Source organism: Pseudomonas sp. UME65 (assembly GCF_014170225.1).
In the GTDB taxonomy this organism is placed as follows: Bacteria; Pseudomonadota; Gammaproteobacteria; order Pseudomonadales; family Pseudomonadaceae; genus Aquipseudomonas; species Aquipseudomonas protegens.
Genome location: NZ_LZZQ01000006.1, coordinates 1 through 55,723, shown reverse-complemented (window position 1 = coordinate 55,723; position 55,723 = coordinate 1). Strand labels below are relative to the sequence as shown.

The window sequence follows — 55,723 nt, the reverse complement described above, 5'->3', positions numbered from 1 at the left end:
GAAATGAAGACCCCGGTCCTGCTCGACGAAGTCCGTGCCGGCGGCCGTATCCCGCTGATCATCGGCCGTGGCCTGACCGAGAAGGCTCGCGCCGAACTGGGCCTGCCTGCGTTCGACCTGTTCAAGAAGCCCGAAGCCCCTGTTGAAAGCACTAAGGGCTTCACCCTGGCGCAGAAGATGGTCGGCAAGGCCTGCGGCCTGGCAGAAGGCAAAGGCGTTCGTCCTGGCACCTACTGCGAACCGAAGATGACCACCGTGGGCTCCCAGGACACCACCGGTCCCATGACCCGTGACGAACTGAAAGACCTGGCGTGCCTGGGCTTCTCCGCTGACCTGGTGATGCAGTCCTTCTGCCACACCGCGGCGTATCCGAAGCCGATCGACGTGACCACCCACCACACCCTGCCTGACTTCATCATGACCCGCGGCGGCGTTTCCCTGCGTCCGGGCGACGGCATCATCCACTCGTGGCTGAACCGCATGCTGCTGCCAGACACCGTCGGTACCGGTGGTGACTCCCACACCCGTTTCCCGATGGGCATCTCGTTCCCGGCCGGCTCCGGCCTGGTGGCGTTCGCCGCTGCCACCGGCGTCATGCCGCTGGACATGCCGGAATCGATCCTGGTGCGCTTCAAAGGCAAAATGAAACCTGGCATCACCCTGCGTGACCTGGTCCATGCCATTCCTTACTTCGCCATCCAGAACGGCCTGCTGACCGTCGAGAAGAAAGGCAAGAAAAACGCCTTCTCCGGCCGCATCCTGGAAATCGAAGGCCTGGAAGGCCTGACCCTGGAGCAGGCGTTCGAACTGTCCGACGCCTCGGCCGAACGTTCGGCTGCCGGTTGCACCATCAAGCTGTCGAAAGAGTCGATCACCGAGTACCTGCAGTCCAACATCACCCTGCTGCGCTGGATGATCGGCGAAGGCTACGGTGACGCACGTACCCTGGAACGTCGCGCTCAAGCGATGGAAGCCTGGATCGCCAACCCTGAGTTGATGGAAGCCGACGCCGACGCCGAATACGCCGAAATCATCGAAATCGACCTGGCCGACATCAGCGAGCCGGTACTGTGCGCGCCGAACGACCCGGACGACGCCCGTCTGCTGTCCAGCGTTGCTGGCGAGAAGATCGACGAAGTGTTCATCGGTTCGTGCATGACCAACATCGGTCACTTCCGCGCTGCCGGTAAACTGCTGGATCAGGTCAAGGGCCAGCTGCCAACCCGTCTGTGGCTGTCGCCGCCGACCAAGATGGACGCTCACCAACTGACCGAAGAAGGCTACTACGGCATCTACGGCAAGGCCGGCGCACGCATGGAAATGCCGGGCTGCTCGCTGTGCATGGGTAACCAGGCACGCGTCGAGCCGAACAGCACCGTGGTGTCGACCTCGACCCGTAACTTCCCGAACCGTCTGGGTGATGGCGCCAACGTCTACCTGGCTTCGGCCGAGCTGGCGTCGGTGGCTTCGATCCTGGGTCGCCTGCCGACCGTCGAGGAGTACATGGAATACGCTGGCAAGATCGACAGCATGGCGGCCGATATCTACCGCTACCTGTCCTTCGACCAGATCGCCGAGTTCCGTGAAGCGGCTGCCAACGCCAACATCCCGGTGGTGCAAGCCTAAGGCTGTAGCGTTGTAAGAAGGAACGCCGCGTACTCCACGATACGCGGCGTTTTTTTATGCCTGGGAAAAAGCCCCGGCCTTCCAGCCCCGCAGGCTCTCCTGCAGCGTGTCGTCGACGCTGGTGCCGCTGAGCAGCACCTGGTACTCGCGGCTCGACGGCAGCAGTGCCAGGGCGTCCTTGGCCTCGTGCTTGAGCCGCGCCAGGGCCAGGTGCTTGTGCTCCAGGCTGACCTGGCGGAAGAACTCGTCCAGGGCCTCGATGCTGGTGCCGTCCAGGTCCGGGGACTCCTCCAGGCTGAGGATGATGCTGTGGATCGGCGCCTGCACATGGCGGATCAGGCGCAGGGCGCCGCCGAGGATGCGTTCGGCGTTGGCGAAGAACAGCGCCTCCCCTGGCCGCAGGATCAGCACGCCGGGCACCTGCCGGGCCTGAGGATGACGGCTGAGATCGACAAAGTCGTGGCCACTGCCCAGTTGCCCGAGGATCTGGATATCCGCCGCCGACATCTGCCGCAGCAGCAACAGGATGCTGATACCCACTGACAGCAGCAACCCGTCCAGCACCCCCAGCACCAGCACCGCGCTGACCGCGCAGATCACCAGCACCCGGTCACGCCGCCAGATGAAGTAGCGCCCCAGGGGTTGCAGGCTCAGGCCATGACCCAGGGCGTACATGACAATCGCCGCCAGCACCGGCTCCGGGGTCAGGGCGATATAGGGCAGCACGGTCAGCACGATGAGCAGCATCACCGCCGCCGCGGTCAGCCCTGCCAGGCGCGAGCGCGCCCCGGCCGCTTCGTTGGCGGAGGTGGCCGAGTAGCCGGCCCCGGCGGGCATGCCATGGAACAGCCCCGAGAGCAGATTGGAAGCGCCCAGGGCCAGCAGGTCGCGGTTGGAGGAAACCCGGTCGCCATGCTTCAGGGCAAAGGAGCTGATGGAACCATAGGATTCGGCATACAGGATCATCACCAGGGCGAACGCCAGCTCCCCCAGGCGCAGCCAGTCGGCAAAAGGCAGTTGCGGCAGGCTCGGCACCTCCAGCTTGAGTTCGATGACCCCGATCAGGTCGACGCCATGGGCCGGCAGGTTGAACCACTGGCCGGCGCCAATGCCGATCACCACCGCCACCAGCCCGCCGGGCACATAGGGAATTCGCGAGCAGATCCCCAGCACCAGCAGCGCCACCGCCGCCACCGCGGCGCCGGCCCAGTTCCATTGCGGCCACTGCTCCAGCAACTGCGGCAGGAAGCGCACCAGGTTACCGGTGCTCAGGTGCACCCCGACCACGGTGGCGAACTGCTTGAGGACAATGGTCAACGCCAGGCCGAAGGCAAAACCGCGCAGCACCGGCTTGGCAATGAAGGCGGTCACGCCGCCCAGGCGGAACAGCCCGGCCAGGAGGAAGAACACCCCAGTGAGCAGCACCAGGGCAAAGGCCAGGCTCAGGCGCAGCTGGGCGTCGCCACCGGCCAGGGACAGGGTGGCCGCCGCCAGCACTGCGGCCGACGATGAAGTGGCAGAAACAATGGCAAAGCGGCTGGTGCCCAACAGGCCGTAGCACAGCAACCCGGCAAACAGGGCAATGACCCCGGCCTGGGGCGGCAAGGCGGCGATGCTGGAATAGGCTACGGCTTCCGGCAACAACAGGCCGGCAATGGATAGGCCGGCCAGCAGGTCGCGGGTGCGCTTGGGTGCAGCGGTTGGGTGGATCAGGGGTTCAGTGGCCAATCGGGTTCATCCGTGACAACGCAAAATCCAGATTCAGGGGGTGTCGCCCAACGGAATAAACGTGTTTGGGCAGGCTTGCAGCCAGAGGAGCGGGAATGGCCACGGGCGGGTTCCTGGCAGCAATAAGAGCACCAGCTTAGCCCTTTATTCAAGGCAGCAAACAATCCTGATCAATGCCTTGAACGACAACGCCGCCGGTACAGTGAAGTACCGACGGCGTTGTGTGCAGCAGCGGGTTCGCCAGGGAGGCGTCCGCGCACCTTGCAGTTGGCTTGCGGGCCTCTTCGCCGGCAAGCCGGCTCCTACCGGAAAGCGCCGGGAGGCTGTCAGGACGCCAGGGAGTACACCAGGGCAGTAATGGCCACCAGGCCCACCAGGGTCACGAAGACGTTGGAAGCCTGGCCGCGGTAGCGGGCCATGGCCGGCACCTTGCGGATGGCGTACATCGGCATCAGGAACAGGATCGCCGCGATCACCGGGCCGCCCATGGTCTCGATCATCGTCAGGATGCTCGGGTTGAGGGTGGCCACGGCCCAGCAGATCACCAGCATGAAGGCGGCGGTGACGCGGTCCAGGGTTTTCGTGCCCGGGCGCCGGCCGCTCTTGCCGATCAGGCCCTTGAGGCCTTCGCTGGCACCGATGTAGTGGCCCAGGAAGGACTTGGCGATGGCCACGAAGGCAATCAACGGCGCGGCAAAGGCGATGGTCGGATTCTGGAAATGGTTGGCCAGGTAGGACAGGATCGACAGGTTCTGCGCCTTGGCTTCCGCCAGCTGCGCCGGGTTCAGGGTCAGTACGCAGCTGAAGACGAAGAACAGCACCATGCCCACCATCAGCAGGTGGGCACGCGAGAGTATCTGCGAACTGCGCTCTTCGGCGTGCACGCCATAGCGGCGCTTCTGGTCCACGGCAAAGGCCGAGATGATCGGCGAATGGTTGAACGAGAAGACCATCACCGGAATCGCCAGCCACAGGGTATGCAGGAAGGCCGAAGGCGCCGGGACATCGCTGACGGTGGCGAGGATGCCGCCATTCCAGTGCGGGATCAGGAACACCGCGAGGAACAGCAGGGCCACGATGAACGGGTAGACCATCAGGCTCATGGCCTTGACGATCACCTGCTCGCCGCAACGCACCACCACCAGCAGGCCGAAGATCAGCACCAGGGCCAGGATCGCCCGCGGTGGCGGCGCGATGTGCAGTTGGTTGGTCATGAAGCTGTCGACGGTGTTGGTCAGGGCCACGCTGTAGATCAGCAGGATCGGGAAGATCGCCAAAAAGTACAGCAAAGTGATCAGGGCACCGGCGGTGAGCCCGAAGTGCTCTTCCACCACGTCAGTGATGTCCGCACCGTCACGCCCGGAAAGCACGAAGCGGGTCAGGCCGCGGTGTGCATAGAAGGTCATGGGGAAGGCCAGCAGCGCCAGGATCAACAGCGGCCAGAAACCGCCGATGCCGGCATTGATGGGCAGGAACAGGGTACCGGCACCGATGGCCGTGCCAAACAGGCCGAGCATCCAGGTGGTGTCTTGGCGGTTCCAGCGGGTCAGGGTCGCTGGGGCCGCGGTTTCAAAGCGTTGATCAACGCTGTTGGCCTGATCATTCATCCGGTGGGATCTCCACATTCCGGTCGTTTGCCATTCACCCGGGCGTATCGGAGTACCCGACAGGCAGTGCCCGAGCGAAAAGAGGGGGCGCGATTGTCCGGGATTCCAAGGGCGCTGCATAGACTCAGCTGAGGAACGGTTTATGCGCTGCAGGTATTTTTTCGTTTGATGGGAAAGCGTCTGGCCCGGCCCTCTCCCGCTCAATCCGGGTTCTGCAGGAGCTGGCTTGCCAGCGAAAGGCGCCCGCCTGAAGACGCCATTCGCCGGCAAGCCGGCCCCTAGCGGGCCGCGTTGACAAGCCTCACGGGCAGGCGGCATGATCGGACCCCATGAATATCTACGCGCTGAACCCTACCTCCACCACCACGACTGCCTCCGGCGGGTCGTGTGGTGGCTGTGCGGGATGACACAAGCACAGTAGAACCAAGGCCCCGCCAGCAATGGACGGGGCCTTTTGTTTCTCCGTCCAGCTGGCACTACAAGGAGAGACAAGATGCCTTTATCCAACGCCAAGCGTGCCCTGCTGGTGATCGACATGCAGGTCGGGTTGTTCAATGGACCGGACAAGCCCTACAAGCGCGAGCAGGTCCTGGAAAACATCAACCAACTGATCCGCCGTGCCCGCCAGGCCGGAGCGCCGATCTTCGCCGTGCGCCATACCGGCCCCGCCGAATCCCCGATTGCCGCCGGCAGTGCGTTCTGGCAACTGCTGCCGACCCTGGAAGTGGATGAAGAGCTGGACTGCGTACTGGACAAGACCCGCCCCAGTTGCTTTGTCGGCACCGGGCTGGCCGAGCGCCTGCAGGAGGCCCAGGTCAATGAACTGGTGATCGTCGGCATGAAGACCCAGTACTGCGTCGATACCACCTGCCGCGCCGCCGGCGACCTGGGCTTTGCCGCCGTGCTGGTGGAGGACGCCCATACCTGCATGGACACGCCGCTGATCGGGGCAAGAACCATCATCGCCCACCATAACGCCACCCTGAACGGCCCCTTCGTGCGCCTGGCCACAACCGCCGACGTAACCTTCTGACCCCATCGTTCCCACACCGCCCCGGGCACGCCGATCATGGCGTGATGCCCCCGGGAACGGTGCCGGCGAGCATTGCCAAAATCCCTCGCAACCCGCACCCTTGAGCCTTCGCCCCTGCCCGTATGGAACCCTCCATGAGCGCCACGACGATCGCCGGCTGCCTCCTCTACAGCCTTGATCCACCTTCCCTCGCCCGCTTCTATGCCGAACTGCTGGGCTGGCCCATCACCGAACAGCAAGCCGACTACCAGCAACTGGCCCACCAGGGCTTCGAGCTGACCCTGGTCCAGGTGCCGCCAGCGATTGCTGCGCGCATCGTCCTCCAGGAACCGCCGCTGCCCCGCAGCGATTGCGCCTGCAAGCCGCTGTTCCAGGTAGACGACCTGGCCCGGGCCCGACAGCGCGCTGCCAAGGCCGGTGGCCGGGTGTACGAAGCCGAGCGCGAATGGCAATTCAAGGACGCCCGAGCCTGCGACGGCATCGACCCGGAAGGCAACATCTTTCAATTGCGCCAACCCCTGCCCCGCTAACCCACGAGGAGTCCGCCATGCGCGCCACCGTTCTGGTCCTGGTTGAAAACGTCAACGCCTACCTGCCGCACCTCGAAGACCTGGGTTTCAGGCTGATCCTGGCACCCACCCCACAGACCCGGGCCCAGGCGATCCGGGACCACGCCGGGCAGATCGATGCGGTGCTGACCCGTGGCCCCCTGGGGCTGAGCGCGGCGGAAATCGCCGCCCTGCCCCGATTGCAGATCATCTGCGTGATCGGCGCCGGCTATGAGCAAGTGGACCTGCAAGCGGCGAGCAATCGCGGGATCGCGGTAACCAATGGCGCCGGGGTCAACGCCTCGTCCGTGGCCGATCATGCCCTGGCCCTGTTGCTGGCCCTGGTGCGCGGCATTCCCCAGTCCGACGCCGCGGTACGCCAGGGACACTGGCCGAAGGTGCTGCGCCCGTCCCTGGCCGGCATGCGCCTGGGGGTGCTCGGCCTCGGCGCCGTGGGCCAGGCCATCGCCCGGCGCTGCGCCCTGGGCTTCGACATGCCGGTGAGCTACCACAGCCGCCAGCCACGCCCCGACCAGCCCTACCGCTTCTGCCCGACCCTGGTGGAACTGGCCCGGGACTCGGACGTCCTGGTAATCGCCACCCCGGGCGGCGCCGACACCCGGCACCTGGTGGACCAGCCGGTGCTGGAAGCCCTTGGCCCCGAAGGTTTCCTGGTGAACATCGCCCGGGCCAGCGTGGTGGACACCAACGCCCTGCTGCAGGCCCTGCAGCAGCGGCGGATTGCCGGCGCGGCCCTGGATGTGTTCGATGACGAACCCCAAGTCCCGGACGCCCTCAAGGTGCTCGACAACGTGGTGCTCACGCCCCACGTCGCCGGCCTTTCGCCCCAGGCCAGCCGCGATACCGTGGCGATGGTCGGCCAGAACCTGCTGGCTCACTTCGAAGGCCGGCCACTGCTGACCCCGCTGGCCCTGCCGGCACCGAACTGACCCAGCCCCGAGTCAACACCTATGCTCGTGGGGCGGACAACCTCTGTGCCTGCATGGCTCCTGCGGGGGCTTGGTCTCATCGGGTCGTAGACACACGGGGCTAAATTCAAACGCTTGTATCAAAAGCAATGATTGTCCGGCAACACGCGCACCTATAAAGGCCCGCCGCGATTGTGAGGGGCCGGTAGGCGCATTAGATTAGCCAATAATCTCTGGCCTCCAGAATAAGCAGAAGGGATAAGCATGGCGCTTACAGACCAGTCCACCCGCACTCGCTCAGGCGAGGAACTCGATGCCAACCTGATCGACCCGTACCTCAAGGCGCACATTCCCGGCCTGAGCGGTACGCCGCAGATCAGCCAGTTCCCGGGCGGTGCCTCGAACCTCACCTACCTGCTGGAATACCCCGGGCAGGAGTTTGTCCTGCGTCGCCCGCCCTTCGGCCACAAGGCCAAGTCGGCCCACGACATGGGCCGCGAGTTCCGCATTCTCAACCAGCTCAAGGACGGTTTCCCCTACTGCCCCAAAGCCTACGTGCACTGCACCGACGAGTCGGTGATCGGCGCCGAGTTCTATGTCATGGAACGGGTCAAGGGCATCATCCTGCGCTCCGACCTGCCGCCGGAGCTGGGCCTGGATGCCGGCCAGACCGAGGCCCTGTGCAAGAGCTTCATCGATCGTTTCGTCGAGCTGCACCGGGTCGACTACAGCGCCTGCGGCCTGGGTGACCTGGGCAAGCCCGAAGGCTATGTGCAGCGCCAGATCAAGGGCTGGAGCGACCGCTACGAGAAGGCCCTGACCCCGGACGCGCCGCACTGGGAAAAGGTCAAGGCCTGGCTCAACGAGAAGATGCCCGCCGACCACCCGACCTCGAGCATCGTGCACAACGACTACCGCTTCGACAACGTGATCCTCGACCCACAGAACCCGATGCAGATCATCGGCGTGCTGGACTGGGAACTGACCACCCTGGGCGACCCGCTGATGGACCTGGGCAACACCCTGGCCTACTGGATCGAGGCCGGCGACCCGGCACCGGTGCAACTGATGCGCCGCCAGCCGAGCAACGCCCCGGGCATGCTCACCCGCCAGCAGTTCGTCGACTACTACGCCGAGCGCGCGGGAATCGAAATCGGCAACTTCGACTTCTACTACACCTACGGCCTGTTCCGCCTGGCCGGCATCGTGCAGCAGATCTACTACCGCTTCTACCATGGCCAGACCCAGGACAAACGCTTCGCGCAGTTCATTCACATGAACAAACTGCTGGAGCAGATGAGCCTGCAGGTCATTCACAAATCCAGCCTCTGACCGCGCCCCGGCGCTCGACAGCCAAAACAAGGAAAAACCATGTCCAAGACTCAGTTGTTCGACCTCGACGGCAAGATCGCATTCGTCTCCGGCGCCAGCCGCGGCATCGGTGAGGCCATTGCCAAGTTGCTGGCCCAGCAAGGCGCCCATGTCATCGTGTCGAGCCGCAAGCTCGAAGGTTGCCAGCACGTGGCCGACGCGATCATCGCCGCCGGCGGCAAGGCCACCGCCATTGCCTGCCACATCGGTGAAATGGAGCAGATCAGCCAAGTCTTCGCCGGCATTCGCGAACAGTTCGGGCGCCTGGACATCCTGGTCAACAACGCCGCGACCAATCCGCAATTCTGCAACGTCCTGGACACTGACCTGGGGGCCTTCCAGAAGACCGTCGACGTCAACATCCGCGGCTACTTCTTCATGTCGGTGGAAGCCGGCAAGCTGATGCGCGAAAACGGCGGCGGCAGCATCATCAACGTGGCCTCGATCAACGGCATCTCGCCGGGGATCTTCCAGGGCATCTACTCGGTGACCAAGGCCGCGGTGATCAACATGACCAAGGTCTTCGCCAAGGAATGCGCGCAGTTCGGCATCCGCTGCAACGCCCTGCTGCCGGGCCTGACCGATACCAAGTTCGCCTCGGCCCTGGTCAAGAACGACGCCATCCTCAAGACCGCCCTGGCGCAGATCCCCCTCAAGCGCGTGGCCGACCCCAGCGAAATGGCCGGCGCGGTGCTCTACCTGGCCAGCGACGCCTCCAGCTACACCACGGGTGTCTCGCTCAATGTGGACGGCGGCTTCCTCTCCTGAGGCCCGCTTGCACCACAACAAAGGCAGCCTCCGGGCTGCCTTTTTCATTTCCCGCAGGAGCTGGCTTGCCAGCGAAGAGGGCCTTGAGCCCGGCGCAACTCAGGCGGCCCTTTTCGCCGGCGAGCCGGCTCCTACAGGCGTCTTTCAAAATTTTAATTCCACCAATTGCAATTAAAGAATATTTATTCCATAACTAGCCTTCCCTAGAACAATAATTCTGCAGGTGCGGTTATGGACGAGCTCGGCATTGGTTTGATCGGCACCGGTTTCATGGGGCGTGCCCACGCCCTGGCGTTTCGCAGTGCCGGCGCGGTCTTCGAATTGCCGGTGCGCCTGCACCTGGCGGCCCTGGCCGACGCCGACGCCCAGCGCGGCGAACACTGCGCCGGCGCCTGGGGCTTTGCCCAGGCCCATGCCGACTGGCAGGCCCTGGTGGCCAACCCCCGGGTCAACCTGGTGGCCATCACCACCCCCAACCACCTGCACTTCCCCATGGCCATGGCGGCGCTGGCCGCAGGCAAGGCGGTGTACTGCGAAAAGCCCCTGGCGGTCAGCGTCGAACAGGCCCGGCAGATGCACCACGCGGCCCAGGCCGCCGGGGTGGTGACCCGGGTGGGCTACAACTACCAGCACAACCCGGTGATCGCCCAGGCCAGGGACATGATCGGCAACGGCGAACTGGGGCAACTGGTGAGTTTCCAGGGCGAGTTCAGCGAAGACTTCATGGCCGACCCGGATGCCCCCTGGTCCTGGCGTTGCGAGCCGCAGCACGCCGGCGGCGCCCTGGCGGACCTGGGCAGCCACCTGCTGGCCATGGCACGCTTTCTCATGGGGCCGGTGCAGGCGGTGTGCGCCGATACCCAGACCGTGCACCTGCAACGCCCCACCGAAGCCGGCAGCCAGGAACGCCGCGCCATCGCCGTGGATGACCAGGCCCATGCCCTGCTGCGCTTTGCCAATGGCGCGCGGGGCACGCTGAGCAGCAGCTGGATCAAGCATGGTTACAAGAACCACCTGAGCTTCGAGATCAGCGGCACCCTCGGCACCCTGGCGTTCGACCAGGAACGCCTCAACGAACTGCGCCTGTACCGGGTCGGCCAGAAGGGTTTCCAGCGCCTGCTGGCCGGGCCCGCCCTGCCCGGCTACGCGGCCTTCAGCCCGGCCCCGGGGCACCAGCTGGGCTACAACGAACTCAAGACCCTGGAAGTTCACGAATTGATCATGGCCCTGTGCGGCCAGGGCCGGGACGGCACGGATTTCGCTGAAGCCTGGGAAGTGGAGCGCCTGGCCGCGGCGATCCGCACTGCCGCCGCCGAACAGCGCTGGGTGGCACTGTAGGAGCCGGCTTGCCGGCGAAGGCGATCTTGCGGGCGCCTTCGCTGGCAAGCCAGCGCCTACGGTTGGTGGTTGGCCAGGCGCGCGGCCAGGGCCTTGGCCTGCAGGGCGACGTCGGTGACGGCGGTGCTTTCCCACCACAGGCCACGCAAGGGCGGCCCCATGGCGAACAGGCGCTCGCAGGCCTGGCCCTGGGCGTTGTGCACGGCACCATCGGGTGCGGCGCTGATGCCCAGGGCCAAAGGCCCGGGTGTCACCAGGCCGCGGGCCAGCAGCTGGCGCGGCAAGGGCCGCGCCACCCGGCGCCAGTCGTATTCGATGCCGCTGGAGTTGATCAGGGCATCGCCCGCCATGCGCACGCTGTCCTGGCTGCCGCGGTAGCGCAGGCGGATCGCCAGCCGGCCTTCGTCGCCCGGCTCCAGGCCCTGGTAGCAAGCGGCATGAATCCGCAACCGCCCTTCTTCATGCAAGCGCGCCACCAGCTCGGCGCTCAGGGGCGGCGAGCGATGGTGATGGCTTTCCCACCAGGGCCGTACATGGCGCACGAACTGGCGTTTGTGCACCTCGCTGGCCTGGCTCCACAGGCGCCCTATATGCACCCGCACCGTGTCCAGCGGGGCCTGCCAGTCGATGCCTTGGGCCTCGGCCGCGCGGCATTGCTGGCGCAGCGCCCGCAGCAGTTGCCGAGGGCTGCGGATGCTCGGGTCGGCACCGAGAAAGTCCTCCCAGGCCGGGGGCTGGCGGCGCACGTGCGGCAGCAGCCCATGCCGGGAAAACACCTCGATCGGCCCACGATGCCCGGCCTGCTCCAGGGACACCACGGCGTCCACCATGGTCAGCCCGGAACCGATGATCAGCACCGTCGCCCGGGGATCGAGGCGGGCCATGGCGGCCACATCCCAGGGGTCCAGCGCCGCGGCATTCAGGCCGCTGGAGCGGGTCTGCGGGGTACGCGCCGCCGGGAACATGCCGGTGGCCAGCACCGCCACCGCGCCGGGCAGTTGCCGGCCATCGGCCAGGGTCAGTAGCACGCCGTCAGGGCCGGTTTCCAGGTCCACCGCCTCGCCCTGCACATGGCTCAACGAGGAGCCCTGCGCCCGGCCCTGCACCTGGGCCTCGGCCAGGCGCTGCTGGACGTAGACACCAAACAGCCCGCGGGGTGGAAACAGTTCGCTGACCGGCACATGCTGGCGGTCCGACTCGGGCCAGCCGCCCTCGGCAATGTGCCGGGCCAGCCATTGGGTCAGGTCGTCGGCGTTGTCCGGGTCGACGCTCATGCGCGCGGCGTTGCCATTGAGGGTGTGCCCCAGCTCCACGGCGCTGTAGGCCTCGCCGCGCCCCAGCTCGCTGCGCGGTTCTATGACCAGGATCCGTCGCTGGCCCGGCAGGCGCAGCAACTGGGCGGCCAGCAAGGCGCCGCTGAGGCCGCCGCCGACGATCAGGATTGGCGCATCACGGGTGGCAGGGGTTGCCTGTCCGGTGTGGGTTTGGCTCATGGAATGCTCACGGTCAGTGTTTGCCCAGGTAGAAATCCTGCAGGTCGCCCCGGGCCAGCAGTTGCTCGGCGCTGCCGGACAAGGCCACGCGGCCGGTGTCCAGCAGGTAGGCATGGGAAGCGTACTTGAGCGCCAGATTAATGCTTTGCTCGGCGATCAGAAAGCTCACCCCCGCCTCGCGATTGAGCTGGGCGACGATCTGGAAAATCTCCTGGACGATAATAGGCGCCAGGCCCATGGACGGTTCATCCAGCAGTACCAAAGTAGGACGAGTCATCAACGCCCGGCCGATGGCCAGCATCTGCTGCTCGCCACCGGAGGTCAGCCCGGCGCGCACCCGGCGCTTGGTCAGCAGCCGCGGAAACCAGCTGTAGATACGCTCCAGGTCCTGTTCCAGCTGGCGCCGGCCCAGGCCACGGACAAAGCCGCCGGCGCGCAGGTTGTCTTCCACCGTCAACTGGGGGAAGACGTGGCGCCCTTCCAGCACATGCACCATGCCATGGCGCACCCGCTGGCTGGGGTCGACCCCGGCCAGGTCCTGCCCGGCAAAGGCGATGGCGCCGCGGCTGAGCTCGGCACGCTCGGCCCGCACCAGCCCGGAAATGGCCTTGAGGGTGGTGCTCTTGCCGGCGCCATTGGCCCCCAGCAAGGCGACGATGGCCCCCCGGGGCACGCTCAAAGATACCCCGGCCAGCGCCAGGATCACGCCGTCGTAGATCACCTCGATGTCCTGTACCTGCAGCAAGGTCTCGGCCGTCGCGGCCGTAGCGCTGTGGCTCATGGTTCAGTCACCCTCGTTGCATGTACGGGGCACCAGGCGCTTCTCCTTGGCAAAGGCCGCGGCCTTTTCGTCGATCAGCGGCCGTAGCAGCGCGCGGTCGGCGGCAATCCACTCGCTGATCAGGGTCCAGTTGGCGCCGTCCCATTGCTGCACCCGGGCCGCGCCGCCACCTTCGTGATCGCGGCAGGACAGCTTGAGGTTCTGCATCAGCCCCAGGTAACCCATGTCCTTGAGCCGGGCGTCGTCGATGTTCAGGTGTTCCAGGCCCCAGCGCCCTTCCTCGCCATTGAGCGGGCGCTTGCCGAACTTGCCCTGGGCGGTCCGGATCGCCTCCACCGCCACCGCCGCGTTCACCAGGCCGGAGTTGTAGTACACGCTGCCGAAATTCTTCAGGTCCTTGAGGTCGCTCTTGCCGGTATCGAGGATGTACTGCTTGAGGCGCTTGTGGATCTCGAAGTCACTGCCCGCCGGGTAGGGCGTCAGCGCCAGGTAGCCCTTGGCCGCGGCGCCGGCCGGCAGCACGTCTTCGCTGGAGCTGGCCCAGATATCGCCGATGATGTGGTCCACCGGGAAGCCGAAGCGCGCGGCGGTCTTCACCGCCACCGGGGTGGACACGCCCCAGGTGCGCAGGAACACCCAGTCCGGGTTCTGCTGGCGGATCTGCCGCCATTGCGCCGACTGCTCGTTGCCCGGATCGGCCACCGGGATCTGGATGTTCTCGAAACCGTACTTCTCGGCCAGCAGCTTGAGCGGCCCGAGGGTTTCCCGGCCATAGGCGGAGTCGTGATAAAGCGTGGCGATCTTCTTGCCCTTGAGCCGGTCGAACCCGCCCTCGCGCTGGGCGATGTAGTTCACCAGGGTCGAGGCCTCGCTGTAGAACGTCAGCATCACCGGGAAGTTGTAGGGGAACACCGTGCCGTCGGTGGCTTCGGTGCGGCCGTAGCCCAGGGTGATCAGCGGGATTTTGTCCACCTCGGCACGCTCACTCAGGGCATAGGCCGCCGGTGCGCCGTTGGGCTGGTAGACCGCTACCGGTGCGCCATCCAGGCCGTTCTTGAAGCGCTCGTAGCACTCGATGCCCTTCTCGGCAGTCCATTCGGTCTCGCACTCCTGCCACACCAGCTTGACCCCGTTGATGCCGCCCTCCACCTGGTTGATGTAGTTCAGGTAGTCGATCATCCCGGCCCACACCTGCACCCCGCTGGAGGCATAGGCGCCGACCCGGTAGGTGGCCAGGGGGAAGAACTGCTGGTCCGGCCCGGCCTGGGCTGCCGGGGCAACGGCCGCCGCCAGCATCAACGCCGCGCCGGCCAGGGAAGCTTTCAAGGATGCACGCATGTTGTCTCTCTGTTCTGGGAGGAGGAATTCAGAAGCGCAGCGGCCAGTGCCGCAGGCGCTCGCGCAAGTTGCCCAGCAAGCGGATCAGGCCCTCGGGTTCCTTGATCAGGAACAGGATGATCAGCACGCCGAAAATGATTTTCTGCAGGTTCTGCAACTGCCCGGCGTCCACCGCCCCGCCCAGCAGCGCCTGCCCGGCATGGCTGAGGAGAATCGGCAACAGGCTGATGAAGGCCGCGCCGACGAAGTTGCCGGCCACGCTGCCCATGCCGCCGATAATGATGATGAAGAGGATCTGGAACGAACGATTGATATCGAAGCTGCTGGCGCTGGCGGTGCCCAGGTAGGCGAAGGCCCACAGCGCACCGGCGATGCCCAGGTAGAACGAGCTGACGGCAAACGCCTGGCGTTTGTAGCGGGCCACCGGGATGCCGATCACCGCGGCGGCGGTGTCCATGTCGCGGATCGCCATCCAGTTGCGCCCGACCTGGCTGCGCACCAGGTTCTGCGCGACCCAGGTCAACAGCAGCACCGTCACCAGGGTCAGCAGGTAGCGTCCCTGGGGGTGGTTCAGGTCATGGCCCAGCAGGCTCAACTGCGGCGCCGAAATGGTGCCCGAGGAACCGTAGTTGTAGAACCAGGGAAACTTGACGAACAGCCACTCCAGGAAGAACTGCGCCGCCAGGGTGCTAACCATCAGGTAGAAACCCTTGATCCGCGAGCTGGGCAGGCCGAACAGCCAGCCCACCAGGGCGCTGATCAGGCCGCCGCCGAGCAGGGCCAGGGGCAGCCCCAGCTGCGGCAGGCGCAGCAGAATACCGTAGGTGGCAAAGGCCCCCACGGCCATGAAGCCGGCGGCGCCCACCGAGGTCTGGCCGGTGTAGCCGGAAAGCAGGTTGAGCCCGAGCCCGGCCAGGGACAGCACCAGGAACGGAATCAGGATCGCGTTGAGCCAATAGTCGTTGCCCAGCACCGGCACCACGCCGAAGGCCAGCAGCAACAGGCCGGCCAGGCCCCAGGGCAGGCGGCGCTGGACCAGCAGCAAGGGGGCGGTTTGCCGCGTCAGAAGAAGGGACATCAATTCACACTCGCTCGATGGCCCGCTCGCCGAACAGGCCGGCGGGGCGGATGTAGAGGAAGGCCAGGGCCAGGACATAGGCGAACCAGGGGCTGATGCCGCCGCCAATCAGCGGGCCGATATAGACCTCCGCCAGGTTTTCGGCGGCGCCCACGATCAGGCCGCCGGCAATCGCCCCGCCGATCGAGGTGAAGCCGCCGATGATCAGCACCGGCAGCGCCTTGAGCACCACCAGCGATAGAGAGAACTGCACCCCTTGCCGGGCCCCCCAGAGCAGCCCGGCCACCAGCCCCACCACCCCGGCCACCGCCCAGACGATCTGCCAGATGCGGTTGAGGTTGATGCCGATGGACAGCGCCGCCGTGGTGTCGTCGGCCACCGCCCGCAGCGAGATGCCGATGCGGGTCTTGTTGAACAGCAGCGCCAGCACCGTCACCAGCACCAGGGCGGTGGCCGCGGCAATCAGGTCGAACTGGCTGACCATCAGCGGCCCGAGGAACAGCGGCACATCGTCGATGCCCAGGTCCAGGGCCCTCACCTGGGAGCCCATCAGGCCCTGGGCCAGGCCCTCGATGATGAACGACAGGCCCAGGGTGGCCATGAACAGGGTGATCGGCGAGCGGTTGACCAAGGGCCGCAGCACCAGGCGTTCGATCAGCCAGGCGCCGAGGATCATCACCAGCACCGTCAGCAACAGTGCCAGGGCGAAAGGCACGCCCTGCTCGTGCAGGCTGACGAAGGTCAGCGCGGCGAACAGCAGCATCGAGCCCTGGGCGAAATTGAACACGCCACTGGCCTTGTAGATCAGCACGAAGCCGATGGCCACCAGTGAATACAGGGTGCCGGCCAGCAGACCGCCGAGCAGGGTTTCGAAGAAGAATGCCATCAGTGCACGGCCCCCAGGTAAGCGGCGATCACCTCGGGGTTGGCCTGGACCTCGGCCGGTGTGCCATCGCCCACCTTGCGTCCGTAGTCGAGCACCACCACGTGGTCGCACAGGTCCATGACCACCGCCATGTCGTGCTCGATCAGCACCACGGTGGTGCCCAGGTCACGGTTGATGTCGGCGATGAAGCGGGCCATTTCCTGCTTCTCCTCGGCATTCATTCCGGCCAGGGGTTCGTCCAGCAGCAACAGGCTGGGCCCGGCGATCAGCGCCCTGCCCAACTCGACGCGCTTTTGCAGGCCATAGGCCAGGTTGCCCACCGGCACATCGCGCAATGCCTGCAATTCCAGAAACTGCAGGATGCCTTCGGCCAGCTGGCGGAATGCCCGGGCTTCACGGCGGGCCCGGGGCAAGCCCAGGGCCTGTTCGATGAAGCGCGCGCGGGAGTGGCGCGAAAGGCCGGTGAGCAGGTTGTCCAGCACGCTCATCTTCTTGAACAGCGCGTTGTTCTGGAACGTGCGGCCGATGCCCCGGCGCGCGGCGTCCAGCGGGTCGATGCGCTGCAACGGCTGGCGCTCGAACACGATGGTCCCGGCGTCAAAGCGATAGACCCCGTTGAGCACGTTGAGCAGCGAACTCTTGCCCGCGCCATTGGGGCCGATCAGGGCACAGATCTCGCCCCGGCGCACCTCGAACGACAGTTGATTGATGGCCTTGACCCCCTTGAACGACAGGGAGATGTCACTGACTTGCAAAATGGATTCGGCGTGGCTCATGCAATGTTCCGTGTGAATTCGACGATCCAGGCCGGGGTGGCCGGTGGCGTCGTGGCCTGGGGGGCCTGCCAGATGAATTGCAGGCGAGAAAAGCCCAGCAGGCGGCGCACCCGATGCTTGAGCAGGCGCGCCAACAGGCCCTGGGGATGGGCCAAGGCCCACTCGCACAGGCGTCGGCGCCAGCTGTCGGGGGGCGCCAGGCGGCTCTCGATCTCGTCCGCCAGGCGTTGCAGGCGCTGGGGCGACAGCAGCAGACCGCTGGGGGCCACCTCCCGCCGGTCGCGGCTGGTCGAGCCGCGGCTTTCGGCGAAGGCCAGGCACTGGCCACTGCCCAGCCATTGCTCCAGCAGCACCGTCAGGCCCTCCTGCCATTGCGTGCCCTCCTCGCTCCACAATTGGCCGCTGCCGACCGGGGCGCGCCAATTGGCCTGGCGCCGGGGTGGCTCGCCCCGGCCCAGCAGCTCGCGCAATTCCAGCAGGGGCAGATGCGCGCCTTCCGGCAGGCGCGGCAAGGCTTGCCCGGCAATCAGCAACTGCGGGGCCAGAGCGTTTTCACTGGCGGCGACCCAATCCAGCACCTGCTGGCGCGAATGCACGAAGGCGTGGCTCGGTTGCAGGCGCCACAGGGTCTGGCGCAGGGCTTGGGGCGGCAGCTCGTCGTCCAGGCTCAGCACCTCGGCGCCAAGGCTGTGGGCCGCCAGGGCCAGCAGGAGCAGGTCCGGTTCGAAGCGGGCGCTGACTGCCAACCGCGAATCCGGGGTCAGGCCCTGCTGGCGCAGGCCGTCGGCCAGGCGCTCGACGTCCCGCAGGGCGTCGATCCAGCGCCAGGCGTACCAGTGGCCGTGGCGCTTATGGCGCAAGGCGTTGTGCAACGGGCTGACCTGGGCCCAATGGCGCAACCGCTCCAGGGCCCCGCTCAACTGCAGCCGGGCCTGGGGCGCTGGCGAATCCGCGCTCGGCGCACGCTTGAGTTCATGCACGCTCATGAGTTGACCTCGATCTCTTGGCAATCGCGTGCGGTGGTCCGCTGGCTGGAAATGAACGGGGGGCCTTGTGGGCCTTTTCGCTTGTAGGAGCCGGCTTGCCGGCGGAGGCGTGGGCCCCTTCGCTGGCGAGCCAGCTCCTACAGGGCGCGGGGTTCAGGCGCTGGCACGTTGCGCGGCTGTTTGGCGTTGCCCGCCCAGGTTGCGCCAGGCGCTGCCCGGGTGGCTTTCGGGCAGGCGCGGGCCGGCGCCGAAGAGTTTTTCCCGCAGGGTGCCCGGGGCGTATTCGGTCTTGTAGACGCCCCGCTTCTGCAACTCCGGCACCAGCAGTTCCACGGCGTCGATAAAGCTTTCGTGGGTCAGCGCATACGCCAGGTTGAAGCCGTCGACGTCGGTTTCTTCCACCCATTCCTGAAGCAGGTCGGCGACGGTTTCCGGGCTACCGACGAACAACGGGCCAAAGCCGCCGATGCCCACCCAGTCCGCCAGTTCATGGGGTGTCCAGACCTTGTTCGGGTCTGCCGTGGAGAAGGCCTCCACCGCCGACTGGATGGCGTTGGTGTGCACGTGCTTGAGGGGCTCGTCGGGCTTGAAGCGGCTGAAGTCGATGCCGGTCCAGCCGGAAATCAGCGCCATGGCGCCCTCATAGCTGACCCAGGATTTGTATTCCTCGAACTTGGCCTTGGCCTTGGCGTCGGTCTCGCCCAGGATCACCGTCTGCAGGTTGAAGATCAGGATCTTCGACGGATCGCGCCCGGCCTCGGCGGCCCGGCGGCGGATGTCGGCCACGGTCTTTTTCAGCAGCACCTTGGACGGCGCGGCGACGAACACGCATTCGGCCTGCTCGGCGGCGAACTGCTTGCCCCGGCTGGATGCCCCGGCCTGGTAGAGCACCGGGGTACGTTGCGGCGACGGCTCGCAGAGGTGGATGCCCGGCACCTGGAAGTGTTTGCCGACATGGCGGATCTCGTGGATCTTGCTCGGGTCGCTGAAGATCCGTCGCTCGCGGTCGCGCAGGATCGCGCCGTCTTCCCAACTGCCTTCCCAGAGCTTGTAGCAGACCTCCAGGTACTCCTCGGCGTAGTCGTAGCGAGCGTCGTGTTCGGTCTGGGCCTGCTGCCCGATGTTCTTGGCCCCGCTCTCCAGGTAGGAGGTGACGATGTTCCAGCCGGCGCGGCCCTTCGTCAGGTGATCGAGGGTGGATAGGCGCCGGGCGAAGGGGTACGGGTGCTCGAAGGACAGCGACGCGGTGAGGCCGAAGCCCAGGTGCTCGGTGACCAGGGCCATGGGCGGGATCAGCTGCAGCGGGTCGTTCACCGGGACCTGGGCGGCCTGGCGGATCGCTGCCTCGCCGTTGCCGTTGTAGACGTCGTAGATGCCCAGCACATCGGCGATGAACAACCCGTCGAACTTGCCCTTTTCAAGAATTTTCGCCAGGTCGGTCCAGTACTCCAGGTCCTTGTACTGCCAGGAGCGGTCCCGGGGGTGGGCCCAGAGGCCCGGCGACTGGTGGCCGACACAGTTCATGTCGAAGGCGTTGAGGCGGATTTCACGGGACATCACACAACACTCCTGAAACCTTGGGGTGGCACGCCATTGAGGCGGTAGTTGCCGATCAGTTGGTATTTCCAGCGCAGCGGGTCATCCAGGCTCTGGGGCTGCGGGCTGCGCTGACCGGTGAGTTCGAACTCGGCGTCGCTGGCCGCCAGCAGCGCCTGGCCCGCGGCAATCGCCGCCTCGGCCAGGGCCACCGCAACTTCCGCCGGGTCCGGCTCTTGTTCTATCTGGCGCTGGGCCCGCTCCTGCAGGGCCGCGGCCAGGTCGATGCGGATGCTCAGGTCGCCAAAGCGGCTGATCACATAGGGGTCGTCGCTGGCCCTGGCCAGGCCGCTGCCGCTCCAGGGCCGGGCCTGCTCGCGGATGAAATCCAGGGTTTGCTGCAGCAGGACGCGGGCCCGCTGCAGGGCCTGGGCGTTGTGTTCCAGGGCCGCTTGGGGGGTGTCGGGGCGGGTCAGTGCATTCATGGCGCAGTCCTTCAGTTCCAGGCGTGGCGGGCCGGCTTGATGCCGTTGAGCAGGTAGTTGCCGATCAGGTGATATTTCCAGCGCGCCGGATCGTGCAGGGTGTGGGTGCGGGCGTTGCGCCAGTGGCGGTCGAGGTTGTACTTGCCCGACACCGAACGGGTGCCGGCCAGTTCGAAGAGTTTGCTGGCGGCGAGCAAGGCACTCTCCGCCGACAGCACCTTGGCCTGGGCCACCACCAGGGAGGCCTGGGCGACGCTGTCTTCACCGGGCTGGGCCAGGGCCTGATCGACCGCCTCGGCGGCCTTGGCGAGGATCGCCTCGGTGCCGTGCACCCGCCATTCCAGGTCGCCGATGGCGGCAATGGTGAACGGGTCCTGCCAGCCATGGTCCAGGCCACTGTCGATCCACGGCCGGGATTGCCGGGCATGGTGCTTGGCGTCTTCCAGGGCGGCGACGGCGATGCCGGTGTCCACCGCGGCCTGGATGATTTGCGAGATCGGGCCATCGGCGGTGGGCTGGTCGAAGGCCCGATGGGCCGGGATCACCGCGCTGCGCGGCACCCGCACCGCCTTGAGGCTGCCCCCGCCACTGGCGGTGGTGCGCTGGCCGAAGCCGTCCCAGCTGTCGATCACCGTGAGGCCAGGGTTGTCGCGCTCGATAAAGGCAATGTGCGCCTGGTTGTGTTCGTCCACCGCCACCGCCGGGACGATGTGGGCGAACAGCGCCCCGGTGCAGTAGAACTTCTCGCCGTCGATCTGCGCCTGTTCGCCGTCGAAACGGATCTGGGTTTCAAAGGCGCCGACGTGCTTGCTGCCGGCCTCGGAAAACGCATTGCCGAAGCGGTAGCCCTGCAACACCTTGGCGAAGTAATGGCGCTTCTGCTCTTCGCTGGCGGTCTGCAGCAGGATGTCCACCACCCCCAGGTGGTTCTGCGGCAACTGGCCGAGAGACGGGTCGGCGGCGGAAATGAGCTTGATGACTTCCACCAGGGTGGCGTAGGACACCCCGGCGCCGCCGTACTCTTTGGGGATGGTGATGCCCCACAGGCCGCTGGCGGAAAATTCGTCGAGCTCTGCCCGGGGCAGGCGCCGCTCGCGATCACGCAGCGCCGCCTCCACGGCAAAGCGCTGGGCCAGGGCCCGGGCCACGCTGATGGCTTGCGCATCGTTCTGGATGAGATGGGCACTGCGAGAGGGTTGGGCTGGGGCTGTCATGGGCCGACTCCGCTTCCTGAACATCAAGGTGAACACCCGTCGCGGGGTTCTTTCCAGGACAATTGCAGGAGTCGTGCCTAAATATAAAAACCTTTAATATCAGCAGCTTGCTTGATAATTCAGCTAAAAGGCATCAACTGAAAACAGGCAAAATGTCCAACTGCTGTTGCTGGGCAAACAGCGCTTGCCGGGCCACGGGGCGTCAGATCACCACGTTGCGCACGAAGCGCGTGGCCCGGGTGCCGTCGTTGCGGTAGCCGTGGGGCACGTGGCTGGCGAACATGAAGAAGTCACCGCATTCCAGGCGCCGTTCAGTGTCGCCGAAGAACACCGTCAGGCAGCCTTCGAAGACGTAGATCTGCTCGCTCCAGCCCTCGGCGTCGCACTCCGAGTGATAGACCTCGCCAGGCTCCAGCTGCCATTCCCAAAGCTCCACTTCACGGGTGGCCTCGGCCTTGGCCAGGAGCAGCGCCTTGCTGCCGGGGATAGCACCGGCCCAGGCCAGCTCGTTGATGCGGCTCGAATCCCGGGATTCCGGGGCCTGGATCAGGTCGCTGAAGGCCACGTCCAGGGCTTCGGCCACCCGGTCCAGGGTGCCGAGGCTGACGTTCTTCTCCCCCGCCTCTATCGCCACCAGCATCCGCCGGCTGACATTGGATTTTTCCGCCAGGGCGCTCTGGCTCAAGCCCGCGGCATTGCGCAGGCGGCGGACGTTGAGGCTGACATGTTGCAGGACCGAGGCCCGCTGGACGTTTTCTTTGTGCACTATATTGCTCACTCCCGGGGCCTGCGCAGTATACTGCCCAACTTCCGGCGCATTGTGCGTCCCCCTCAGGTAGCACGCAAGGCCATGACAGCAACGCCCTCCCGCGGATTCCAGTTCAAGTTGAGCAAGGCCGAAGCCGTGCTGGTGCTGATCACCATGATCTGGGGCGGCACCTTCCTGCTGGTGCAGAACGCCATGAGCGTCAGCGGGCCGATGTTCTTCGTCGGCCTGCGCTTTGCCGCAGCGGCGTGCATGGTCGGTGCATTCTCACTGCGCCACTTGCGCGGCCTGACCCTGTTCGAACTGCGCGCCGGGGCCTTTATCGGTACCGCGATCATGCTCGGCTACGGTTTGCAGACCGTGGGCCTGCAAAGCATTCCCAGCAGCCAGTCGGCGTTCATCACCGCCCTTTATGTGCCCTTCGTGCCGTTGCTGCAATGGCTGTTCATGGGCAAGCGCCCGGGGTTGCTGCCGAGTATCGGCATCATGCTGGCGTTCACCGGGCTGATGCTGCTGTCCGGGCCCAATGGCGCGTCCCTGGACTTCAGCCCCGGGGAGATCGCCACCCTGATCAGTACCGTGGCCATTGCCGCGGAGATCATCCTCATCAGCAGCTTCGGCGGGCGGGTGGATGTGCGCCGGGTCACCGTGGTGCAACTGGCGGTCACCTCGCTGCTGGCGTTCGCCATGGTGTGGCCGACCGGGGAAGCGCTGCCGGGGTTTTCCTGGCTGCTGCTGGCCAGCGCCCTGGGCCTGGGGGCTGCCAGCGCGGTGATCCAGCTGGCAATGAACTGGGCGCAGAAAAGCGTCTCGCCGACCCGCGCCACCCTGATCTATGCCGGCGAGCCGGTGTGGGCCGGGATTGTCGGGCGCATCGCCGGGGAGCGCCTGCCGGGGCTGGCGTTGCTGGGCGGCGCCTTGATCGTGCTGGCGGTGATCATCAGCGAATGGAAGCCCAAGGCAGAAGCCGGACAGCAGAGCGGCGAGGCGGTGGAGTCCTGAGCAACGGCCCGCTGCGGGGGGTGGCTTGCTGGTGAGGGAGCTCTTGAGGGCCCTTTCGCTGGCAAGCCAGCGCCTACAGCTGGCTGGGGTAGTGGTGGGGACTGTAGGAGCCGGCTTGCCGGCGAAGGTGCTCTTGCAGGCGCTCTCGCTGATAGGCCAGCGCCTACAGTGCGGGGTCCCCGGGGGCATAGAGCCAGGTGGGGACGGTCAGGGAGCCCTTGTGCTTGGGCTCCAGCAGTACCCGGTCATTTTCAGGCTCGCCGTGATAGTAGAAGTAGGCGTGGTAGAGCACGTGCCCCTCGGCAAAGGCGCGGTCGAAATAGAGCACCGTGCCCGGCGGCAACACATAGTTGCGCTCATCCCCCTGCGGGCCTTCGATGACCAGCGCCTGGCGGGTCTTGAGCATGTCGGGGCGGTCCAGATAATGCTCCAGGCCAATGCCCGATGCCGCACCAAAGGCGGTGAACAGCACGGCGAACGCGCCCCGTCGAAACAGCCGGCCCAAGGCCGATCCTTTAATCATGTGCACCCTTGTCGATCCTTGTGGCGGCTTGAGCTGGGCAGGGCATTTGCCCCACAGCACCCGGTGAACGGGCGCATCAGGCATTTGTCTCCTACCTTTGAAAGCGTATGTAACATTTCTTAGGGGGCCCGGGCCGCGCATGGCGGTTGGTGATCCAGAGCCTGGCACGTATTATGCGTCATACTTTTCCGCAGATTAGAAGCCTATGTCCCTGATAGTTCTACTGCTTCTGCCATTCATCGGCAGCTGTCTGGCGGCCCTGTTGCCGCACAACGCACGTAACACCGAATCTCTGCTGGCCGGCCTGGTGGCACTCATTGGCACCATCCAGGTGGCTCTGCTGTACCCACAGATCGCCGATGGCGGGGTGATTCGCGAGGAGTATGCCTGGCTGCCGAGCCTGGGGCTGAACTTCGTGCTGCGCCTGGACGGCTTCGCCTGGCTGTTCTCGCTGCTGGTGCTGGGCATCGGCAGCCTGGTGGCGCTCTACGCGCGTTATTACATGTCGCCGCAAGATCCGGTGCCGCGTTTCTTCGCCTTCTTCCTGGCCTTCATGGGGGCCATGCTCGGCCTGGTGATTTCCGGCAACCTGATCCAGATCGTGTTCTTCTGGGAGCTCACCAGCCTCTTCTCCTTCCTGCTGATCGGCTACTGGCACCACCGCTCCGATGCCCGCCGCGGCGCCTACATGGCGTTGATGGTCACCGGTGCCGGGGGCTTGTGCCTGCTGGCCGGGGTCATGCTGCTCGGCCATGTGGTGGGCAGCTACGACCTGGATCAGGTACTGGCTGCCGGAGACAAGATACGCGCCCACGCGCTCTACCCGATCCTGTTGCCCTTGATCCTGCTGGGCGCCCTGAGCAAGAGCGCGCAGTTCCCCTTCCACTTCTGGCTACCCCACGCCATGGCCGCGCCGACCCCGGTCTCGGCCTACCTGCACTCGGCGACCATGGTCAAGGCCGGGGTGTTTCTCCTGGCCCGCCTGTGGCCGTCGTTGTCCGGCACTGAAGAATGGTTCTACATCGTCAGCGGCGCCGGGGCCTGCACCCTGGTGCTGGGCGCCTACTGCGCGATGTTCCAGAACGACCTCAAGGGCCTGCTGGCCTATTCCACCATCAGCCACCTGGGGCTGATCACCCTGCTGCTGGGCCTGAACAGCCCGCTGGCCGCGGTGGCGGCGGTGTTCCACATTCTCAACCACGCCACGTTCAAGGCGTCCTTGTTCATGGCGGCCGGGATCATCGACCACGAAAGCGGCAGCCGCGACATCCGCAAGCTCAACGGCCTGATCAAGCTGATGCCCTACACCGCGACCCTGGCCATGGTGGCCAGCGCCTCCATGGCCGGGGTGCCGCTGCTCAACGGCTTCCTGTCCAAGGAGATGTTCTTCGCCGAGACGGTGTTCATCAACTCCAGCGCCTGGGTGGAAATCGCCCTGCCGGTGATCGCTACCATCGCCGGGACCTTCAGCGTCGCCTACGCCCTGCGCTTCACGGTCGACGTGTTCTTCGGGGAGCCGGCCACCGACCTGCCGCACACGCCCCACGAGCCGCCGCGCTGGATGCGTGCCCCGGTTGAACTGCTGGTGTTCACCTGCCTGCTGGTGGGGATCTTCCCGGCGCAGATCATCGGCCCGCTGCTGGCCGCCGCGGCGCTGCCGGTGGTGGGCGGAACCCTGCCCGAGTACAGCCTGGCCATCTGGCACGGCCTCAATGCCCCGATGATCATGAGCCTGATCGCCATGTCCTGCGGCATCGTCCTCTACCTGCTGCTGCACAAGCCGCTGGTGGCGGGCCGTTTCGCCTACCCGCCGGGCGTGGGCCGTCTCAACGGCAAGCTGTTGTTCGAGCGCAGCCTGGTGGGCATGACCCGCCTGGCCCGGCGCCTGGAACGCCGGTTGAGCACCAAGCGCCTGCAGACCCAGCTGTTCGTGCTGATCCTGGCGGCGGTGATCGCCGGGCTGATCCCCATGCTCTACAGCCAGCTGACCTGGGGCGACCGGCCGAAGATCCCCGGTTCCATCGTCTTCGTGACCTTCTGGCTGCTGGCCATCGCCTGCGCCCTGGGCGCCGCCTGGCAAGCCAAGTACCACCGTCTGGCCGCCCTGACCATGGTCAGCGTCTGCGGGCTGATGACCTGCGTGACCTTCGTCTGGTTCTCGGCGCCGGACCTGGCCCTGACCCAGCTGGTGGTGGAAGTGGTGACCACGGTGCTGATCCTCCTCGGCCTGCGCTGGCTGCCACGGCGGATCGAGGACGTCTCGCCCCTGCCCAGCAGCGTGCCCAAGGCGCGCATCCGCCGCCTGCGTGACCTGAGCCTGTCGGTGGCCGTGGGCCTGGGCATGGCAGTGCTGTCCTACGCCATGCTGACCCGCCCCACCCCCAACGACATTTCCTCGTTCTACCTCAGCCGTGCCTTGCCTGAAGGCGGCGGCACCAATGTGGTCAACGTGACCCTGGTGGACTTCCGCAGCTTCGACACCCTGGGCGAGATCACCGTGCTGGCGGCGGTGGCCCTGACCGTGTTCGCCCTGCTGCGCCGCTTCCGCCCGCCCAAGGAAAGCATGCAGTTGCCGGCGCAGCAGCGCCTGCTGGCCCCGGACGTGGTCACCGACCTGGTCAACCCGCGCCAGGCCAGCGACACCGCCCTGGGCTTCATGATGGTGCCGGCGGTGCTGGTGCGCCTGCTGCTGCCGATTGCCCTGGTGGTGTCCTTCTACCTGTTCATGCGCGGGCACAACCTGCCGGGTGGCGGTTTCGTCGCCGGGCTGGTGATGTCGGTGGCCTTCATCCTCCAGTACATGGTGGCGGGCACCCAGTGGGTCGAGGCGCAGATGAGCCTGCGGCCGCTGCGCTGGATGGGCACCGGGCTGCTGGTTGCCCTGGCCACCGGCCTCGGCGCCCTGGCCTGGGGCTACCCGTTCCTGACCACCCACACGCTGCATGTGGACCTGCCGCTGTTCGGTGATATCCACATCGCCAGCGCGCTGTTCTTCGACATCGGCGTGTACGCTGTGGTGGTGGGTGCGACCCTGCTGATCCTCACGGCCCTGGCGCACCAGTCGGTGCGGGCCCACAAGCCGGCCAGCCAGGCCAAATCCCTGACTCAGAACGGAGCCGCCTGATGGAAGAAGTCATCGCAATCGCCATTGGGGTCCTCGCCGCTTCCGGAGTCTGGCTGGTGCTGCGCCCGCGGACCTTCCAGGTGGTGATGGGCCTGTGCCTGCTGTCCTATGCGGTCAACCTGTTCATCTTCAGCATGGGCAGCCTGTTCATCGGCAAGGAGCCGATCGTCAAGGACGGCGTGCCCCAGGACCTGCTGCACTACACCGACCCGCTGCCCCAGGCGCTGGTGCTCACGGCCATCGTCATCAGCTTCGCCATGACTGCGCTGTTTCTGGTGGTGCTCCTGGCTTCCCGGGGCCTGACCGGCACCGACCACGTCGATGGCCGGGAGCCCAAGGAATGAATCCGTTGTCGCACCTGATCGTCGCCCCCATCCTCCTGCCTCTGCTGACCGCGGGCATCATGTTGCTGCTGGGGGAAAAGCATCGCCCGCTGAAAGCCCGGATCAACCTGCTCTCCACCCTGCTGGGCCTGTGCCTGGCGGGCTACCTGCTGTACTGGACCCAGGTCCAGGGCGCCACCGGTTCCTTCGGCGTGTACCTGCCCAGCAACTGGCAGGTGCCGTTCGGCATCGTGCTGGTGGTCGATCGCCTGTCGGCGCTGATGCTGGTGCTCACCGGTATCATCGGGGTCAGCGCGCTGCTGTTCGCCATGGCCCGCTGGGACGGCGCCGGGGCCAGTTTCCATGCCCTGTTCCAGATCCAGCTGATGGGCCTCTACGGGGCCTTCCTGACCGCCGACCTGTTCAACCTGTTCGTGTTCTTCGAGGTGCTGCTAGCGGCGTCCTACGGCCTGATGCTGCACGGCTCGGGGCGCGCGCGGGTGTCTTCGGGGCTGCACTACATCACCATCAACCTGCTGGCCTCATCGCTGTTCCTGATCGGCACGGCAATGATCTACGGGGTCACCGGGACCCTGAACATGGCCGACCTGGCGATGAAGATCCCCCTGGTGCCGGAAGCCGACCGCGGCCTGTTGCACGCCGGTACGGCGATCCTGGCGATCGCCTTCCTGGCCAAGGCCGGGATGTGGCCACTGAACTTCTGGCTGGTGCCCGCCTACTCCTCGGCCAGCGCGCCGGTGGCGGCACTGTTCGCCATCATGACCAAAGTCGGTGTGTACACCGTACTGCGCCTATGGACCCTGCTGTTCTCCGGGCAAGCAGGGGCCTCGGCCTATTTCGGCAGCCAGTGGCTGGTGTACGGCGGCATGGCGACGATCTTCTGCGCGGCCCTGGCGATTCTTCCGGCCCAGCGCCTGGAGCGCATGGCCAGCCTGAGCATCCTGGTGTCGGCCGGCATCCTGATCTCGGTGATCGGCTTCGCCCAGCCGGCCCTCACCGGCGCGGCGCTGTTCTACCTGTTCAGCTCGACCCTGGCGATGTGCGCGCTGTTTTTGCTGGCAGAACTGATCGAGCGTTCGCGCTCGGCCAACGAGATCCCCCTGGAGGATGAAGGCGAGATCCTGCCGCGGCCCATGGAGTCGCTGCACCCGCCACGGGGCAGCAACCTCGACGATGAACAGAAAGTGGTGGTCGGCCAGGTGATCCCCTGGACCATGGCCTTCCTCGGCCTGAGCTTCATCGCCTGCGCCTTGCTGATCATCGGCATGCCGCCGCTATCGGGCTTCATCGGCAAGCTCAACCTGATTGCCGCCCTGCTCAACCCCGAGGGCCTGGGGGCCAGCGAGGGCGCGCCGATCACCCCGGCGGCCTGGTGCTTCCTGGCGCTGTTGATCCTCTCGGGCCTGGCCTCGCTGATTGCCTTTGCCCGCCTGGGCGTGCAGCGCTTCTGGACCCCGGAGGAATGCCCTTCGCCGGTGCTGCGGCGCCTGGAGTGCCTGCCGATCGTGGCGCTGCTGGGGCTCTGCGTGCTGCTCAGCTTCAAGGCCGAGCCGTTGCTGCGCTTCACCCAGGCCACCGCCGACAGCCTCAACCACCCGGAGCATTACGTGATGGCGGTGCTCGGCACCCGCACCGTGCTCAGCCCTGAATCCAAGACCGCAGCGGCAGTGGAGGTGCACCCATGAAGCGCCTGTTCCCCGCGCCATTCCTGTCCCTGGCACTGTGGCTGCTCTGGCTGGTGCTGAACCTGTCCCTCAGCCCGGGCAACCTGCTGCTGGGCGCCCTGCTGGGCTTTCTCGCGCCGCTGCTGATGCAGCCCCTGCGGCCCCTGCCGATCCGCATCCGCCGCCCGGGCACCATCCTGCGCCTGTTCCTGGTGGTGGGCCGCGACGTGCTGGTGTCCAACCTGCTGGTGGCCTGGGGCGTGCTCAACAACGGCCGGCGCCCGGTGCACTCGGCCTTCGTCAAGATCCCCCTGGACCTGCGGGACGCCAATGGCCTGGCGGCGCTGTCCACCATCACCACGGTGGTACCGGGCACGGTCTGGTCCGAGCTGTCCCTGGACCGCAGCCTGCTGTTGCTGCACGTCTTCGACCTGAAGGACGAGGCGCAATTCATCCAGCACTTCAAGGCCACGTACGAGCGCCCGCTGATGGAGATTTTCGAATGAGTGTCCTGCTGACCAACGCGATCTTGCTGAGTCTGTTCATTTTCTCCCTGGCCATGGTCCTGACCCTGGTGCGCCTGTTCAAGGGCCCCTCGGCCCAGGACCGGGTTCTGGCCCTGGACTACCTGTACATCCTGGCGATGCTGATGATGCTGGTGCTGGGCGTGCGCTACGCCAGTGACACCTACTTCGAGGCGGCGCTGCTGATCGCCCTGTTCGGCTTTGTCGGCTCCTTCGCCCTGGCCAAATTCCTTCTGCGTGGCGAGGTGATCGAATGAACAGCCTGGAACAATTGCCACTGTGGGTGGAAGTGCTGGTGGCCCTGCTGCTGGTGATCAGCAGTGTGTTTGCCCTGATCGGGGCCCTGGGCATCCTGCGCATGAAGAGCTACTTCCAGCGCATGCACCCGCCGGCCCTGGCCTCCACCATGGGCTCCTGGGCCGTGGCCCTGGCGTCGATCCTGTACTTTTCCGCGCTCAAGTCCGGGCCGGTGCTGCACGCCTGGCTGATCCCGGTGCTGATGTCCATCACCGTACCGGTGACCACCCTGCTGCTGGCGCGGGCCGCGCTGTTTCGCAAGCGCATGGCCGGCGACGATGTGCCGGCGGAAATCAGCAGCAAACGCAGCGAAACCGGCAACTGAGCACATCCGCTGCACCTAGGAGCCGGCTGCCGGCGACGAGGCCCGTGAGCCTTGCGGTGACTTCGAAAACGCCTTCGCTGGCAAGCCAGCTCCTGCACCAGCCAGTTCCTGCACTGGCCAGCGCCGGCTGACTGCCCTCAGGCCCAGGCCAGCACCAGCAACCCGGCCCCCAGCACCACGCACAGGGGGGAATAGAACAGGGTGTCGAGGCGGGCGAATTTCGAATCCCGGACTTCCTTGAAAAAACCCACCAGCTCGGAGTCGCCGATGGCCCGGGCGAACATCAGCAAGGCAATGGCGCTGATCACCCACTGCAGAGACGGATGGGTCACGGTCGGCAGGTAGAGCCCGACCCTCAGGCACACCAGCATCGCCACCAGCAACAAAGCCACTGCCACCAGCATCGTGGCCAGGGCCGGCGGGCGGAACGCCGGCTGGGTCATGCCGGGCCCTGGCCCCGGCACTTCGGGGATCACTGCATCACTGCCACGCTTGCCACCCGCAGCCCAGTACAGATGGATCAGACTGATCAACAGGAAGCTGCCAGCCACCCCCTGTGCGAGCAGAAGATTCATGTTCAGACGTCCGTGCAGAAAATGTCGCTGAAGAATGGACTCGATTGACCGTTTTTGTAAGTACGTTCGTCGCCTTCGATGATAAAGTGCCGCCCCATGAAATTTGCCCGTTCCGATCGCTCGCTCGTTGCCTGGATGCTCTATTGCTGCGTCCTGTTCAACGTGTTCGCCTGCAGCATCGGCCACGGGCAGATACTCGGCATGCAGCTCAACGGCATCGGCGGGCAGTTCTGCAGCGTCGACCCTGCCACCCAGGCGCCGCTGCAGAAACCGGCCGACCAGGGCTCCCTGCCCACTCTATCCAAAGCCTTCGGTTGCCCGCTGTGCTCCACCGGCGGCATGGGCCCGGCCCTGAACTCCAGCCTGACCCTGGCCCTGCTGCCGCAGCCCCAGGCCCCGCTTGCGCGCACCCTGGCCAAGACCGACCTCCCCGCCCGCTCCACCTGGCCCGCGGCCCATCCCCGGGCACCGCCTCTCGCCTGATTCCTGCTCGTGCTCAACCTGCCCACTGCGCTGTCGCGCGGCGCGCGTTCGTGGGCCTTTTCCTAGCCAAGAATTCAGGATGCACCGATGAAACACCTTCCTTTGCTGGCGAGCCTGCTGGGCTGCCTGTCGATCAATGCCTGGGGACAGCCGAGCCTCGAACTGGCCCCCACCACCATCGGCGCCGATGAGGCCGATGCCGAGCCGGGCCTGAACCTGGACCAGTCCAGCGGCATGGCCTCGCGCCTGGGCCTGAGCCTGCGCGAAACCCCGGCCTCGGTGGCCGTGGCCAGCCGCCAGGACCTGGAGCGAAGCGGCGCCCGCACCTTCCAGGAAGCGGCCAACGCCCTGCCCGGGGTCAACGCCAGTGCGCCGCCGGGGTTCGGCGGCTTCGTCTCCTACCGTGGCTTCACCAGCAGCCAGATCACCCAGATGTTCAACGGCATCAACGTCGCCACCGGCCTGGCCCGGCCCGTGGACGCCTGGATCTACGACCGGGTGGAACTGGTGGGCGGCCCCTCGTCGCTGATCAATGGCGCCGGCTCCGTGGGCGGTTCGCTGAACTACGTGACCAAGCTCGCGGACCGCCGCGAACAGGCTGCCGAAGGCCTGCTCGGCTACGGCAGCTACGACACCACGCAGACCGCTTTCGGGGTCAACCACGCCCTCAGCCCGGCCGGTGCCGAGGTGCAGCACTACGCGCGCTTGGACGTCAGCCACAACACCAGCAACGGCTACATCGACCGCCAGGAAAGGGATGCCTGGAGCCTGGCCTTCTCCCTGCTCAGCGACCTGACCCCGGACCTGTCCCACACCCTGGCGGTGGAATACCAGGATGAACACGAGGACAGCCCCTACTGGGGCACCCCGGTGCTCAATCCCAAGGCCGGTGAGCTGAAGATCGACAAGCACAACCGCTTCAACAACTACAACGTCGCCGATGGCCTGTATGAGCAACGCACGGTGTGGCTGCGCTCGATCATCGACTACCGGATCAACCCCAGCACCAGCCTGCGCAACACCCTCTACCACCTGGACAGCCAGCGCGACTATCGCAACCTGGAGACCTACCAGTACAACGCCGACAACAGCCGGGTGAACCGCTCGACCGCCTACCTGGTACGGCACCAGGGCCAGCAGGACGGCAACCAGTTCGAACTGCGCCACGATGATCAGCTGTTCGGCCTCGACACCACCTGGTCCGGGGGTTTTGAGTACAAGGTCAACAGCACCACCAACTCGCCCTGGAACGTGCCGGCCAGCAACAGCGTCGATCCCGGCAACTTCCAGCCGGGGGACTTCTATGACCTGAAGGGCACCCGCCAGGGCTGGGCCAAGGACAAGACCAACCAGGTCACCACCCGCGCCCTGTTCGTCGAGAACCGCCTGGCCCTGACCGACGAGCTGTCACTGCTCAGCGGCCTGCGCTACGACGCCATCGACCTGGACGTGACCAACCACCGGCTGATCACCGCCAGCAACCCGCGCCACCTCAAGCACAGCTGGGAACCGGTCACCGGGCGCCTGGGCCTGACCTGGCAGTTCCTGCCCAGCGCCAATGTCTACGTGCAGTACAGCACCGCCGCCGAGCAGCCCAGTGGCACTCAGAACTTCGAGGTGTCCACGGGCAAGCAATGGGAAGTGGGCAGCAAGTTCGACTACCTGCAAGGATGGGGTTCGGCGACCGTTGCCGCCTATCGCATCGAGCGCAAGGACTTTGCCGTCACCGATCCCCTGGACCCGGCCAACAGCATCCCGGTAGGCCAGCAGACCTCCAGGGGCATCGAGCTGGCCAGTTCCCTGCACATCACCCCCAAGCTACTGGCGCAAGCCAACTTCGCCTGGGTGGATGCCGAGTACGGCGAGTTCAACGAGAAGATCGCCAGCGGCGCGGTGGTCTCCCGCAAGGGCAACACGCCGACCAACGTACCGGACCGGCTGGCCAACCTGTGGCTGACCTATGACCTGTCGCCCAACTGGCAGACCGGGGTCGATGCGCGCTACGTGGCCTCGGTATACGCCGACAACGCCAACACTCTGCGGATGCCTGCCTACACCCTGTACGGCAGCTTCCTGCGCTACAAGGTCGACAGCCACACCACAGTGACCGGCCGGGTGCGCAACCTGACCAACGAGGTCTATGGCCAGTTCGCCCATGTGTCCCCGGCGTACTACCTGGGCCAACCGCGAACCTTCGAGGTGGCGGTTCAGACCCGCTTCTGACCCCTGCCTTGCACCCGCCGGGCGCAAGGTTCAAGGGCCCATTCGCCGGCACGCCGGCGCCTACAAGGTGGCGGCGATCCTGTCCGCCACGTCCCGGGGCACCCAGGCGCGCCAGACGTCGGGGTGCTGCTTGAGGAAGGCCCGGGCCGCGTCCCGCGGGGCGCTGTGGTTCTCGCTCATCTGCGCCAGGGCGCGGTTCAGGGGCTCGATGGGCAGGTCGACCTTGGCGAAGAACTGCGCCAGTTGCGGGTACTGCTTCTGGAATGGCGTGGACACCCCGATCGACAACCTGGAGGCCAGGGAACGGGTTGGCCGGGGGTTGGGGTTGGCGGCGTCGGTCAGGGTCTTCCAGGCTTCGGCGTCAAAGGGCGGTTCTTGCAGTTGCACCAGCTTGAAGCGCCCGAGCAGCGGCGTGGGCGACCAGTAATAGAACAGGATCGGCTTGCCGCGACGGATCGCCGAGCTGATCTCCGCATCCAGGGCCGCTCCGGAACCGCTGCGAAAATTCACGTAGCTGTCCTGCAGGCCATAGGCCTTGAGCTTCTGCTGGTTGACGATCTCCGAGGTCCAGCCGATCGGGCTGTTGAGGAAACGCCCCTTGTCCGGGCTCTCCGGGTCCTTGAACACGTCCTTGTAGCGGGCCAGGTCGGTCACGCTGCGCAGCTCCGGCGCCAGGGGCTTTATACCCTTGGCCGGGTCGCCCTTGATCACGTATTCCGGCACCCACCAGCCTTCGGTGGCGCCCTTGACCGTATCCCCCAGGGCCTGCACCTTGCCTTCGGCCTCGGCCTTGACCCACACCGGGCTGCGCCCCGCCCACTCTTCGCCGATCACCTGGATGTCGTTGTTGGCCAGGGCCGTTTCCAGGGTGATGGTGGTGCCGGGCAAGGTGTCGGTGGGCAAGCCATAGCCCTGCTCCACCATGATCCGCAGGATCTCGGTGATCAGGCTGCCGCTTTCCCAGTTCAGGTCGGCGAAATGAATCGGTTGCGGCGCCGCCACAACCGGCTGCACCGTACTCAGGGCGGCAAGGCTCAACAGGCTGCTGGCCAGCAGCGCGCGGATTCCTTTCATCGGGGTACACCTCTTGGGTCAGGACCTGGGCCACAGGGGCAGGCAGCGCCTAAGCGCACGGCCCCCAAAGCATTAAGTCAACTGACTGTAGTAGAGGTTCAGTAGTTTCAACCCCAGGCCATTCCCGGATGGCCGCTCAAGAGGCCGGAGGCTCCTGCAACCGCTGCAACTCGCGGCGCACCATGCTGGCGTAGGCCGCGGGGCGCAGGTTGTACAGCTGGGCGGCGACCCAGTTCAGCCAGGCGCCCTGGAGCACGGTCTTCTGCGCGAACAGGCGCTGGGCTTCAGCGCTCGCGGCCTGTTGATGCTCATGGTGAAACGCGGCGCGGCCCTGGCTCATCACTCGCTGGCCTTGAAGCTCACCAGTTCGCCCTTGCGCCATTTGGCGGCCTTGGCGGTCACCGCCTTGAGGGTCTTGGTCAGGCCTTCCTGCAACTGCTCGTTGGCGGCAAACACGGTCACCACCGAATGGCCTTCCTTGAACAGGATGCCCTGCCCCAGGGGGCTGCTGACAAAGGCGTAGTCGCCCAGGCCGTAGACCGTCAGCTTGATCTCGCGAAAGCGGATCTCCATCTTGCCGCCTTCACGGCTGGGCAGCACGGCGGCGCGAAAATGATCGCCGACCTTGAGTTCAAGGCGCGGCTTGTCGTCCACCACCAGGGCCGTCTCGGTGTCGATCTCGGCGACGTAGATGCCTTCGGCGGACTGTTCGGTGAGGTAGACAAAACGAGATTGGAACTGCTTGACCAGCTTTGCGCGCAAATCACCCAACACGAACAATGCATGCATTTCAAGATTACTTACTGCCAAGGAACACTCCCCGATACTCAAAATGATGTCGCCCGGAAAAAAACGGACGGCACGAAAAAACCGCCATGACGGCGTAGTCACCCCAATCGGTTACCCAATACACACAAGTGCAGCTGGCACTCCTGGCCACGACGCTGGCGGCGGCACTGAGCAAGGGGCATTTCGCCGATGCATCAGGCACATGTCGAAGGCGTGAGGAGTGAGCTCTGACCCGCAAAGCGTGGCGGCGCGTCGTCGGGGGTGGGTGCTGGAACAGGCCTGCTGGCCGGATGCACCCGGGTCACGATTCCCCCGGTCGGCAGCCACTTCGGGTTGCAGAGGCAATTCTAGAGCAACTTTGTGCATTTCGACTATTTAAAGCGCACACCGGCTTCGCGCGCACCCACTTCAGCAAAAGCCGGAGTTGACGCGCAGCCGGTAATATTACCCAGCAACAGAAGCAGGAAGTTTCAGATTAGATCATCAGAATAATCGCCACCTAGAATCCAAATGATATAACTCAGCCCGCCATCACCCAACAACTGCCATACTCCGCCATTGATTGAATGCCCCCCTCTTGGGGGGCGTTCAAGCACTCACTCATCTCCAAGGGAAGGCTAGAAGTGACCGAACTAGATATTGGCGAGTTTTTCATTCGTGGCGAGTGCAGAGAAGTCGAAGGCGAGTTCCAGGCCGTGATTGCCATGCGCGCCAAACCCCCACTGACCCAGGTCACCTTCCACCAGGTGGAACGCGATCGCTGGTTCAAGACCTCGGAAGACGCTGCCGCGGCAGCCAGAGCGTCGGCCAAGGCCCTCAAGCAGGCCATCGACCAGGGCGCCCTGAACGCCTGACAGACAGCGCCAGTCAAGGATCCGACAGCGCGACCGATACAAAGGCGAGATCCGTTTAAGAGCATCATGATGATCGACTTCAAACCCCCATCTCGCCTGGCCGACTTCCTCAAGCCGGATCCAAGCACTGCGGTACTGGAAGCCTCGGACGACGGCGAGACCCTGGTCCTGAGCCGCTCCAGCGCGCAAACCCCGGAAGAGGCGCTGTTGCTGGCGAAGAAAAAACGCATCCGCCAACTGAAAAAGCAGATCGAGCTGCTGCAACAGAAACTGCAGCGGGCCAAGGCCCGCCTGGCCACAGTCAAGGAAGCCAGTTCCGGCTCCGACACCGGCCGGGCCATGGCCCTGTCGTCCGCCCGGGCCCAAGTCATGGCTTACAGCACTGCCCTGTCCATGGCCCAGACAGCGTTGTTCCAGGCCGAGAGCGGCACCCTGGCCTGAACCCTTGGATCGAACTTGCGCGCCCGCCATGCCTCAGATGCACTGAGGCAGCACCGGTGCTGCCCGTCACCCAAGGAGATCACCATGGAAGCGCCCACCCATAACCTCGAAGGGCTGTTCGACCAGTTGGGCCTGGATTCCAGCCCCGCCGCCATCGATGGTTTCATCGCCCGGTACTCGCCCCTGGACGAAGACCTGAAAATGATCGACGCCCCCTTCTGGACGCCCCAGCAAGCGGCCTTTCTCAAACAGCAACTGCGCGAAGACGCCGACTGGGCGCCCGTGGTGGACGAGCTCAACCTGCGCCTGCACCAGGCCGGTTAAGCCGAATGCCGCAGGTGCCGGCCGCCGGGCAGCAGCACCTGCAGCTGCTGCTGCCAGGCCAGCCGGCACTCCTCGGCCTCGGCGCGGCTGGCAAAGGCCGTGCCGCGCTGTTCGCCATTGACCAGAACCACCCAGCACGCACGACGGCCCTGGGCCCGCAGGCTGGCTGGCACGCCGCTGCCAATCATCACCGCTACATCGACTTTGCTGTGCATGGAGCTACCTCCAGAAAATTAGTTAGCTGCCTAACGATGTTGGCATACTAACTAACTTGCCGGCCCCTGGAACAGCCTGTTCCTGCATTGCAGCATTACCGATAGCGTAACAATGGAGGCCTCAGCCCTTGCCCGAGCCTGGCGCCTGCTCGGGTTTGTAACCCAGGCGCAGCCCGCCCCAGTGCCGGCCGCGGACCATGATCGGCACCGAAAGGTCATGCATCAGCTCGCCGGTATCCCGGGTATAGGTCTGCAGAAGCAGCGGTTGCTGGTGGCTGCCACAGCGGATCCCCGTGCGGTCGGCGAACTTGCGCTTGCTGCGGTTATGCAGGTTGTCCACCTCGGGGTCGCCGGTCAGCGGCTGGGAAAAAACCTTGTTGTGGGTCGGCACGTAGCCTTCCTGGGTACAGGCGATGGCGAACACCAGGCCATCGTGGCGCGGCAGCAGGGATTCCTGGATCGGCGGCAGCACCTGATCGGTGTAGCGGTCGAAGCGGGTCTGGTATTTGGCCGGGTCGGTGTTGGCGATCAACTGGTAGTGACGATCGAACAGATCGTCGAGGCTGATGCGGTTCTGCTCCAGGTCGGCCTCGAACTGCTCGGCAATGCGCCGCGCGCCTTCGCGGGCCAGGTCGTAGATGCGCTGGTGATAGTCATCCAGGCCCACCGCCGCCAGGCGTTCGCTGATGGTTTCCGCCTGCCCTTCCATCTGCACCGCGGCCTGCGCCAGGCTGCGGGTCTGCTGGTCGCTGACCGCCAGGTCGCTGCGCATCTGCTCCACGGCATGAAACAGGCTGTCCAGTTGCTCGCGGTTGGTCTCGGCGCCCCGGGCGATCTCGCTGACCTGCCCTTCCACCCCGGCCGCCAGGCGCGCGATGTTGTCCAGGTGACGACCGGTGTGCTCCACCTGCTCGACCCCCAGGTTGAGGTCGTCGGCCAGCTGGCGGATCTGCTCCACCACGTCGCTGGTGCGCTGCTGGATATCTGCCACCATCACCCCGACCTCGTCGGTGGCCGCGGCGGTGCGCCCGGCCAGCCCGCGCACCTCATCGGCCACCACCGCGAAACCGCGCCCGTGTTCCCCGGCCCGGGCCGCCTCGATGGCCGCATTCAGCGCCAGCAGGTTGGTCTGGCTGGCGATGGACTGGATCACCAGGGTCACCCGCTGGATCTCCTCGCTGCGCTGGCTCAGGGCCTCGATCAGCTCACGGCTGCCATTGGCGCGCTGGCTGAGCAGGTGCATGCGGCTGATGGATTCCCCCAGCACCGTGCGCCCTTCGGCGCTGCTGGCGTGGGCCTCGCTGGCGGCGCCCAGGGCCTGCTGGCTGAGTTGGGAGGTGACCTGCTCGGTCTTGATCATCACTTCGGCGTTGCCGACGATGCGCGCGGCGGCGTCGAGCTGGGATTGCAGCTTGCCTGCCAGCTGGGTCACCGAGTAGGCCACGCCCGCCGCGGACAGTGCGTTATGGGTGGTGCTGTAGGACAGGTCACGGGTCAGCGCCGACAACTGATCGTCAGCCGTCGCGTTCGCCACCAGGGGCCGCCCGCGCCCGCGCAACCGCGGCAGCCAGATCACCAGCACCGCCACGGGCAGGCACAGGTACAGCGACCAGCCGCCCAGGGCCTGGCCGGCGAACAGCGCCATCAGCGCCGCGCTCTGCAAGGACGGCGCCCACCAGCGGGCGGCGGTTTCGGGTGTTGCCAGCGGCTGTGCGACCGGCGCCGCTAGAGATCCATCTCTTGACATCTGTGTCACCCCACATCGTTCTAATTGTTTGCGGCATTAGACGCCACTAGAGGGCCATTATCCATGGTCCCTTAGTCGCGGGTTTGCAGCAGATCAAGAGAATGTGCGGGCGGGCACTGCCCGAAAAAACAGAGCCCCCGCTGTGGCGGGGGCTGGCGATCAGGCTTGACGCTGATGCTTGTCGATCTGCTCGTGGCGCTCTTGGGCCTCGATGCAGTACTTGGTAGTGGGGCTGATCAGCAGGCGCTTGAGGCCGATCGGCTCGCCGCTGTCGTCGCACCAGCCGAAGCTGTCGTCGCTGATCCGGCCCAGGGCCTGTTCCAGTTGCGGCAGCATGCGCTGGTCGCGATCAATGGCGTTGACCAACCAGGTGCGCTCTTCTTCGACGGAAGCGGCGTCGGCCGGGTCAGCCGGGGTGTCCAGGCTTTCAATGGCGATCCGGTTCTGTTCGATGCGCTCGTGGGTTTCCACCTTCATGGCTTGCAACAGGTCGCTGAAAAAAGCGTGCTGCTCGGCATTCATGTAGTCATCCGCCGGCATGGCCAGCAACTTTTCCTTGGTCATTGATTTCTCTATAAAAAATACGTGCATTAAGGCGAATTCAAACTGTTTCCGGTTGACCCGTCAGGTCATCAGAAAGGCGCCATACCTTCCAAGCGCCACCCGGCACTCAATTTACGAGGGGCGGCAGTCTAAGGCCGGTTTGAGGGCGCAGCAACTGAAATGACAGCGAATCTGTCCGACAAACCGCACAAAGCCCGCAAATGCGGGCTTTGGTGGCGTTTATTGGAGTGCGTTTATAACAAAAAATTCCATAGCCATGGGTCTTTTAGAAGACAAACGGCAGTGCCGGACGGCGGATTCTGGCCGTTTTCAACGATTTCCAGGGGCACCGGCCGGCCGGCGAAGAGGCCTTTGGAGCGGGCCAGGGCTCGGGAGCGTATTCGCTGGCACGCCGGCTGCTGCACCAGCCGGCGCCTCTCCCCTGCTCAGCGCTTGAGCTTGCGCTTGTTGCGGTACTGGTCGATGACCACCGCCACCACGATGATCAGGCCCTTGATGATGTCCTGGATGTAGGCATCGACCCCGACAAAGGTGAAGCCACTGGCCATGACCCCGAGGATCAGCGCGCCGATCACGGTGCCGGTGATGCGCCCCACCCCGCCGGCCAGGCTGGTGCCGCCGATCACTGCCGCGGCAATCGCGTCCAGCTCGTAGGACATGCCCATCCCCGCCTGCCCGGTGGCGGCCCGTGCCGAGGCCACCACCCCGGCCAGCCCCGCCAGCAGCCCGGCAATGCTGTAGACAATCACCAGGTGGCGCTTGACGTTGATCCCCGAAGTCCGCGCCGCCTGCATGTTGCCGCCGATGGCATAGGTGTACTTGCCGTACTTGGTGTAGCGCAGGGCGATATGAAAGATCAGCGCCACCACCAGGAAGATCACCACCGGCATCGCCCCGTGGCCGATGGCGGTGTAGGAATCGGAGAGCATGCTCACCGGCTGGCCCTGGGTGTAGTAACGCGCCAGCCCCCGGGCCGAGACCATCATTCCCAGGGTGGCAATAAAGGGAGGAATGCCGGTCAGGGCAATCACACTGCCGTTGATCGCCCCCGCCAGGAGGCCGACCCCGAGCCCGGCGAGCACCGGGATCCACACCGGCAGGTCGGTCAGCGAGGGAAACACCGCCCGGGTGAAGTCCGAGGTCTGGGCCAGGCTTGCGGCAATCATCGCCGACAGGGCCAGCACCGAACCGGAAGACAGGTCGATACCGGTGGTGATGATCACCTGGGTCACGCCGATGGCCAGCAGGCCGATCACCGAGACCTGGAGAATCATCAGCACCAGGCGCTGGGAATTGAGCAGAAAACTCTGGTCGCGGACGATCCAGCCAAATAGCTCGAACACCAGGCCGATACCGATCAGCACCAGGAAGATGCTCAGCTCGGTGGGCAGTCGTCGCCGGGGCTTGACTGCCACCGCCGCGGGTTTGTTGTCGATTATCGCGTTCATTGCCAGCCACCACCCTTGGGTTGAATGTCGTCTAGTTCAGGCCCGAAGCCAGTTGCATGACCCGTTCCTGGGTCGCCTCGTTGCGGTCCAGGGTGCCCATCAGCTGCCCTTCGTGCATGACCATGACCCGGTCGCTCATGCCCAGCACCTCGGGCAGTTCCGAGGAAATCATGATCACCGCCATGCCCTCACCGGCCAGACTGGCGATCAGGCGGTAGATCTCAGCCTTGGCTCCCACGTCAATGCCCCGGGTCGGCTCGTCGAGAATCAGGATCCGCGGCTGGGTCATCAGCCAGCGCGCCAGCAGGGCCTTCTGCTGATTGCCCCCGGACAGGGTGTCGATGCATTGCTCCAGGGACGGGGTCTTGACCCGCAGTTTCCTGCACATGTCCTCGCACAAGGCGCGCAAGGCCTTCTGCTGGACAAAACCGCCGCCGGCGTAGTGCGGCAGTACCGCCACTTCCATGTTTTCCAGGACCGACAGGCAGGGGAACAGGCCACTGAGCTTGCGATCCTCGGTCAGCAGGGCAAGGCCCTTCTCGATCGCCCGGTGGGGGTCGCCGATGCGCAGGGGCTGGCCGTCGAGGACAATCTCGCCGCCATCGCTTGGGGTGATGCCGAACAGGGTTTCGGCGACATTGGTCCGCCCCGAGCCCATCAGCCCGGCAATGCCGAGGATCTCCCCGGCATGCAGGTCGAACGACACCCCGGCGAACACCCCGTCCAGGCGCAGGTCGCGGACCTTGAGCAGCAGCTCGCCGATAGGCTTCTCGCGCTGGGGAAACAGCTGGCTCAGCTCGCGCCCCACCATCATCGAGATCAGGCTGTCGCCGTCCAGGCTGTCGGCCCGTTGCAGGCCGATGTAGGCGCCATCGCGAAACACCGCCACCTCATCGGCAATGGCGAACACTTCGTTCATCTTGTGGGTGATATAGACGATGCCCTTACCCTGGGCCTTGAGGTCGGCAATGATCGAGAACAGGTGCGCCACCTCCTTGTCGGTGATGGCCGAGGTCGGTTCGTCCATGATCAGCACGTCGGAGTCGTAGGACACGGCCTTGGCGATCTCCACCATCTGGCGCTCGGCGATGCTCAGGTTGCCCACCTGCTCCTCGGGGTCCAGTTCGATGCGCAGGCGCGCCAGCAAGGCGGCGGTGCAGCGGTGCATTTCCCGGTGGTCGATCAGGCCCAGGCGGTTCTGTTGCTCGCGGCCGATCCAGATGTTCTCGGCGATGCTCATGTGCGGCATCAGGTTGAGTTCCTGGTGGATCATGGCGATCCCCGCCTGCAGCGCCGCCAGCGGCGTGGCGAAGGTCACCGGCCGGCCCTTGAGACGCAGTTCGCCGGAGTCGGGCTGATAGATGCCCGCGATGATCTTCATCAGGGTCGACTTGCCGGCACCGTTTTCGCCCATCAGCGCCAGGACCGTGCCGGGGCGTACCCGCAGTTGCACGTTGGCCAGGGCCACCACCCCGGGAAAGCCCTTGCTGACATTCAGCACTTCCAGCAGGTAGGGCTCCTGGGGCGCCACGGCCGGGCTCAGGGAGTGCAGGCTCGAAGCAGTAGCACAAGCGTTCATGATCAGCTACTCCAGCGGCCGGGCAGCCAGCGCCGCCCGGCCCGCGTGTGATTGAAGGGCCGGCGCCTACTTGAACTGGGCGACCGTTTCCGGGGTGATCAGGCGGTAGGGAATCCACACCGCGGCGTCCACCGGCTGCTTGTTGGCCATCTTCACCGCGGTTTCCACCGAGCCGTCGGCCTGGCCCTTGGCGTCCTGGAACACCGACACCGCCAGCTCGCCGCGCTGCACCGCGCGCAGCCCGTCGGGGGTGCCGTCGACCCCGGCGATCAGCACGCTGCCCTTGGCCACCCCGGCCTGGTTCAGGGCCATGGCCGCACCGATGGCCATCTCGTCGTTGTTGGCCACCACCGCATTGAACTCGCGGCCCTGGGTCAGCCAGTCGTTGACCAGGGTCATGCCCTTGTCCCGCAGCCAGACGCCTGTCTGTTCCTGGTCGACCTTGATCCCGGGGTACCGGGCCAGCACCTCCTTGACCCCCTTGGTGCGATTGGTGGTGGAGTTGTTCGCCAGGTCGCCGAGAAGGATCACGATGCTGCCCTTGCCGCCCATTTTCTCGGCCAGGTACTGCATCTGCATCTTGCCTGCCTCCAGGTCGTCGGAGGCCACGGTGACCACGCCCTTGGGCAGGTTCAGGTCGTCCGGGCGACGGTTGACGTAGACCAGGGGAATCCCGGCCTTGACCGCCGCCTCGGTGATCTTGCGAGTGGCGGCGGTATCCACCGGGTTGACCACGATGGCGTCCACCTTCTGGCTGATGAAGCTTTCCACCTGGCTCAGTTGCTTGACCACGTCACTGCGGGCGTCCTCGAACTGCAACTGCACGCCTTCGGGCATGGACCTGGCCTTCTGGTCCATGGACTCGCGCAGGTAGGTCAGCCAGGTGTCGTCGAACTGCGACATGCTCACGCCGATGCGCACCTGGGCCAGCGCCGCGCCACTGAACAGCATCAGCGACAGGGCAAGACACGCCACTCGGTTCTGAATGTTCATTAAGAGTCGTTCTCCACATGCTTGTTGGTGGGTGGCCGTGCTCAGGCCGGCGAATACAGAACCGGGGCCCCGGGCATGCAGCCCAGCAGCGCGCCCTGGTGTTCGACACACAGGCCGCTGAGCAGGGTCAATAAACGAGAGGACCAGGGAGTGACGGGCAGATCGCGGGAGGCGGCGCCCCGGGTACGGGACAGCCATTGCAGAGCAGAGCGGAAGGTTTTCATCGACGGCACCTGTTTGTTCTTGTTGGTGGGTTCTCCAGGGCTCAAGCGGGGCTTGAAGGCCATGGGAACCTTGTAGGGTCGGCTACCTGGAAACGACTTTATTGGAAAATAATTTCTATATCAACTCATTTTAGAATTTTACTGCAATTGCATTTCCAGCAGCCCGATCCCTCGCTTCCCGCAGGAGACGGCTTGCCGGCGAAGGGGCCCGCACGCCTTGCAGCGCCCTGGAAAACACCTTCGCTGGCAAGCCGGCGCCTACAGAAATCCCGGGGTTCAGGCGTAGAGCGCCGGGCGCTGGGGCAGGCTGATGGGGACGATCGCCCCGCTCTGCTGGGCCTCGATGCAGGCGTCGGCCGCCACCGCCGCGGCCAGGCCGTCCCAGGCCGAGGGCCCACCCACCCGGCCAGCGCGCACGCCATCGACAAAGGCCTGCAGCTCGACGTCATAGGCGGCGATGAAGCGCTCCTTCCAGTCCATCAGGATCGCGCTGGACAGGCTGGCCGCGCTGCGCAGCTGGACCTGGGGCGGCTCCGGCAGGCGGGCGATGCCGCTCTCGCCCACCACTTCGCACTGGATGTCGTAGCCGTACTGGCAGTTGACGAAGATCTCCACGTCGATCCGCGTGCCCCGGGCGGTTTCCAGCAGCACGATCTGCGGGTCGCGCAGTTGGGCGTGGGCCTTGCCGGTCTTGCGCGGGAACAGCACCTGCACCGACACATAGTCGTCCGCCAGCAGCCAGCGCAGCACATCCAGCTCGTGGATCAGGGTGTCGGTGATGGCCATGTCGGTCTTGTAGTTCTCCCCCACCCGCGGGTTGCGGTGAGCGCAGTGCAGCATCAGCGGCTCACCGATGCGCCCACTGTCCACCACCGCCTTGAGCGCCTGGTAGCCGGCGTCGTAGGGGCGCATGAACCCCACCTGCACCAGGCGCCGGCCGTGGGCAATCTCGGCCTCGACGATGCGCCGGCAGCCGGCGGCAGTCACCGCCAGGGGCTTTTCGCAGAACACCGGCTTGCCGGCGGCGATGGCCGCCAGCACGAACTCTTCGTGGCTCGGGCCCCAGGACGTCACCAGCAGCGCCTGGACCTCCGGCGCCTGGATCAGGGCATGGCCGTCGGGGTAGACCTCGGCCTCAAGCGTGAGCCCGGCCAGCACCCGGGCCGCCTGCTGCGGGTCGATGTCGGTCACCGCCACCACCCGGCAGCCCTGCAGGGTCTGGCTGCAACGCCGAATGTGATCCTGACCTATGGCACCAGTGCCGATAACGCCTAGCTGCAAAGACATGGGTGTACTCCTGTGGTTGTTCGGTTAGGGAGCTTCAGTACTGGCGCGCCTTGGCCAACTGCTGATCGATGGCGGCGGCCGCGGCGGCCACCCTCTCACTGCCGCTGACCTCGGCCACCGCCACATGCCACCAGGACAGGTAGCCGTGGAGCATGGTCTTGGGCAGCACCTTGATATCGATCAGGGTCGAGACCCGCTGCAGCCGGGCGTCCGCCAGGGCGGCGTGGAGCTGCTCCAGGTTCCTCACCTTGTAGGTCTTGCAGCCGTAGGCCGCGGCGCTCATGGCGTAGTCCACCGGGATCAGGCCGCCGTCGAGCTGGTCGCTGTCTGGGTTGCGGTAGCGGAACTCGGTGGCGAAGCTGTCCAGGCCCTGGCCCAGCTGCAGGTTGTTGATGCAGCCGAAGGCCATGTTGTCCAGCAGCACCACGTTGATCTTGCGTTGCTCCTGGATCGAGGTCAGCAGCTCCGAATGCAGCATCAGGTAGGAGCCGTCGCCCACCAGGGCATAGACCTCGCGCTCGGGGGCGGCGAGCTTGACCCCCAGGGCCGCGGCAATTTCATAACCCATGCACGAATAGCCATATTCCACGTGGTAGGTGTTGAGCCCCTTGCTGCGCCAGCTGCGTTGCAGGTCCCCGGGCAAACTGCCGGCAGCGGCGACAATCACCGCATCGTCGGCCAGGGTCTGGTTGAGCACCCCCAGCACCTGGCTCTGGGTCAGGCAGGAGCCGGTCAGCTCGATGAACTCGCGCAGCACCGCCGGGTCCAGCGCGTCGTTGACCTCCGGCACAAAATCCTCGCCCTGATAGTGCACGCCGTGGACCCGCTCCAGCTCGGCATCCAGCTGCGCCCTGGCCTCGGCCACCCGAGTGCCCCAGCCGGCGCGGTAGGCGCTGCCGGCCAGGGCCTCGCCCAGTGCCTGCAAGCCGGCCCGAGCATCGGCCAGCAGTTGCACGCCATCGAGCTTCACGGCATCGCCGGGGTTGATATTGAGGTTGAGAAACTGCACCTGGGGGTGCTGGAACAGCCACTTGGACGAGGTGGTGAAATCGCTGTAGCGGGTACCGACGCCAATGATCAGGTCGGCCTCCCGGGCCAGCAGGTTGGCCGCCAGGCAGCCGGTTTCACCGATGCCGCCCACGTTCAATGGATGGCTGGACAGCATCGCGCTCTTGCCGGCCTGAGTCTCGGCCACCGGGATCGCGAAGCGCTCGGCAAAGGCCTGCAGGGCCTGGTTGGCCGCGGCGTACTTGACCCCGCCACCGCAGATCAGCAACGGCTTGCGCTTGCCCCGCAGCAGCGCCACGGCGTCCGCCAGCATCGCTTCGGTGGGTGGCCGCCGGTCGATGCGATGCACCCGTCGGGCGAAGAAGCTCAGCGGGTAATCGTAGGCCTCGGCCTGCACATCCTGGGGCAGCGCCAGGGTCACCGCGCCGGTCTGGGCCGGGTCGGCCAGCACCCGCATCGCCTGCAGCGCCGCGCTCATCAACTGCTCCGGGCGGTTGATCCGGTCCCAGTATTTGCTCACCGCCTTGAAGGCATCGTTGGTGCTGATGCCCAGGTCATGGAACTGCTCGATCTGTTGCAGCACCGGGTCCGGCTGGCGGCTGGCGAACACGTCGCCGGGCAACAGCAGCAAGGGAATGCGGTTGGCCGTGGCGGTGGCCGCGGCGGTCAGCATATTGGCCGCGCCGGGGCCCACCGAAGCGGTGCAGGCATAGACCTTGCGCCGCAGGTGCTGCTTGGCAAACCCGATGGCGGCATGGGCCATGCCCTGCTCGTTGCGGCCCTGGTGCACCCGCAATTGGCCCGGGTCCTGCTGCAGCGCCTGGCCGATGCCCAGCACATTGCCGTGGCCGAAGATCGTAAAGACCCCGGCAATGAACCGGCTCTGCTGCCCGTCCACCTCGACGTACTGGTTATCGAGGAATTTCACCAGGGCCTGGGCCATGGTCAGTCGAATCGTGCTCATCTGTGTTCCTTCAATGGCCATACAGCACTCTCACTGTTCTTTGTGCGGAAGCCGGCTTGCCGGCGCCTACAAGGGGGGTCAGGCCAGGGCCTGGCGCAGGTGCTGGATACTGCGTTCCAGAGCCTGCTGCAGGTCCGGTCGATCGTGAACGCTCGCGGCAAAGGGCTCGAAGGACAGGTAGCCGCGGTAACCGCCCGCCAGCAACGCGGCGATCTGCGTCGTGTTGCCCAGCCGGTCCGCCGCGCCCACCAGCACCCGATGACCGTCCCGCAGCGCTGCCAGAGGCAGTGGCGGGCCCTCGACACCGGAGAGGTGCACCAGCCCGGTGAGCTCGGCGAACAGCTGGGGTTCGCCGGCCAGTGTGTGGTGGAAGGTGTCGTGCACCAGGCTCAGCACATCCAGCGCGCCAACGGCGCGGATCGCGTCCACGGCGCTGCGCTTGTCACGCAGGGCGCACTCGGCAAACCCCAGGGGTTCGACAAAACCGCGCAGGCCATGCTGGCGAAGAACCTCCGCGATCCGGGTCAGGGCGGCCGCCAGCCCCTGGGCCCGCTGGCCCGCGCTGCGCCGGTCGCCGGGGTCGTTCAGCGGGCACAGCACCAGGCCCTCGGCACCGCAGGCGCGGGCATAACCGGCCAGGTGCAGCAACTGCTGGCGGCGCTGTTCATCCCACAGGTCGAAGGGGTACAGGGCATTGATCGACAGCAGCCGGATGCCACGCTGCTCACACAGCTCGCGGACCTGCTCGGGGGGCGTGCCATCCTCGATCTCCACACCCTTGAGGTCATTGCGCAGCTCCACTGCATCGATCTTCAAGGCCAGTGCCAGGTCAAGAAAATCCGCCAGAGGCAGGTGCGGTGCGACCATTCGGTTCAAGGCAAAACGCAAAGGCTGAGTCATGTTCCAACTCCCCGAAAATCGGCAAAGGTGCGTCGTTCACAGATCCAGCAGCCAGCTGTGCCGGGGGTCGTTATGGAACTGCCAGACCCGCTTCGGCCCAGCCATCACGTTCAGGTAATAGGACTCGTAGCCATAGGGCACGCTGACCGGGTGGTAGCCCCTGGGCACTACCACCAGGTCGTGGTGCTCCACCGCCATGGCCTCGTCCAGGCTGCGGTCGTCGGTGTAGACCCGCTGGAAGACAAAGCCCTGGGGCGGGTTGAGCTGGTGGTAATAGGTCTCTTCCAGAAAGCTCTGGTGCGGCAGGTCGTCGGTGTCGTGCTTGTGCGGCGGGTAGCTGGAGGAATGCCCGGACGGCGTGCGCACCTCCACTACCAGCAGGGAATGGGCCGGTTCGCTGTCGGGCAGGATGTCGCAGACGTAGCGAGTATTGGCGCCCTTGCCGCGCACGCTGCGCTTGCATTGTTCCGGGCGGATCAGCCGTGGGCCGAGGTCGTTATCGACTGCCCCCGGGGCGGCACACACAGCGATCTGCACATCGCTCAAGGCGGTGACCCGGGCCCGACTGCCCGGCGGCAGGTAGGCTGCAAAGGGGGATTTGTCTTCGAACACCGATTGCCGGTCACCCAGGTTGGGCCACTGGAAGGCGCCCTGGGACGCTTCGCCCTGCACATCGATGCGGCCGCTGAGCAGCACCAGGCACAGCTCCTTGTCGCCGGCGCTGACCGGCAGGCTTTCCCCCAGGCCCAGGCGGTAGGCACTGAACCCCACGTATTCCAGGGCGCCCTCTTGCAGCTGGACCATGGTCCGGCCCTTTGCAGCGCTTTTAACCAGCAGGCTCATTGGGCAGCCCTCCTGCGTTGCAGCGCGGCATCCAGCAGGGCCCGCAGGGTGTCGTAACCTTTTTTCGCATAGACGTAGCTCGGCGCCACCGCCGGGTCCTGCTCGGCCTCCACTACCAGCCAGCCCTGGTAGCCAGCGTCCAGCAGCACATCGAGCAAGGGAGCGAAGTCAATGTCGCCATCGCCCGGCACGGTAAAGGTGCCGTTGACGATGCAGTCGGGGAAGCTCCACAGGTTGTTGCGCGCCAGTTGCACCACCGGCTTGCGCACGTCCTTGAAGTGCACATGGCACACCCTCCCGATATGCCGGCGCAGCACCTCCAGGGGTTCGCCGCCGCCCATGTAGCAATGGCCCGAATCGAACAGCAGGCCGACTTCCTCGCCGGTCAGGCGCATCAGCGTGTCGATGTCCGCCGGGGACTCGACGTAGGCGCCCATGTGGTGGTGATAGGCCAGGCGCACGCCCTGGGACAGGGTGAAACGCGCCAGCTCCGTGAGTTTGTCCGCGTAATCCTGCCAGGCCTGTGCACTGTGCCAGCGCGGGCGCTCGATCAGCCGCACCGGCAAGCCCTGGATCGAGTCGGCCACTTCGCCGTAGACCAGCACCGAGGCGCCGTTGCGTTTGAGCAGTTCGACGTGGCTGGCAATGGCGTCGATTTCCTCGGCCACCGAACGCCGGGCCAGGCGGCTGGAGTACCAGCCCGAGACCAGCGCCAGGTCATAAGGGCGCAACACATCGCCCACGCCCTTGGCGTCCTTGGGGAACTTGCCGTTGAGTTCGAAGCCTTGGTAACCGATCTCGCGCCCTTCGCTGAGGGCGGTGCTCAAGGGCGTTTCACCGCCCAGGGCCGGCAGGTCGTCGTTGCTCCAGGAAATCGGGTTGATGCCAATTCGGATCGCGGGCATGGCTGCACCTTTTGTTGTTATTCATGAAAGCGTGGAGAACGGCCTCGCACTGGTAGGAGCTGGCTTGCCAGCGAAGGCGCCGGCGAGCCTGGCACCAGGCTCAAGACCCTCTTCGCCGGCAAGCCGGCTCCTACACAGGGCGGGCGCTGCGCCAGGCGTTGATCAGTTGTTCGAAGGTGTCCTGCACTTGCCGGATCAGGGTGTCGTCGTCGATCTCCCCCGCCAGCCAGGCTCGGCTGGGCTCCTGGAAAATCGTGCGGCCCACGGCAAAGCCCCGGCAGGTGCGGCTGTCAGCCGCTTGCCGGAAGCCCTCGGCTAGGGCTTCGGCCGAGGCATTCAGGCCCAGCAGCACCACGCCACGGCAATAGGGGTCGCGCTCCTGGATCAGCTCATCGAGCTTTTTCCATTCCTCGGCCGACTGCGCCTCGATCTTCCACCACGCGGGGTAGATGCCCAGGTTGTACAGGCGCTTGAGGCTGCGGTAGAGCACCTCGGGATGAGCGCCGGGCAGGTCCCTGGGCGGGATGATTTCCAGCAGCAGTTCATGCCCGCTGACCTGGGACGCCTGGTACAGGCCACGGATCTGCGCTTCCTGTTCCAGGCGCAGCAGGGGGTCGTCGTCCGGGTGAAATTGCACCAGGCACTTGATGATCTGTTCCTGGGGCCAGGCGATCAGGTTGCTGCCCACCGAGCGCCCGTGCTCGAACGCCAGGGGCCGCGAGCCCTGCACTTCCACCGGGCGCGCCACCCACCAGCCGCGCCCGGTGGCGGCGTTCAGCGCCTCCTGGCCGAAGCGCTGGTCGGCCAGCAGGCCGACATCGGCCTCGATGCCCCGGCGCCGCAGGTCGGCTTCGACCCGCTGCACCGCTTCTATGAAGAGTTGCTTGAGCTGACCGATGGCCTTGAGCTCGCGACCGGCTTGTTGGGCCAGCTCCACCAGTTGCCCACGGTGGTCGAAGGCAAAGACGAACAGGGGCTTCCAGGCCTTGCGCGGCACGCTGACCTGATGCAGGCGTTGCAGGACCGGGTCCTGGTCGGGACGGGTGATGGGCACCGGGCTGCTGAACAGATAGTCCAGTTCGGCCCGGGTCGGCATCGCCGGGGCGCAGGCGTGGCGCGACACCACCAGGCCGCCGCAGGCGTTGGCCAACTGGCAGCAGCGCTCATCACTGGCCTCTTCCAGCCAGCCACTGAGGAAGCCGGACATGAAGGCATCGCCGGCGCCCAGCACGTTGAGCACCTCCACCCGCACGCCGGGGTAGATCGCCCCGTCTTCCAGGCGCTCCGGAATCTCGCCGTGGATCACCGTGCACCCTTGCGGGCCAAGCTTGACCACCAGGGTAGCGGCGCTCAGGGAGCGCACGGTGCGCAAGGCCGTCAGCAGGTCGTCGCTGCCACCGGCAATCAGGAATTCCTCTTCGGTGCCGACGATCAGGTCGAAGCGCGGCAGGATGCCCTGCACATGCTGGCTGACCTGCGGGTCGGCCACGAACCGGGTCTGGCCGTCGGCCTTGCCCGCCAGGCCCCAGAGCACCGGCCGGTAGTCGATGTCCAGGACCCGCTTGACCCCGTGCTTTTGCGCGTAGTCCAGGGCCTGCAGGCTGGCCCGGTAGACGCCATCGGTGGAGAAATGGGTGCCGGTGATCAGCAGGGCCTTGCTGGAGGCAATGAAGGCTTCGTCGATGTCGGCGGCGCACAGCGCCATGTCCGCGCAGTTCTCGCGGTAGAACACCAGGGGGAAGGTTTCGCGGTCCTTGAGGCCCAGCAGGACCAGGGCGGTGAGGCGCTGCGGGTCGACCTTGACGGCGCTGACGTCGCAGCCTTCGCGCACCAGCGACTCCAGCAGGAAGCGCCCCATGTGGTCGTCACCGACCCGGCTCAGCATCGCCGACTTGAGGCCCAGCCGCGCAGTGCCAAAGGCAATGTTCGCCGACGAGCCGCCGAGGTATTTGGCAAAGCTTGCGACATCCTCCAGCCGGGCCCCCACTTGCTGCGCGTAGAGGTCGACGCCCAGGCGTCCGAGGCAGATCAGATCCAATTGACGCCCACTGGCAAAACGAGTCTGGCCCATGCTGGCTCCTGTTATTTTTATCAGCCGCTGCCTGCCGTCGCGCACTGCCCCGGCAGGCCTACTTGGTGGATGCAGACTAGAACGTCTCCCGGCACCAATCAATATTTATTCTATAAACTTTTTACGTGGAATATTTTTTCCATTAAACTTTTCTGCAATGCCCAAGGCTGCGCCGTGCATCGTTTCAGCAAGGCGCCCGGGGCCGGGCCCCTCAAGATTTTCCCGGCGCCGACCCTGTAGACTGCCCGCAGCCCATTTATTGTCAGGGGGCGACGCCCGCGGTCGCTCCCATCAGTACCCTCAGAAGGATCCGTTATGTCCCGCACCGATCAGCCGGCCCTGTCCGATCGCACGCCCGAGAGCGACCTTGCCAGCCCTCCGGCCAATGCCGAGCGGCTGCTGCAGTTGATCACCGAGGAGTACGAGAGCCTGCCGCGCCAGCTCAAGCGCATCGCCAGCTACATGAGCCAGCAGAGCGACCGGATCATGGTCGACCGGATCAGCGACATCGCCCGCGAGTGCGAGGTGCACCCTTCGGCCATCGTGCGTTTTTCCCAGCGTTTCGGCTTCAGCGGCTTCAGTGAAATGCAGGCGCTGTTCCGCCAGGCCTACACCCACAAGGCCACGCCGGTGCAGAACTACCAGCAGCGCATCCGCAGCCTGATCGCCAACAAGTCGCAGAAGGCCAGCGACGGCGACCTGGCGCGCGACTGCATCAGCGCCACCCTGTCGGGGATCGAGCGCCTGGGCCTGGAGCTGGACGACGCGGCCTTCGAGCAGGCCGTGGACCTGGTGGTCAACACCGACAATATCTATGTGGTGGGGGTGCGCCGCTCCTTCGCCGTGGCCGACTACCTGGTGTACAACCTGCAGCACACCAACAAGCGCATCCACCTGGTGTCGGGGCTGGGGGGCAGCTACCGCGAGCAGATGCGCAGTATCCGCCCCAACGACCTGGTGATCGCCATCAGCTTCACCCCCTACGCCAAGGAAACCCAGCACTGCCTGCGCATTGCTCAGCACAACCAGGCCAAGACTCTGATCATCACCGACAGCACCCTGTCGCCCCTGGCCAAGCGCGCCAACAGCGTGCTGCTGGTCAACGAGGGCAGCTCCTTCGCCTTCCGCTCACTGAGCGCCACCCTGTGCCTGTGCCAGGCGCTGTTCATTGCCGTGGCCTACCGCCTGGAACTGAAGATGGACGAGATTCACGAACAGGGCGGCTTCGACGACTAGCCCTTCGGCTGGCGCGGCGCTATTCGTAGATCTTGCCGCAGTACAGGAACACCGCGAAGCGCTGCCAGGGCGAAGCCTCCACCAGCCCCTGGGTGGCACCGATGCCGGTGGCCTCGGCCCAGGCGTGGGCGCCGTCGAGAAAATCCTCGATGCAATGGTTCTGCCAACTGTCGGCCTCGCCGGCCTGGGCCATGCGCTGCGCCTGGCGGCGGTCGGCAATCAGCGCCTGGACGAAGTCGAGGAAACTCTGCTCGTCATGCACCTGCTGCAAGCATTGTTCAAGGTCCATTGGGGCTCTCCGGGGTCAGGACGTTGCCTGGAGCGCCAGGCCCTTGCGCAGCAGTTCCTTGCGCAGGATCGGCCGGCCCGGGCAATGCACGCCGTCCAGGGTGCTGCACTCTAGCAGCCGTTCCAGCTTGCGGGCACTGCCCGGGCTGCCGGTCAGCAGGTAGCTCGTGCCTTCGCCGAGGCTGATCAGGTTCAGCAGCCAGTCATCGCCCCACTGCCCCAGCACCTGCTCGATCAGGCTGCGCTGGCGCACCAGCAGGCCCTGGGCATGCCACAGGGTCAGTTGGGCGAAACGCCGCGGCAGGTTGCTGGACGCTTCGAACACTTTCAGGTCCTTGAGCAGGGCCTCGGGCAGTTGCGCTTCGATCTGCTGCTGGCACTGCTTGAAATAGTCTTCGGGCCAGTCGGGGCCCAGGCCGGCCAGCGCGGCCAGGTCGGCGTAGGCCTGGCGGTCCGCCGCGGTGCACCCCTGGTCGGTGAAGTTCAGGGTGTTGTCGAGAATGCCCGCCGCCAGCAGTTGCGCGCTGTCGCGGCTGATCCTGGGCAGCAACCCGGAGTCGCGCCAGCGCTGGTAGACCTGGGTACAGGCGGCGCCGATCTGGCGGATATCCGCGTGCTGGCCCAGGCGCTCGTTCCAGAAGGCCTCGAAACCCGGGTGATGGTCGATGACCTCAACCACCCGGTCCAGGTCCACCAGCGGGTCCAGGTGCAGGTGGTTGGAAATGTCCACCAGCACGAACTGCTCGGTCCCTTGCGGAACATGGGCGTCCAGCCCCTTGAGACGCTGGCGGAAAGTGCCCGGGATGCTCTCGTTGAGCGGCGCGCTGCTCAGGGCCCGGGCCGGGCGGCCGTTGAGGTTGAGCCATTCGGCATAGGCAATGCAGCCGGCGTAGGCGTCGATATCCAGATAAGCCGCGCCGGCGGTGACAATGATCATGACGTCCCTGTAATCCACAAAGGCCGGAGGCCGGGGCGCCGAGGGTGCCTGAGCCACATGACAGCCAGATGACAGTCAGCGGCCCTCTACAGGCCCTGCCTCGGCCACCAGCAGCGCCGCCAGCCGCGAGCCGCTGAAGCGGATCTGCGCCAGGCTCAGGGCCGCGTAGCCGACGATCACCGCCGCCGGCCGGCGCACCTGCTGGCAGTGCTCGGCCAGGCCCTGCAACAGCAGGCCCTGCTGGGCCGCGCGCTGGCGAAAGCGCGCCTCATCGCTGCCCGGCGGCAACGTCAGCAGCAGATGCAGCCCGGCCTGCTGGCCGCTGATGCTGTAGCAGCCCGGTGCTTCACTGGCGAGGATCGCCAGCAGCAGGTCGCGGCGTTCCTGATAGGCCTGGCGCGCCGCCCGCAGATTGCGCAGGAAGGCGCCGCTGGCGATGTAGTCGGCCAGGGCCAGTTGCTCGATCACCCCCACCGAGCGCCCGGTGTCCTGCAAGGTGGCCAGCAACCGCGGGCGCAGGCGCTCGGGCAGCAGCATGAAGCCCACCCGCAGGCCGGCGAACAGGGTCTTGTTGAAGCTGCCGCAGTAGATGACGCGGTCGTCCCGGTCCAGGGACTTGAGGGCCGCCAGGGGCGCGCTCTGGTAGTTGAATTCGCTGTCGTAGTCGTCCTCCACCACCCAGGCCTCGCTGTGCCGGGCCCACTCCAGCAGGGCCAGGCGCCGGGACACCGGCATGGTCATGCCCAGGGGCGCCTGATGGGCCGGGGTGACATAGACCATGCGGGCATCCTGATGGTGTTGCAGCTGCTGTACATCGATCCCGTCCTCCTCCACCGGAATCGGCACCAGCCGCGCTCCGGCCAGGGCGAACAGGCTCCGGGCCGACAGGTAGCCGGGGTCTTCGAGGCACACCTTGTCGCCCGCTTGCAGCAGGCTGCGGGCCAGTAGGTCGAGGCCATGGCGGATGCCGGTGGTGATCATCACCTGCTGCGGCTCGCAGGCGATGCCCCGGTGCTGCCCCAGGTACTGGGCGATCTGCTGGCGCAGGGCCGGCAGGCCGCCGGGGTCGGCGTCCCACAGCGACTGCGCCGAGGCATTGCCCAGGGCCCGGGTCAGGGAGCGGGTCCAGCGTTGCAGGGGAAACAGCGCCGGGTCGGCCAGCCGGGCGACAAACGGCTGGCCGGCCCGCACGCTGAGCGGCGGGTACGGCGTCTCGCTCTCGCTGACGATGGGTGCCGCCGCCCGTGCCGGGGCGCTCAGGTACAGGTCCGGCACCACCGCGCAGACCCGGGTCCCGGAACCGCTGGCCCGGCTCACATAACCTTCGCTGCGCAAGCGGTCGAAGACCACTTCCAGGGTGCCCCGGGACAGGCCCCAGCGCTGGGCCAGGGTGCGGGTCGAGGGCAAGCGGCAGCCGGCCGGTAGGCGTTTTTCCAGGATCGCCTGGCGCAGGGCACTGTAGGCGCTGTCCTGTTTGCCCGGGGCTTCATCGCAGTGCTGGGGCAGCGGCAGGTCGAGGGGCACGGGGTGTTTTCCACGGCTCATAGTGGTCCAGTCAAAAGCGGCCTAAATGGTGCTCGGCATTAAACCACAAACCTCTTAATTTCAGTGCCATCGCCCTCTGCCCCGAGCCTGCCATGCCGCCCGCCACCCCCATCACC

General features: G+C 65.9%; 54 protein-coding genes (1 of these 54 cut by a window edge). 20 read left to right on the top strand and 34 right to left on the bottom strand.

What is annotated here, in order from left to right; translation table 11 throughout:
- Positions 1-1,626: the 3' portion of a bifunctional aconitate hydratase 2/2-methylisocitrate dehydratase gene (gene acnB / locus A9971_RS07155; RefSeq protein WP_019094305.1), read on the top strand. It extends 984 nt beyond the left edge of the window; only the last 1,626 of its 2,610 coding nucleotides appear in the window; the start codon falls outside the window, past its left edge; its stop codon occupies positions 1,624-1,626.
- Positions 1,627-1,680: 54 nt separating this feature from the next.
- Here the strand turns inward: acnB and A9971_RS07150 are convergent, their stop codons facing one another.
- Positions 1,681-3,354: a SulP family inorganic anion transporter gene (locus A9971_RS07150; protein ID WP_123397414.1), complete on the bottom strand. Its 1,674-nt coding sequence runs from the start codon at positions 3,352-3,354 to the stop codon at positions 1,681-1,683.
- A 326-nt stretch (positions 3,355-3,680) separates the two neighbouring features.
- On the bottom strand, positions 3,681-4,961 hold the full coding sequence (locus A9971_RS07145) for a serine/threonine transporter (RefSeq protein WP_011060927.1): 1,281 nt from the start codon (positions 4,959-4,961) through the stop codon (positions 3,681-3,683).
- 493 nt (positions 4,962-5,454) lie between these two features.
- Between A9971_RS07145 and A9971_RS07140 the strand changes: the two genes are divergently transcribed.
- From A9971_RS07140 to A9971_RS07115, 6 genes are all read left to right on the top strand, one after another.
- On the top strand, positions 5,455-5,994 hold the full coding sequence (locus tag A9971_RS07140) for a cysteine hydrolase family protein (RefSeq protein ID WP_152686163.1): 540 nt from the start codon (positions 5,455-5,457) through the stop codon (positions 5,992-5,994).
- 134 nt (positions 5,995-6,128) lie between these two features.
- A complete protein-coding gene (locus A9971_RS07135) occupies positions 6,129-6,524 on the top strand; it encodes a VOC family protein (RefSeq protein WP_019094301.1) in 396 nt (131 codons plus the stop codon).
- A 17-nt stretch (positions 6,525-6,541) separates the two neighbouring features.
- On the top strand, positions 6,542-7,492 hold the full coding sequence (locus tag A9971_RS07130) for a 2-hydroxyacid dehydrogenase (RefSeq protein ID WP_065363844.1): 951 nt from the start codon (positions 6,542-6,544) through the stop codon (positions 7,490-7,492).
- Positions 7,493-7,735: 243 nt separating this feature from the next.
- Complete coding sequence (locus A9971_RS07125; protein ID WP_011060923.1) at positions 7,736-8,803, top strand: phosphotransferase family protein; 1,068 nt, start codon at positions 7,736-7,738, stop codon at positions 8,801-8,803.
- A 39-nt stretch (positions 8,804-8,842) separates the two neighbouring features.
- A complete protein-coding gene (locus A9971_RS07120; RefSeq protein ID WP_011060922.1) occupies positions 8,843-9,610 on the top strand; it encodes an SDR family oxidoreductase in 768 nt (255 codons plus the stop codon).
- A 231-nt stretch (positions 9,611-9,841) separates the two neighbouring features.
- Positions 9,842-10,948 (top strand): Gfo/Idh/MocA family protein, encoded by a 1,107-nt coding sequence (locus A9971_RS07115; RefSeq protein ID WP_011060921.1) that lies wholly within the window; start codon positions 9,842-9,844, stop codon positions 10,946-10,948.
- Between the two features lie 56 nt (positions 10,949-11,004).
- Here the strand turns inward: A9971_RS07115 and A9971_RS07110 are convergent, their stop codons facing one another.
- The 11 genes from A9971_RS07110 to A9971_RS07060 form a co-directional block, all read right to left on the bottom strand.
- Positions 11,005-12,441, bottom strand: coding sequence for an FAD/NAD(P)-binding protein (locus tag A9971_RS07110; protein WP_183001634.1), 1,437 nt, complete (start codon positions 12,439-12,441; stop codon positions 11,005-11,007).
- 13 nt (positions 12,442-12,454) lie between these two features.
- The gene (locus A9971_RS07105; RefSeq protein ID WP_123430921.1) at positions 12,455-13,222 is read right to left on the bottom strand and encodes an ABC transporter ATP-binding protein; all 768 of its coding nucleotides are present in this window, start codon (positions 13,220-13,222) and stop codon (positions 12,455-12,457) included.
- Positions 13,223-13,225: 3 nt separating this feature from the next.
- Positions 13,226-14,560: an ABC transporter substrate-binding protein gene (locus A9971_RS07100; RefSeq protein WP_183001633.1), complete on the bottom strand. Its 1,335-nt coding sequence runs from the start codon at positions 14,558-14,560 to the stop codon at positions 13,226-13,228.
- Between the two features lie 28 nt (positions 14,561-14,588).
- The gene (locus A9971_RS07095) at positions 14,589-15,638 is read right to left on the bottom strand and encodes a branched-chain amino acid ABC transporter permease (protein ID WP_183001632.1); all 1,050 of its coding nucleotides are present in this window, start codon (positions 15,636-15,638) and stop codon (positions 14,589-14,591) included.
- Between the two features lie 4 nt (positions 15,639-15,642).
- Positions 15,643-16,524, bottom strand: coding sequence for a branched-chain amino acid ABC transporter permease (locus A9971_RS07090; RefSeq protein ID WP_011060916.1), 882 nt, complete (start codon positions 16,522-16,524; stop codon positions 15,643-15,645).
- The gene (locus tag A9971_RS07085) at positions 16,524-17,300 is read right to left on the bottom strand and encodes an ABC transporter ATP-binding protein (protein ID WP_011060915.1); all 777 of its coding nucleotides are present in this window, start codon (positions 17,298-17,300) and stop codon (positions 16,524-16,526) included. The genes A9971_RS07090 and A9971_RS07085 overlap by 1 nt, the downstream gene beginning before the upstream one ends.
- Positions 17,297-18,286 carry an AMP-binding protein gene (locus A9971_RS07080; RefSeq protein ID WP_183001537.1) on the bottom strand — a complete coding sequence of 330 codons (990 nt, stop codon included), beginning with the start codon at positions 18,284-18,286 and terminating at the stop codon, positions 17,297-17,299. Before A9971_RS07080 ends, A9971_RS07085 begins: the two co-directional genes overlap by 4 nt.
- A gap of 153 nt (positions 18,287-18,439) precedes the next feature.
- Positions 18,440-19,843, bottom strand: a complete 1,404-nt coding sequence (locus A9971_RS07075; protein ID WP_011060913.1) for an LLM class flavin-dependent oxidoreductase — start codon at positions 19,841-19,843, stop codon at positions 18,440-18,442.
- Positions 19,843-20,307, bottom strand: a complete 465-nt coding sequence (locus tag A9971_RS07070) for an acyl-CoA dehydrogenase (RefSeq protein ID WP_183001536.1) — start codon at positions 20,305-20,307, stop codon at positions 19,843-19,845. Before A9971_RS07070 ends, A9971_RS07075 begins: the two co-directional genes overlap by 1 nt.
- 11 nt (positions 20,308-20,318) lie before the next feature.
- Positions 20,319-21,521 carry an SfnB family sulfur acquisition oxidoreductase gene (locus tag A9971_RS07065; protein ID WP_183001967.1) on the bottom strand — a complete coding sequence of 401 codons (1,203 nt, stop codon included), beginning with the start codon at positions 21,519-21,521 and terminating at the stop codon, positions 20,319-20,321.
- Positions 21,522-21,723: 202 nt separating this feature from the next.
- Positions 21,724-22,287, bottom strand: coding sequence for a helix-turn-helix domain-containing protein (locus A9971_RS07060; RefSeq protein ID WP_011060910.1), 564 nt, complete (start codon positions 22,285-22,287; stop codon positions 21,724-21,726).
- Between A9971_RS07060 and A9971_RS07055 the strand changes: the two genes are divergently transcribed.
- On the top strand, positions 22,282-23,289 hold the full coding sequence (locus A9971_RS07055; RefSeq protein ID WP_015635330.1) for a DMT family transporter: 1,008 nt from the start codon (positions 22,282-22,284) through the stop codon (positions 23,287-23,289). The genes A9971_RS07060 and A9971_RS07055 overlap by 6 nt on opposite strands.
- 163 nt (positions 23,290-23,452) lie before the next feature.
- On the opposite strand, the gene A9971_RS07050 is transcribed toward A9971_RS07055, so the two are convergent.
- The gene (locus A9971_RS07050; RefSeq protein WP_171820707.1) at positions 23,453-23,812 is read right to left on the bottom strand and encodes a hypothetical protein; all 360 of its coding nucleotides are present in this window, start codon (positions 23,810-23,812) and stop codon (positions 23,453-23,455) included.
- Between the two features lie 205 nt (positions 23,813-24,017).
- Here A9971_RS07050 and A9971_RS07045 point away from each other — a divergent pair, with 205 nt between their 5' ends.
- Genes A9971_RS07045 through A9971_RS07020 form a run of 6 tightly spaced genes read left to right on the top strand, consistent with a single transcriptional unit; the run spans position 24,018 to position 30,090 of the window.
- Positions 24,018-26,936, top strand: a complete 2,919-nt coding sequence (locus A9971_RS07045) for a monovalent cation/H+ antiporter subunit A (RefSeq protein WP_011060907.1) — start codon at positions 24,018-24,020, stop codon at positions 26,934-26,936.
- Positions 26,936-27,280, top strand: coding sequence for a Na+/H+ antiporter subunit C (locus A9971_RS07040; protein WP_011060906.1), 345 nt, complete (start codon positions 26,936-26,938; stop codon positions 27,278-27,280). Before A9971_RS07045 ends, A9971_RS07040 begins: the two co-directional genes overlap by 1 nt.
- Positions 27,277-28,965, top strand: a complete 1,689-nt coding sequence (locus A9971_RS07035) for a monovalent cation/H+ antiporter subunit D (RefSeq protein ID WP_183001535.1) — start codon at positions 27,277-27,279, stop codon at positions 28,963-28,965. Before A9971_RS07040 ends, A9971_RS07035 begins: the two co-directional genes overlap by 4 nt.
- Positions 28,962-29,450, top strand: a complete 489-nt coding sequence (locus tag A9971_RS07030; RefSeq protein WP_011060904.1) for a Na+/H+ antiporter subunit E — start codon at positions 28,962-28,964, stop codon at positions 29,448-29,450. The genes A9971_RS07035 and A9971_RS07030 overlap by 4 nt, the downstream gene beginning before the upstream one ends.
- Positions 29,447-29,725, top strand: a complete 279-nt coding sequence (locus tag A9971_RS07025) for a K+/H+ antiporter subunit F (protein ID WP_011060903.1) — start codon at positions 29,447-29,449, stop codon at positions 29,723-29,725. The genes A9971_RS07030 and A9971_RS07025 overlap by 4 nt, the downstream gene beginning before the upstream one ends.
- Positions 29,722-30,090 carry a Na+/H+ antiporter subunit G gene (locus tag A9971_RS07020; protein ID WP_011060902.1) on the top strand — a complete coding sequence of 123 codons (369 nt, stop codon included), beginning with the start codon at positions 29,722-29,724 and terminating at the stop codon, positions 30,088-30,090. The genes A9971_RS07025 and A9971_RS07020 overlap by 4 nt, the downstream gene beginning before the upstream one ends.
- Positions 30,091-30,227: 137 nt before the next feature.
- On the opposite strand, the gene A9971_RS07015 is transcribed toward A9971_RS07020, so the two are convergent.
- Entirely contained in the window at positions 30,228-30,665 is a 438-nt protein-coding gene (locus A9971_RS07015) for a DUF3995 domain-containing protein (protein ID WP_019094294.1), read from the bottom strand.
- Positions 30,666-30,761: 96 nt separating this feature from the next.
- On the opposite strand from A9971_RS07015, the gene A9971_RS07010 reads away from it, so the two are divergent.
- Together A9971_RS07010 and A9971_RS07005 are read left to right on the top strand one after the other, a co-directional pair.
- Entirely contained in the window at positions 30,762-31,148 is a 387-nt protein-coding gene (locus tag A9971_RS07010) for a DUF2946 domain-containing protein (RefSeq protein ID WP_183001534.1), read from the top strand.
- A gap of 87 nt (positions 31,149-31,235) precedes the next feature.
- On the top strand, positions 31,236-33,371 hold the full coding sequence (locus tag A9971_RS07005; RefSeq protein WP_183001533.1) for a TonB-dependent siderophore receptor: 2,136 nt from the start codon (positions 31,236-31,238) through the stop codon (positions 33,369-33,371).
- A gap of 60 nt (positions 33,372-33,431) precedes the next feature.
- Here the strand turns inward: A9971_RS07005 and A9971_RS07000 are convergent, their stop codons facing one another.
- The 3 genes from A9971_RS07000 to A9971_RS06990 all read right to left on the bottom strand — a co-directional run bounded on the left by A9971_RS07000 (position 33,432) and on the right by A9971_RS06990 (position 35,255).
- On the bottom strand, positions 33,432-34,445 hold the full coding sequence (locus A9971_RS07000) for an ABC transporter substrate-binding protein (RefSeq protein ID WP_011060899.1): 1,014 nt from the start codon (positions 34,443-34,445) through the stop codon (positions 33,432-33,434).
- A 136-nt stretch (positions 34,446-34,581) separates the two neighbouring features.
- Positions 34,582-34,785 carry a hypothetical protein gene (locus A9971_RS06995; protein WP_015635322.1) on the bottom strand — a complete coding sequence of 68 codons (204 nt, stop codon included), beginning with the start codon at positions 34,783-34,785 and terminating at the stop codon, positions 34,582-34,584.
- On the bottom strand, positions 34,785-35,255 hold the full coding sequence (locus A9971_RS06990; protein WP_026020109.1) for a hypothetical protein: 471 nt from the start codon (positions 35,253-35,255) through the stop codon (positions 34,785-34,787). The genes A9971_RS06995 and A9971_RS06990 overlap by 1 nt, the downstream gene beginning before the upstream one ends.
- A gap of 602 nt (positions 35,256-35,857) precedes the next feature.
- On the opposite strand from A9971_RS06990, the gene A9971_RS06985 reads away from it, so the two are divergent.
- The 3 genes from A9971_RS06985 to A9971_RS06975 all read left to right on the top strand — a co-directional run bounded on the left by A9971_RS06985 (position 35,858) and on the right by A9971_RS06975 (position 36,853).
- The gene (locus A9971_RS06985; RefSeq protein WP_026020108.1) at positions 35,858-36,088 is read left to right on the top strand and encodes a hypothetical protein; all 231 of its coding nucleotides are present in this window, start codon (positions 35,858-35,860) and stop codon (positions 36,086-36,088) included.
- Positions 36,089-36,157: 69 nt separating this feature from the next.
- Positions 36,158-36,529, top strand: a complete 372-nt coding sequence (locus tag A9971_RS06980; protein ID WP_123473245.1) for a hypothetical protein — start codon at positions 36,158-36,160, stop codon at positions 36,527-36,529.
- An 84-nt stretch (positions 36,530-36,613) separates the two neighbouring features.
- Positions 36,614-36,853, top strand: coding sequence for a DUF2789 domain-containing protein (locus A9971_RS06975; protein ID WP_183001532.1), 240 nt, complete (start codon positions 36,614-36,616; stop codon positions 36,851-36,853).
- Here A9971_RS06975 and A9971_RS06970 read toward each other — a convergent pair.
- From A9971_RS06970 to iolC, 13 genes are all read right to left on the bottom strand, one after another.
- The gene (locus A9971_RS06970) at positions 36,850-37,068 is read right to left on the bottom strand and encodes a hypothetical protein (protein WP_019094291.1); all 219 of its coding nucleotides are present in this window, start codon (positions 37,066-37,068) and stop codon (positions 36,850-36,852) included. The two genes, A9971_RS06975 and A9971_RS06970, sit on opposite strands and share 4 nt — an antisense overlap.
- Positions 37,069-37,189: 121 nt before the next feature.
- On the bottom strand, positions 37,190-38,815 hold the full coding sequence (locus A9971_RS06965; RefSeq protein WP_077933960.1) for a methyl-accepting chemotaxis protein: 1,626 nt from the start codon (positions 38,813-38,815) through the stop codon (positions 37,190-37,192).
- Positions 38,816-38,974: 159 nt separating this feature from the next.
- Positions 38,975-39,379 (bottom strand): TraR/DksA family transcriptional regulator, encoded by a 405-nt coding sequence (locus A9971_RS06960; RefSeq protein ID WP_011060892.1) that lies wholly within the window; start codon positions 39,377-39,379, stop codon positions 38,975-38,977.
- A 425-nt stretch (positions 39,380-39,804) separates the two neighbouring features.
- Positions 39,805-40,827 (bottom strand): ABC transporter permease, encoded by a 1,023-nt coding sequence (locus tag A9971_RS06955; RefSeq protein WP_011060891.1) that lies wholly within the window; start codon positions 40,825-40,827, stop codon positions 39,805-39,807.
- Between the two features lie 31 nt (positions 40,828-40,858).
- Complete coding sequence (locus A9971_RS06950) at positions 40,859-42,406, bottom strand: sugar ABC transporter ATP-binding protein (protein ID WP_015635317.1); 1,548 nt, start codon at positions 42,404-42,406, stop codon at positions 40,859-40,861.
- 66 nt (positions 42,407-42,472) lie between these two features.
- Positions 42,473-43,399 carry a sugar ABC transporter substrate-binding protein gene (locus tag A9971_RS06945; RefSeq protein ID WP_011060889.1) on the bottom strand — a complete coding sequence of 309 codons (927 nt, stop codon included), beginning with the start codon at positions 43,397-43,399 and terminating at the stop codon, positions 42,473-42,475.
- A gap of 41 nt (positions 43,400-43,440) precedes the next feature.
- Positions 43,441-43,686, bottom strand: a complete 246-nt coding sequence (locus A9971_RS06940) for a hypothetical protein (RefSeq protein ID WP_011060888.1) — start codon at positions 43,684-43,686, stop codon at positions 43,441-43,443.
- Between the two features lie 213 nt (positions 43,687-43,899).
- Positions 43,900-44,910 (bottom strand): Gfo/Idh/MocA family protein, encoded by a 1,011-nt coding sequence (locus A9971_RS06935; protein WP_072442195.1) that lies wholly within the window; start codon positions 44,908-44,910, stop codon positions 43,900-43,902.
- A 34-nt stretch (positions 44,911-44,944) separates the two neighbouring features.
- Positions 44,945-46,882, bottom strand: a complete 1,938-nt coding sequence (gene iolD / locus A9971_RS06930; protein WP_183001531.1) for a 3D-(3,5/4)-trihydroxycyclohexane-1,2-dione acylhydrolase (decyclizing) — start codon at positions 46,880-46,882, stop codon at positions 44,945-44,947.
- A gap of 78 nt (positions 46,883-46,960) precedes the next feature.
- Positions 46,961-47,782, bottom strand: coding sequence for a TIM barrel protein (locus A9971_RS06925; protein WP_183001530.1), 822 nt, complete (start codon positions 47,780-47,782; stop codon positions 46,961-46,963).
- 36 nt (positions 47,783-47,818) lie between these two features.
- A complete protein-coding gene (gene iolB, locus A9971_RS06920) occupies positions 47,819-48,625 on the bottom strand; it encodes a 5-deoxy-glucuronate isomerase (protein ID WP_015635313.1) in 807 nt (268 codons plus the stop codon).
- Positions 48,622-49,530 carry a myo-inosose-2 dehydratase gene (gene iolE / locus A9971_RS06915; protein ID WP_015635312.1) on the bottom strand — a complete coding sequence of 303 codons (909 nt, stop codon included), beginning with the start codon at positions 49,528-49,530 and terminating at the stop codon, positions 48,622-48,624. Before iolE ends, iolB begins: the two co-directional genes overlap by 4 nt.
- A gap of 130 nt (positions 49,531-49,660) precedes the next feature.
- Positions 49,661-51,601, bottom strand: coding sequence for a 5-dehydro-2-deoxygluconokinase (gene iolC, locus A9971_RS06910; protein WP_015635311.1), 1,941 nt, complete (start codon positions 51,599-51,601; stop codon positions 49,661-49,663).
- 315 nt (positions 51,602-51,916) lie between these two features.
- On the opposite strand from iolC, the gene A9971_RS06905 reads away from it, so the two are divergent.
- Positions 51,917-52,837, top strand: a complete 921-nt coding sequence (locus A9971_RS06905) for a MurR/RpiR family transcriptional regulator (protein WP_011060881.1) — start codon at positions 51,917-51,919, stop codon at positions 52,835-52,837.
- A 19-nt stretch (positions 52,838-52,856) separates the two neighbouring features.
- Here A9971_RS06905 and A9971_RS06900 read toward each other — a convergent pair whose 3' ends face one another.
- The 3 genes from A9971_RS06900 to A9971_RS06890 form a co-directional block, all read right to left on the bottom strand.
- A complete protein-coding gene (locus A9971_RS06900; protein WP_053157953.1) occupies positions 52,857-53,126 on the bottom strand; it encodes a hypothetical protein in 270 nt (89 codons plus the stop codon).
- A 15-nt stretch (positions 53,127-53,141) separates the two neighbouring features.
- Complete coding sequence (locus A9971_RS06895; RefSeq protein ID WP_183001529.1) at positions 53,142-54,062, bottom strand: bifunctional oligoribonuclease/PAP phosphatase NrnA; 921 nt, start codon at positions 54,060-54,062, stop codon at positions 53,142-53,144.
- 75 nt (positions 54,063-54,137) lie between these two features.
- Positions 54,138-55,607 carry a PLP-dependent aminotransferase family protein gene (locus A9971_RS06890; protein ID WP_077933954.1) on the bottom strand — a complete coding sequence of 490 codons (1,470 nt, stop codon included), beginning with the start codon at positions 55,605-55,607 and terminating at the stop codon, positions 54,138-54,140.
- Positions 55,608-55,723: the final 116 nt, after the last annotated feature.

Bases quoted from the DNA above. Each gene is read 5' to 3' on its own strand.
- A9971_RS07000 (WP_011060899.1), bottom strand. From the start codon at position 34,445: ATGAAAGGAATCCGCGCGCTGCTGGCCAGCAGCCTGTTGAGCCTTGCC.
- A9971_RS07145 (WP_011060927.1), bottom strand. From the start codon at position 4,961: ATGAATGATCAGGCCAACAGCGTTGATCAACGCTTTGAAACCGCGGCC.
- A9971_RS07065 (WP_183001967.1), bottom strand. From the start codon at position 21,521: ATGACAGCCCCAGCCCAACCCTCTCGCAGTGCCCATCTCATCCAGAAC.
- A9971_RS07030 (WP_011060904.1), top strand. From the start codon at position 28,962: ATGAAGCGCCTGTTCCCCGCGCCATTCCTGTCCCTGGCACTGTGGCTG.
- A9971_RS07125 (WP_011060923.1), top strand. From the start codon at position 7,736: ATGGCGCTTACAGACCAGTCCACCCGCACTCGCTCAGGCGAGGAACTC.
- iolB (WP_015635313.1), bottom strand. From the start codon at position 48,625: ATGAGCCTGCTGGTTAAAAGCGCTGCAAAGGGCCGGACCATGGTCCAG.
- A9971_RS07105 (WP_123430921.1), bottom strand. From the start codon at position 13,222: ATGAGCCACAGCGCTACGGCCGCGACGGCCGAGACCTTGCTGCAGGTA.
- A9971_RS07135 (WP_019094301.1), top strand. From the start codon at position 6,129: ATGAGCGCCACGACGATCGCCGGCTGCCTCCTCTACAGCCTTGATCCA.
- A9971_RS07035 (WP_183001535.1), top strand. From the start codon at position 27,277: ATGAATCCGTTGTCGCACCTGATCGTCGCCCCCATCCTCCTGCCTCTG.
- A9971_RS06980 (WP_123473245.1), top strand. From the start codon at position 36,158: ATGATCGACTTCAAACCCCCATCTCGCCTGGCCGACTTCCTCAAGCCG.
- A9971_RS06970 (WP_019094291.1), bottom strand. From the start codon at position 37,068: ATGCACAGCAAAGTCGATGTAGCGGTGATGATTGGCAGCGGCGTGCCA.
- A9971_RS07115 (WP_011060921.1), top strand. From the start codon at position 9,842: ATGGACGAGCTCGGCATTGGTTTGATCGGCACCGGTTTCATGGGGCGT.
- A9971_RS06940 (WP_011060888.1), bottom strand. From the start codon at position 43,686: ATGGCCTTCAAGCCCCGCTTGAGCCCTGGAGAACCCACCAACAAGAAC.
- A9971_RS07120 (WP_011060922.1), top strand. From the start codon at position 8,843: ATGTCCAAGACTCAGTTGTTCGACCTCGACGGCAAGATCGCATTCGTC.
- A9971_RS07045 (WP_011060907.1), top strand. From the start codon at position 24,018: ATGTCCCTGATAGTTCTACTGCTTCTGCCATTCATCGGCAGCTGTCTG.
- A9971_RS07050 (WP_171820707.1), bottom strand. From the start codon at position 23,812: ATGATTAAAGGATCGGCCTTGGGCCGGCTGTTTCGACGGGGCGCGTTC.
- A9971_RS06900 (WP_053157953.1), bottom strand. From the start codon at position 53,126: ATGGACCTTGAACAATGCTTGCAGCAGGTGCATGACGAGCAGAGTTTC.
- A9971_RS06945 (WP_011060889.1), bottom strand. From the start codon at position 43,399: ATGAACATTCAGAACCGAGTGGCGTGTCTTGCCCTGTCGCTGATGCTG.
- A9971_RS06895 (WP_183001529.1), bottom strand. From the start codon at position 54,062: ATGATCATTGTCACCGCCGGCGCGGCTTATCTGGATATCGACGCCTAC.
- A9971_RS07095 (WP_183001632.1), bottom strand. From the start codon at position 15,638: ATGTCCCTTCTTCTGACGCGGCAAACCGCCCCCTTGCTGCTGGTCCAG.
- A9971_RS06935 (WP_072442195.1), bottom strand. From the start codon at position 44,910: ATGTCTTTGCAGCTAGGCGTTATCGGCACTGGTGCCATAGGTCAGGAT.
- A9971_RS07100 (WP_183001633.1), bottom strand. From the start codon at position 14,560: ATGCGTGCATCCTTGAAAGCTTCCCTGGCCGGCGCGGCGTTGATGCTG.
- A9971_RS06925 (WP_183001530.1), bottom strand. From the start codon at position 47,782: ATGACTCAGCCTTTGCGTTTTGCCTTGAACCGAATGGTCGCACCGCAC.
- A9971_RS07005 (WP_183001533.1), top strand. From the start codon at position 31,236: ATGAAACACCTTCCTTTGCTGGCGAGCCTGCTGGGCTGCCTGTCGATC.
- A9971_RS07090 (WP_011060916.1), bottom strand. From the start codon at position 16,524: ATGGCATTCTTCTTCGAAACCCTGCTCGGCGGTCTGCTGGCCGGCACC.
- A9971_RS07025 (WP_011060903.1), top strand. From the start codon at position 29,447: ATGAGTGTCCTGCTGACCAACGCGATCTTGCTGAGTCTGTTCATTTTC.
- A9971_RS06965 (WP_077933960.1), bottom strand. From the start codon at position 38,815: ATGTCAAGAGATGGATCTCTAGCGGCGCCGGTCGCACAGCCGCTGGCA.
- A9971_RS07020 (WP_011060902.1), top strand. From the start codon at position 29,722: ATGAACAGCCTGGAACAATTGCCACTGTGGGTGGAAGTGCTGGTGGCC.
- A9971_RS07070 (WP_183001536.1), bottom strand. From the start codon at position 20,307: ATGAATGCACTGACCCGCCCCGACACCCCCCAAGCGGCCCTGGAACAC.
- A9971_RS07130 (WP_065363844.1), top strand. From the start codon at position 6,542: ATGCGCGCCACCGTTCTGGTCCTGGTTGAAAACGTCAACGCCTACCTG.
- iolC (WP_015635311.1), bottom strand. From the start codon at position 51,601: ATGGGCCAGACTCGTTTTGCCAGTGGGCGTCAATTGGATCTGATCTGC.
- iolE (WP_015635312.1), bottom strand. From the start codon at position 49,530: ATGCCCGCGATCCGAATTGGCATCAACCCGATTTCCTGGAGCAACGAC.
- A9971_RS07080 (WP_183001537.1), bottom strand. From the start codon at position 18,286: ATGAGCGTGCATGAACTCAAGCGTGCGCCGAGCGCGGATTCGCCAGCG.
- A9971_RS06950 (WP_015635317.1), bottom strand. From the start codon at position 42,406: ATGAACGCTTGTGCTACTGCTTCGAGCCTGCACTCCCTGAGCCCGGCC.
- A9971_RS07110 (WP_183001634.1), bottom strand. From the start codon at position 12,441: ATGAGCCAAACCCACACCGGACAGGCAACCCCTGCCACCCGTGATGCG.
- A9971_RS07140 (WP_152686163.1), top strand. From the start codon at position 5,455: ATGCCTTTATCCAACGCCAAGCGTGCCCTGCTGGTGATCGACATGCAG.
- iolD (WP_183001531.1), bottom strand. From the start codon at position 46,882: ATGAGCACGATTCGACTGACCATGGCCCAGGCCCTGGTGAAATTCCTC.
- A9971_RS06960 (WP_011060892.1), bottom strand. From the start codon at position 39,379: ATGACCAAGGAAAAGTTGCTGGCCATGCCGGCGGATGACTACATGAAT.
- A9971_RS07015 (WP_019094294.1), bottom strand. From the start codon at position 30,665: ATGAATCTTCTGCTCGCACAGGGGGTGGCTGGCAGCTTCCTGTTGATC.
- A9971_RS07010 (WP_183001534.1), top strand. From the start codon at position 30,762: ATGAAATTTGCCCGTTCCGATCGCTCGCTCGTTGCCTGGATGCTCTAT.
- A9971_RS06975 (WP_183001532.1), top strand. From the start codon at position 36,614: ATGGAAGCGCCCACCCATAACCTCGAAGGGCTGTTCGACCAGTTGGGC.
- A9971_RS06905 (WP_011060881.1), top strand. From the start codon at position 51,917: ATGTCCCGCACCGATCAGCCGGCCCTGTCCGATCGCACGCCCGAGAGC.
- A9971_RS06955 (WP_011060891.1), bottom strand. From the start codon at position 40,827: ATGAACGCGATAATCGACAACAAACCCGCGGCGGTGGCAGTCAAGCCC.
- A9971_RS07075 (WP_011060913.1), bottom strand. From the start codon at position 19,843: ATGTCCCGTGAAATCCGCCTCAACGCCTTCGACATGAACTGTGTCGGC.
- A9971_RS07040 (WP_011060906.1), top strand. From the start codon at position 26,936: ATGGAAGAAGTCATCGCAATCGCCATTGGGGTCCTCGCCGCTTCCGGA.
- A9971_RS06890 (WP_077933954.1), bottom strand. From the start codon at position 55,607: ATGAGCCGTGGAAAACACCCCGTGCCCCTCGACCTGCCGCTGCCCCAG.
- A9971_RS06995 (WP_015635322.1), bottom strand. From the start codon at position 34,785: ATGAGCCAGGGCCGCGCCGCGTTTCACCATGAGCATCAACAGGCCGCG.
- A9971_RS07085 (WP_011060915.1), bottom strand. From the start codon at position 17,300: ATGAGCCACGCCGAATCCATTTTGCAAGTCAGTGACATCTCCCTGTCG.